Genomic DNA, 55,921 nt, shown 5'->3' on the forward strand with positions numbered 1-55,921 from the left:
CCTATGACCGCTTCCTGGTATGTGCCGACTTCGATGCTTACTGGGACGCCCAGAAACGCGTGGAAGACCTGTGGCACGACCCGGCTCAGTGGTGGCGTTCAGCGGTGCTGAACACTGCGCGCATGGGGTGGTTCTCGTCCGACCGCACCATCCGCGAGTACGCCGAGGATATCTGGAAGGCGCTGGACTGACGCTGACGCCGCTTCTCCTGTGGGACCGGGCCAGGCTGGTTGTTTGGCCTGGTTACCCCCTGTAGGAATAAGCCTCAGCTTTTACGACCCCACTCGATATACTGTCTCCCTGCCATGGAACTGGAACACGGTTAGGGAAATCGATCATGCAATGGGTATTGTTGCTGCTGGGCCTTGCGCTGGGCGGTGCCTTCGATGAGTCCATCGAAGGCGCGCTGGTTGGCGGCCTGTTTGGCTGGTGCCTGGGGCAGGCGTTGCGCCTGGGTACGCTGGCGCGGCGCAGCGAACAACAAGCACTGGAGCTGGAGCAGGCCCGTCAGGCACTGACGGCCGTGCAGGCACGCCTGGACGTGCTGGAGGGCGGGGTCGCAATGCCGCAGCCGGTGCCTGAGCCCGCCGCTGTCGAGCCGGTGCTGGAATGGGAGGTCGCGGTCGAGCCGCCACCTGCACCTGCCCCTGCGCCGGCAGATACCTGGGCACCCGAGCCCGTGCGCCCACATGAGCCTGATATTTTCAGTACCGTGTTCGGTGCTGCCCGCGACTGGCTGCTGGGCGGCAATACCGTGCTGCGCGTAGGCCTGGTACTGCTGTTTCTGGGCTTGGCGTTCCTGTTGCGCTACGCCACCGAAAACGTCGTGGTACCGGTGGAACTGCGTTACGCCGGTGTCGCGGCCAGTGCCCTGGCATTGCTTGGCGTGGGCTGGTGGCTGCGGTTCAAGCGGCGCGGTTACGGCCTGCTGCTGCAAGGGGCTGGCGTGGCGGTGCTGTACCTGACCATTTTCGCCGCCATGCGCGTGCATGCACTGATCGACCCGGGCCCGGCGATGGGCCTGTTGGTGGCCGTGACGGTCTGCTCAGCGGTTCTGGCGGTGCTGCAGGACGCCCTGGGCCTTGCCTGCGCCGCGGCCCTGGGAGGCTTTGCCGCACCCATCCTGGCGTCCACCGGCGCCGGTAGCCATGTGGCCCTGTTCAGCTATTTTGCCCTGCTCAACGCCGGCATCCTGGCCATCGCCTGGTTCAAGGCCTGGCGCCTGTTGAACCTGATCGGCTTCGTGGGCACCTTCGGCATTGGCTTCGCCTGGGGCGCGCGCTCCTATACCCCCGAGCTGTTCTGGAGTACCGAACCGTTCCTGTGCCTGTTTTTCTTCATGTACCTGGCCATCGGCCTAATGTTCGCACGGCGTACTCTGCTGGACAGCCCGGAGCCGCCCGCTGGCGCCGACCGGGCGACCCTGGTGCGGTGGGCGGCGCGCCAGGGCGACTATGTGCACGGTAGCATTCTGTTCGGCCCGCCGCTGGTGGGCTTCGGCCTGCAGTGGGCATTGATTCGCCACCTGGAGTTTGGCGCTGCGTTCAGTGCCTTGGCCCTGGGGGCCATCTACATGGTATTGGCCTGGCTGCTGGCCCGCCGGGCGCCGCAGCGGGCAAAGCTGTTGACCGAGACCTGCCTGGCCCTGGGGGTGATCTTCACCAGCCTGGCCATCCCGTTGGGCCTCGATGCCCAGTGGACCACCGCTGCCTGGGCGGTGGAAGGGGCAGGCCTGTATTGGCTGGGCCTGCGTCAGCAACGGCGTCTGGCCTGCTGGTTTGCGCTGCTGTTGCAGGCTGGTGCGGCTGCCTTCTGCCTTCAGGCCTTCAGCCACGCGTTCTTCTATACCCCCACCGGTGAGCTGGCCTTCAGTGCCCTGTTGATCGGTATCGCCGGCCTGGTCTGTGCCTGGCGCCAGCACGCAGAGCACCAGGCCAGCCTCCTGGCCACGGTGCTGCTGGTATGGGGCGGTGCGTGGTGGTTGCTGGCCTGCGTAGCAGGGGTGCCGTTGCTGGTGCGCTGGTCGTGGGACATGGCCGCCTTGCTCATTGCCTTCAGCGCCAGCGCGGCGTTGGCCAGTTTTTTGGCCCCGCGCCTGCGCTGGCCGGGCCTGGCGCATCTGGCCATGGCCCTGGCGCCGCTGGCCACCCTGGTCCTGCTGTGCAATTGGCACGTCGGTTTCAACCCGGTGCAGGAACTGGGGTGGCTGGCCTGGCCGGTGTTTTTCGTCGTGCATTTCCAAGCCCTGCGCCGGCTGGCGCCGTGGTTGGGCGCACGGGTACTGACGGCCAGTCATGTGCTGGGCGCCTGGCTGCTGGTGGCGCTTCTTTCCTTGCAGCTGAGCTACGGCCTTGAGCAGTTGGCCGGTGATTACAATGCCTGGCGCTGGTTGGGCTGGGCGGTCTTCCCGGCACTATTGCTGCTGGTGGTCGCCAGCCCGCGCCAGTGGCCGTGGCCATTGTCGTTGTATCCAGAGGCGTACCGCTGGTGGGCGGCTTGCCCGCTGGCGCTGGTGATGGTGGCCTGGGTGTGGCTGGCCAACTTCTTCAGCGACGGTGCCGCCGATCCGCTGCCTTACCTGCCCGTGGTGAACCCGCTGGAGCTGGGGTTGCTGCTGGCGGTGTACGCTGTATTCATCTGGGCGCGCAGCGTCGATGAGCGCATCCAGCGCCTGCATGTGCGCGGGCCGGTGGACTGGACGATCGGCGCCACCTTGTTTGCCGTGCTCACCGCCATGGTCATGCGCACCGTCCATCAATACGCAGGCGTGCCTTATCAGCTCGATGCGCTGCTGGGCTCCATGCTGGTGCAGGCCAGCCTGTCGATTGTCTGGACGGTGGTGGCCCTGGGCCTGATGATCGGCGGGCACGTGCGTGCACGGCGCTACATCTGGCTGGTGGGCGCGGGCCTGATCGGGGTGGTGGTGGCAAAACTGTTTTTTGTCGAACTGAGCAACCACGGTGGTTTGGCTCGGATCGTTTCGTTCATTGGGGTGGGCGTGCTGTTGCTGGTGGTCGGCTATTTCGCGCCGCTACCGCCACGGCGTATCGAAGGGGCGGCAGGGGGCGATACCTGACATGGGGCACATGATAAAGACGTGGTGTGGAGTGCTGGGGTTGCTGACGGCCATGGCGGCCGTGGCCCAGGAGCAACCGGGGGACTTTGCCAATCAGGTACCTCTGAGTGTCAGCGGCCAGGGCCCCTGGTACCGGCTGGACCTGCCGCTGGCCTTGCAGCTGGGGGCGCGCCAGGCCGACCTGGGTGACGTGCGCGTGTTCAACGCCGCCGGCGAGCCCCAGGCTTATGCCCTGGTGCACCAGGGCGCGCGACACCAGCAGAGTGAGCACCAGGCCAGCGTGAAGTGGTTTCCCCTGTACGATGACGCCGAAAGTGCGCCGGGTACGCCGAAGGTCCGGGTACAGACCGGGCCCAGCGGCAGTCTCATCGAAGTGCAACCCGAGGAAGAGCTGGAAGCGGGCGAAGAAGTGCTGCGTGGCTGGTTGCTGGACACCAGTGCCATCAAGGAGCCCCTGACCCAGCTGAGCCTGGACTGGAGCAGCGAACGTGAGGGCTTCCAGCGCTTCGGCATCGAAGCCAGCGACGACCTGCAACATTGGCGCCCGTGGGGTGAGGGCCAGGTGGCCCGGTTGTCATTCGCCGATGAGCGGATCGAGCAGCATGAAGTCTCACTGCCAGGCCTTCCGGCCCGTTACCTGCGCTTGTTGTGGCAAGTGCCGCAGTCGGCGCCGGTGCTGAGCCAGGTGCTGGTGCAGAGCAGCGCCACGGAGCATGTGCCAACGCCGCTGGTGTGGTCCGAACCGATCAAGGGCAGCAGCCTGAAGGCCAACGAATACACCTGGATGCTGCCCGCCGCCTTGGCGGTGGAACGGGTGCAGATCGGCCTGGACCAACCCAATAGCCTGGCCCCCGTGGACCTGCTTGGGCGCTACGACCCCAACGGCAGCTGGGAACCGCTGGAAAGCGGTTTGTTGTACCGCCTGACCCAGAATGGCCAGGACGCCGTTCAGAGCGAACTGCCCCTGCGCGGCGAAACCCTGCGCCAGCTCAAGCTGCAGGTGGACGACCGTGGCGGCGGCCTGGGGGCCGAAGCCCCTCTTCTGCGCGTCGCGGTACGCCCGGTGCAGCTGGTTTTCCTGGCCCGGGGCGCGGGGCCGTATCGCCTGGCCATCGGCAACGCGGCGGTGCAGGGCGCTCAACTGCCCATCGGCACCCTGATGCCCGGGGCCGATGAGCAGCGCCTGGCATCCCTGGGCATTGCCGAACCGGCCATTACCCCGGTGATCGTCGCACCGCCGCCAGCCGCCACGGTGGCGCCGGCGTCGGACTGGAAACGCATCAGCCTGTGGCTGGTGCTGGTCATCGGCGTGCTGGCACTGGCGGCCATGGCCTGGAGCCTGACCCGCTCGCGGCCCAACCCGCCGTAAGGCCATAAGCGCCACCGGTGGTCGTTTTCGGACTACGCTTGAGCGGTGGCGTGAACCTTTATCGTTACAGCCCGGTCTGAAGGGCTGCAACCACCCCCCCAATTGCTCGCTAGGTGGCCAATGAGCCTGTAAACTGCGCGGGTTTTTTCCCACCCCATTCTCCGGAGCCGTCCATGTCCCGCGTTACCCTGAGTCGCTATTTGATCGAGCAGACCCGCAGCAACAAGACCCCTGCCGATCTGCGCTTCCTTATCGAAGTGGTGGCGCGCGCATGCAAAGAGATCAGCCACGCTGTATCCAAGGGCGCCCTGGGCGGCGTTCTGGGCAGCATGGGCACTGAGAACGTGCAGGGCGAAGTGCAGAAGAAGCTCGACGTTCTGTCCAACGACATCCTGCTGGAATCCAACGAATGGGGTGGCCACCTGGCCGGCATGGCGTCCGAGGAAATGGACAATGCCTACCAGATCCCGGGTCAGTACCCCAAAGGCGCCTACCTGCTGGTATTCGACCCGCTGGACGGCTCGTCGAACATCGACGTCAACGTCTCGGTCGGCACCATCTTCTCGGTACTGCGCTGCCCAACCGAGTACCTGACCCAGAACGACAGCCTCAACGAGCAGGCTTTCCTGCAGAAAGGCACCGAGCAGGTCGCCGCCGGCTACGCCATCTACGGCCCGCAGACCATGCTGATCCTGACCCTGGGCAACGGCGTCAAAGGCTTCACCCTGGACCGCGAGATGGGCAGCTTCGTGCTCACCCACGAAGACATCAGCATTCCGAAGAGCACTGCCGAGTTCGCCATCAACATGTCCAACCAGCGCCACTGGGAAGCGCCGGTGAAGCGTTACGTCAGCGAGCTGACCGCGGGTGAAGAAGGCCCGTTGAAGAAGAACTACAACATGCGCTGGATCGCCTCCATGGTGGCCGACGTACACCGTATCCTGACCCGTGGTGGCCTGTTCATGTACCCGCGTGACGGTCGCGAGCCAGAGAAACCAGGCAAACTGCGCCTGATGTACGAAGCCAACCCGATGTCGTTCCTGGTGGAGCAGGCAGGCGGCGCGTCCACCGACGGCCACCAGCGCATCCTCGACATTCAGCCTGAAGGCCTGCACCAGCGCGTGGCAGTGTTCCTGGGTTCGAAGGAAGAAGTCGAGCGTGTGACTGCTTACCACAAAGAGTAAGGCTTCAGAGCGGCGGCGCCTGGTTCCCAGGCGCCGCTGTTTTCAGATACGGAAACTGCCCACCAACTGCTTCAACCGCGAAACCTGCTGTTCCAGCTCACCGCAGGCCCGCAGCGTTGACTGCAGGTTTTCCACCCCTTCCTGGTTCAACGTGTTGATCTCGGTGATGTCCATGTTGATGGCTTCCACCACGGCGGTCTGCTCTTCAGTGGCGGTGGCCACCGATTGGTTCATGCCGTCGATCTCGCTGATACGCTGAGTCACGCTGCCCAGGCGCTCACCGGCCTGGTTGGCGATGCCCACGCTCTGTTCGCTCTGGCTCTGGCTTTCGGTCATGGTGCCTACGGCTTCGCGGGCGCCCACCTGCAGTTCCTCGATGATCTTCTGCACTTGCTGCGCCGAGTCCTGCGTGCGGTGCGCCAGGTTGCGCACTTCATCGGCCACCACGGCGAAGCCACGGCCGGCGTCGCCTGCGCGGGCGGCTTCGATGGCAGCGTTCAGGGCCAGCAGGTTGGTCTGCTGGGAGATGCTGGTAATCACCTCCAGAATCTGCCCGATGTTCACCGTGTTGGCGTTCAGGGTCTCGATGTTGCCGCACGAGTCACTGATCTTCGCCGACAGTTGGCCCATCACCTCGATGGTCTTGTTCACCACCTGCTGACCGTCTTCGGCCAGGTTGCGCGCGTCGCTGGAATGCTGCGAGGCCAGGGCAGCGTTCTGGGCGATTTCCTGGGCGGCGGCGCCCAGTTCGTTGATGGCCGCGGCTACGCTGCTGGTGCGGCTGGCCTGCTGATCGGAGTTGAGCATCGAGGAGTTGGAGGCGCTCACCACCTGCAAGGCCACTTCATTGACCCGGCCGGTGGCCGATGACACTTCGCGGATCGATTCGTGGATGCGCTCCACGAAGCGGTTGAACGACTGCCCCAGGGCGCCGAATTCGTCCTGGCCGTGAATCACCAGGCGTTTGGTCAGGTCGCCTTCGCCTTCGGCGATGTCATGCATGGCGCGGCCCATCACGTGCAGCGGTTCCATCAGCACGCGAATCAACAGGCCCAGCAGCGCGATGATGATCACCACGGCAATCACCGTGGCCACCAGGGCCGAGTTGCGGAATTCGCCGAGCATGGCGTAGGCCGCGTCCTTGTCCAGCACCAGAGCCACGTACCAGTCGGCTGACGGCACGCCGTTTACGCGGGTGAACGAGATGAACTGGGTCTTGCCGTTGAATTCCACTTCCTTGAGGCCAGGCGACACTTGAGGGGCGCCCTGGGGGTAGGCCTCGGAGAGCTGCTTGAGGTCCAGCTTGGTGTCAGGGTGGATCAGGATCTTGCCGTCGGCGGTAACGATGAACGCGTGGCCGTGGCCGCCGAAGTTCAGCGAGTTGATGATGTCGCTGATGCTGGTCAGGTCGATGTCTGCACCGGCGACGCCGATGAACTGGTTGTCGTGGCGCACTGGGGTGGCAATGGTGATCACCAGCTTGCCGGACGACGCCGCGATGTAGGGTTCGGTGACGATCGTCTGCTGGGCTGCATTCGCCGCTTTGAACCAGCCGCGCTGGCGCGGATCGTAGTCGGCGGCGCGGTTACCCGCTGGCACCGAGAACATAACGCCGTTCTGGCCGCCGAAGTAGGTCAGCTGGAAATTGCTCGAATAGGCTGGCAGGCCAACGCTGCGCGTGAGGCTGGCGGCCGAGTCGCCATCCACCGCCACTTGCTGGCCCAGCGACTGCAGCAACTGGATGCGGCTTTCCAGCCAGGTCTGGATGTTGCTGGTGGTCAGCATGCCCAGCTGTTTCATCGAGGCGTCGGTGTTTTCGTGCAGGGTGGCGCGCTGGCGATAGTCGTTGAACAGCATGAAGCACGAGAACGCCAGGGCGACGATGAGGGCCGCCGCGATCAGAATCTTGTGGCTGAATTTCAGGTTTTTTGTCATTGAGATGATCTGCACGCAAAGAGGCGGGTCAAACGAGGGTGGCAATCTGCCAGAAGTGCGCAGACAGCGCTATCTACTTTCGGCAGGTTTGCGATGAAGATTAATGTACGTTCCGGTGAGTTGATCAGTGGTCGCCAAGGGGCTGTCAGAAATGCCGCGGGCGCACGGGAACCACACTGCGCTTTTCTCTTCTAAGCTCTAGCTGGCAGCCAGGCCGGCATTACTGTCCAGGAGTGACCCTTCATGTCTTTGCGTTCCATCGCCTTGTTATCGTTCTGCGTGTTGCTCGCCGCGTGCAGCAAGATCAATCAGGAAAACTATTCACAGATCAAGGCAGGCATGACCAAGGTCGAAGTCGAAAAACTGCTGGGCAGCCCCACGGACTGTTCGGGCGCGCTGGGCGTTTCCAGCTGCACCTGGGGTGACAAGAACAGCTTCATCAGCGTTCAGTACGCAGGCGAGAAGGTAGTCATGTACTCCGGGCAGGGCCTGAAATGAGCCGCCTGAAACTAGCTGCCTGCCTGCTTGGCGGCCTGGCCGCCGGGGCGTTGCTGGGCGGTTGTGCCAACAAGGGCAACGACGCGTTGGCGCCGCGCACCGTGGACCATGTCGACCTCAAGCGCTACCAGGGCACCTGGTATGAACTGGCGCGGCTGCCCATGTTCTTCCAGCGCAACTGCGCGCAATCCGAAGCCCACTACCGGCTCAAGCCCGATGGCAACGTCGCCGTGCTGAACCGCTGCCGCACGCAGGAGGGTGAATGGGAGGAGGCCACGGGCACCGCGTCGCCGCAGGTGCCGGGCAAAACCGACAAATTGTGGGTGGTGTTCGACAACTGGTTCTCCAGGCTGCTGCCGGGCGTTGCCAAGGGCGACTACTGGGTGCTGTACGTGAGCGATGACTACAAGCAGGCCGTGGTCGGCAACCCGGACCGCAAATACCTGTGGCTGCTGTCACGCACGCCTACCGTCTCGAAAGCAGTGCGTGAAGAGCTGCTGGCCAAGGCCCAGCAGCAGGGCTACGACACCACCAAGCTGATCTGGCGCGCCAAGGATTCGGAAATCGGCAAATAAGTGTCCGGTCCTGCAGGGTAGTCCTTCAGTTCAGGAGTGTGCGCAGGACCTGGGCGAAAGCCTGCGCGCTTTCATGTTCCTGCGCATGATGCCCTTCGCTGACCACCTGCTTGCCATTGACCCACACATCCCGCACCTGGCGATCCCCCCCGGCAAACAGCCAGCGGTTGAGAATGCCGTCGCCGCTAGCGGTGGCCAGGTAAGGGTCGCTGCCGTCGAGCACCAGCCAATCGGCCCGTGTGCCCACACGCAGTTCACCGATGGCCTGGCCCAGGGCCTGGGCGCCGCCTTGCAGGGCTGCGTCGTAAAGGGTACGGCCAACCATGGGCTGGTGCTGGCCGTATAGCCGGTTGCGGCGCTGGTCGCGCAGGCGCTGGCCGTATTCCAGCCAGCGCAGCTCTTCCACCACGCTCAACGACACATGGCTGTCGGAGCCAATGCCTATGCGCCCGCCTTGGGCCAGGTAGTCCACCGCGGGGAAAATCCCGTCGCCCAGGTTTGCCTCGGTGGTCAGGCATAGCCCGGCCACCGCGCCGCTGGCCGCCATGCGCCGCACTTCATCGGTATCGGCATGGGTGGCGTGCACCAGGCACCAGCGTTGATCCACGGGCACGTTGTCGTACAGCCATTGCAGCGGGCGCTTGCCGCTCCACGCCAGGCAATCGTTGACCTCTTTCATCTGTTCGGCGATGTGAATGTGTATGGGCGCGGTAGTGTCGCTGGCCGCCAGCACCTGGCTGATCTGGTCGGGGGTGACCGCGCGCAACGAGTGAAAACACAGGCCCAGGCGCTGCGCCGGCTGTTCGGCAAGGATCGGCGCCAGGCGCTGTTGCAGCGTCAGGTAGGCGTCGGTGCTGTTGATGAAGCGGCGCTGGCCATCGTTGGGGGCCTGGCCGCCAAAACCCGAGTGGCTATAGAGCACCGGCAACAGTGTCAGGCCGATGCCACTGCTGGCAGCCGCTTGGCTGACCTGGCGGGACAGCTCGGCGGGGTCGGCATAGGCGCGGCCGTCGGTATCGTGGTGCACGTAGTGAAATTCGGCCACCGAGGTGTAGCCGGCCTTGAGCATTTCGATGTACAGCTGACGGGCGATCACCCCCAGTTGCTCGGGGCTGATCTTGCCTACCAGGCGGTACATCAGGTCGCGCCAGGTCCAGAAACTGTCGTTGGGGTTGCCGGCCACTTCCGCCAGGCCGGCCATGGCGCGCTGAAACGCGTGGGAGTGCAGGTTGGGCATGCCTGGCAGCAGCGGGCCCTTCAGAGGCAAGGCATTCTCGGCACTGGCGTCGGCTTGGAGCAGGGTGATCAAGCCATCGGCACCGACCTCGATGCGGACATTTTCCGCCCATCCGGATGGCAACAACGCGCGTTCGGCAAAGAAGGCGGGCATCGACACTTACCTCATCAGGTTTATTTGTATATACATATACAGACGTTTGCCTGCTCGGTAAACTGCGGCAAGCTATCCATCTATCGTTTCAACTGGCCCAAAACAGAAGGATTTCCTGTGTCGACTCCGCCCGCCGTCTCTCCGCTGGTTGCCCAGATGGGCGAAAGTCCGGCACCGCTCTATGCCCGCGTCAAACAGATGATCGCCCTGCAGATTCAGAACGGCACCTGGCCGCCGCACCACCGCGTGCCGTCGGAAAGCGAACTGGTCAGCCAACTGGGTTTCAGCCGCATGACCATCAACCGCGCCCTGCGCGAGTTGACCGCCGAAGGCCTGCTGGTGCGCATGCAGGGGGTGGGCACTTTCGTTGCCGAGCCCAAGAGCCAGTCGGCGCTGTTCGAAGTGCACAACATCGCCGATGAAATCGCCTCACGCGGCCATCGCCACCGCTGCCAGGTCATCATGCTGGCTGAGGAAGCCGCTGGTTCCGAGCGCGCCCTGGCCCTGGACATGCGTGAAGGGCAGAAGGTATTCCACTCGCTGATCGTGCACTTCGAGAACGACATCGCTGTGCAGATCGAGGACCGCTACGTCAACGCCGTGGTGGCACCGGACTACCTCAAACAGGATTTTACCCAGGAAACCCCCTACGCTTACCTGTCCAGGGTTGCGCCGCTGACCGAAGGCGAGCACGTGGTTGAAGCAATCCTGGCTGACCCATCGGAATGCAAGTTGCTGCAAATAGAGCCTGGCGAACCCTGCCTGCTGATCCGCCGCCGTACCTGGTCGGGTCGCACCCCGGTGACCGCCGCGCGCCTGATCCACCCCGGCTCCCGGCACCGCCTGGAAGGACGATTCAGCAAATGAGTACATTCAAACTCCTGCGCGCCACGGGCTACCCGCGCATGCCGTGGAAGAATGGTGGCGGCAGTACCGAGGAAATCGCCCGCCATGGCGGCGACGGCCTGGATGGGTTCGGTTGGCGCCTGTCGATAGCCGATATTGGCCAGTCGGGCGGGTTCTCCAGCTTTGCCGGGTACCAGCGCGTCATCACCGTGCTGCAGGGCAAGGGCATGGTATTGAATGTCGATGGCACTGATAGCCGCGAACTGCAGCCCTTCGATCCTTATTCGTTCAGCGGTGACAGCGTCGTTTCCTGCACGCTGGCAGGCGGCGAGATCCGCGACTTCAACCTCATCTACGCCCCCAGCCGGTACCGCGCGCGGCTACAGTGGCTGGAAGGTGAGGCGCGCCTGTTCACCGCGGCTCGGACACTGTTGATCTTCAGCGTCGCCGACGCCCTGACCGTCAAGGCGGGCAGCACCCCCCACATCCTGGGCTTGTACGACTGCCTGCAAATCGAGACAGACGCCCTCACCGAACTCAGCGTCGATGGCCACTGCTGCCTGATAGAACTGTCGCCGGCCTGACCCACTGCGGCGTGGCCTTCCCGAGCTTCGCCCGGTCCTACAGGGTATGCCCCACCATCACGGCGCACCTCTGTGGGACCGGGCGCCAGCTCGGGAAGCAGACGCCGCGGTGCCGCAGGTAGATCGCGGTGCGGACTTCCCGCGCTCCGCCCGATCCCACAGGGGATGTGCGGCATTGCGGGGCTAGGGTCACTTGTAACAGCTGGCTGCGCGGCCGCGTTGATAAAGCGCACCAAGTTGTTACCGATCGCCCCAAGGCGGCGCAAAAAGCTCTGTCGAGTCGAACGCAAACTCCATCCATCAGCCGCCCGCGCTAAAATTCTTTTCCCTTACACCCCGCTCGTTCCCTGCCTTCTACCCTCAACCAGTACTCGCCCAACCCCCCTATCACAAAAGTTGGCAACTCAATTGCATATGCTTGTATGTACAAGTAAAGACGTGCACAGAACAGTGCAGTTACCGCAGAGGAGTCCTATTCGTGACCGACAAAGCTCAAACCAAATACCGTGATGTCGAAATCCGCGCCGCCCGCGGTAACAAGCTGACCGCCAAGAGCTGGCTGACCGAAGCGCCGCTGCGCATGCTGATGAACAACCTCGACCCGCAGGTGGCCGAGAACCCCAAGGAGTTGGTGGTGTACGGTGGTATTGGCCGCGCCGCGCGCAATTGGGAGTGCTATGACAAGATCGTCGAGAGCCTCACGAACCTCAATGACGATGAAACCCTGCTGGTGCAGTCGGGCAAGCCGGTAGGCGTGTTCAAGACCCACAGCAACGCCCCTCGCGTGTTGATCGCCAACTCCAACCTGGTGCCGCACTGGGCAAACTGGGAGCACTTCAACGAACTGGACGCCAAGGGCCTGGCGATGTACGGCCAGATGACCGCTGGTAGCTGGATCTATATCGGTAGCCAGGGCATCGTCCAGGGCACTTACGAAACGTTCGTAGAGGCCGGCCGCCAGCACTACAACGGTAGCCTGAAGGGCAAGTGGGTACTGACCGCCGGCCTGGGCGGGATGGGCGGTGCGCAACCGTTGGCCGCGACCCTGGCCGGGGCGTGCTCGCTGAACATCGAGTGCCAGCAAAGCCGCATCGATTTCCGCCTGGCCAGCCGCTATGTCGACGAGCAAGCCACTGACCTGGACGACGCCCTGGCCCGCATCGCCCGGTATACCGCCGAGGGCAAGGCGATTTCCATCGCGCTGCTGGGCAACGCTGCCGAAATCCTGCCGGAGCTGGTCAGGCGTGGCGTGCGCCCCGACATGGTCACCGACCAGACCAGCGCCCACGACCCGCTCAACGGCTACCTGCCCGCTGGCTGGAGCTGGGAGCAGTACCGCGACCGCGCCCAGACCGAGCCGGCCGCGGTGGTCAAGGCCGCCAAGCAGTCCATGGCCGTGCACGTACAGGCCATGCTCGATTTCCAGAAGCAGGGCATTCCGACGTTCGACTACGGCAACAACATCCGCCAGATGGCCAAGGAGGAGGGCGTGGCCAACGCTTTCGATTTCCCTGGCTTCGTGCCTGCCTATATCCGCCCGCTGTTCTGCCGCGGCATCGGTCCGTTCCGCTGGGCGGCGCTGTCAGGTGACGCCGAGGACATCTACAAGACCGACGCCAAGGTCAAGGAGCTGATCCCGGATGACGATCACCTGCACAACTGGCTGGACATGGCCCGTGAACGCATCAGTTTCCAGGGCCTGCCAGCACGTATCTGCTGGGTAGGCCTGGGCCAGCGCGCCAAGCTGGGCCTGGCGTTCAACGAAATGGTGCGCCGCGGCGAGCTGTCGGCCCCGGTGGTGATTGGCCGTGACCACCTGGACTCCGGCTCGGTAGCCAGCCCCAACCGTGAAACCGAAGCCATGCAGGATGGTAGCGATGCTGTGTCCGACTGGCCGCTGCTCAACGCCCTGCTGAACACCGCTAGCGGCGCCACCTGGGTGTCGCTGCACCACGGCGGTGGCGTGGGCATGGGCTTCAGCCAGCATTCGGGCATGGTCATCGTCTGCGACGGTACCGATGAAGCCGCCGAGCGCATCGCCCGTGTGCTGCACAACGACCCGGCCACCGGTGTCATGCGCCACGCCGACGCCGGCTACCCAATCGCCATCGACTGCGCCAAAGAACAAGGCCTGAACCTGCCGATGATCAACGGCTGATCTAAGGTCCATCAGGCTGCCCAGAGCGGCAGCCTGACGTTGGCTTCCAAATTGCTTGTGGTTGTATGTACAAGCATAGGTGAGCGACGGTCAGCGAGCTTGTAACACTTTCTCTCATTCGACTTTGCAGGAAGGTTAACGATGGCGCAGAAATTCGGGTTGTTGGGTTCATTGGCATTGAGCGCTGTACTGCTGGCCGGCATGCCGCTGGCCCAGGCCAAGGACTGGACCTCGGTCAACATTGCTACCGAAGGCTCTTATGAGCCGTGGAACGTCACCCTGCCGGGCGGCAAGATCAGCGGGTTCGAGCCCGAGCTGATGGAGATTCTGTGCCAGCGCATGCAGCTCAAGTGCAATATTTCGGTGCAGAACTGGGACGGCATGATCGCCAGCCTCAACGCCGGCAAGTTCGATGTGCTGATGGACGCGGTTGTCATCACTGAAGACCGCAAGAAGGTCATGGCCTTCTCCATTCCTTACGCGCGTACCCCTGCCAGCTTCGTGGCCCTGGATGCCAAGTTGCTGCCTGGCGAACCAGGCCCGGCCCACGAGATCACCCTGGGCACCGACGAGAAACAGATCGGCGATGCCATTGAAGGCCTGCGCAAGGCACTGAAGGGTAAGACCATCGGTATCGCCTCGGGCACCATCTATACCCCCTTTATCGACGACCACTTCAAGGACGTCGCCACCATTCGCGAATACAACGCTTCGGCAGACACCATCCTCGACCTGCAGGCCGGGCGCATCGATGTGGCGTTCGACGACGTGACCTTCCTCGACTCGCTCAAGGCCAAGGACGAAAACAAGAACCTGGCCTACACCGGCCCGCAGATCGGCGGCCCTATCTGGGGCGAAGGCGAGGCCCTGGGGTTCCGTCAGGCTGACGCAGACCTGAAGGCCAGGTTCGACGCCGCGCTCAAGGACGCGCTGGCGGACGGTACGGTGAAAAAGCTCAGTGAGAAGTGGTTCAAGCTCGACCTTACGCCCAAGTCATAAGCGTGGCGGGGCCGGCGCCCGCGGGCGCCGGATGTTCAACGATTGAAGTGGCAGGAAAAACCTCATGAATCTCTTGCAGATGCTCAGCTTCGGTGACACCGGTTGGGGCATGGCGCTGCTCAAGGCAGCGGCCATGACCCTGCTGCTGACCTTGGCGGCGTTGCTGATCGGCGCCCTGGTGGGCAGCCTGGTGGCCACGGCGAAGCTCTCGCGCCGGCGTGGCGTGCGATACCTGGGCGATGCCTACTCGATCCTGTTCAGAGGGATTCCTGAACTGCTGGTGATCTACCTGTTTTATTTCGGCGGCGCCAGCGTGGTGTCGGCGATCAACCACTGGTTCGGTGGCCAGGGCTATGTAGACGTGCCGCCGTTCCTGGTGGGGGCCATCGCCGTGGGGCTGATTTCCGCCTCCTACCAGGCCGAGGTCTACCGCGGCGCCTTCATCGCCGTGGCCAAGGGCGAACTGGAAGCGGCGCTGGCCATCGGCATGAGCCGTGGCATGCGCATTCGCCGGGTGCTGATTCCGCAGATCTGGCGCTATGCGCTGCCGGGCCTGGGCAACGTCTGGCAGATGAGCCTGAAAGACTCGGCGCTGATCTCGGTGATCGGCCTGGTGGAACTGATGCGCGCCAGCCAGGTGGCAGCCGGGTCCACCCGCCAGTACTTCACGTTCTACATCGTCGGCGGGGTGTGCTACCTGATTCTCACCGGCCTTTCGGGCCGCCTGTTCAACCTTGCCGAGTCGCGGGTGCAGCGTACCCAGCGCCGCAACCCGACGCAGTCCTGAGAAGGGGAAACCAGATGATCGATTTTGCCTTTCTCGCCGACACCATGCTCAAGTTGCTGGGCGCCTTGCCCACTACGTTGACGCTGTTCTTCTCCTCGCTGTTGCTGGGCTTGCTGCTGTCCCTGGGCGTGGTGGCCATGCGTGTCAGCCGCTGGTGGTTCCTGAGCATGCCAGCGCGCTTCTACATCATGCTGTTTCGCGGCACGCCGCTGCTGATCCAGATGTTCCTGATCTATTACGGCCTGGGTCAGTTCCCGGCCATTCGCGACAGTTTCCTGTGGGTGGTGCTGAAGTCACCCTACGGCTGCGCCGTGGTCTCGCTGGCGATGTGCACCGCCGGCTATACCGCCGAAATCATCCGCGGCGGCCTGCAGAGCGTGCCCCACGGCCAGATCGAGGCCGGCCAGGCGGTGGGCATGAACCCTTGGACACTGCTGTGGCGTGTCATTGCCCCGGTCACCTTGCGCCAGGCGCTGCCGGCCTATTCCACCGAGGCCATCCTGCTGGTCAAGTCTACCGCCCTGGCCAGCCTGGTCACCGTGTGGGACGTGACCGGTGTGGCCCAGCAGATCATCCAGCGCACCTACCGCACCATGGAGGTGTTCATCTGCGCGGCGCTGATCTACCTGGTGCTGAATTTCCTGGTGGTGCGCGCCGTGGCCTGGATCGAACACCGCCTGTCCCCGCACCTGCGCGAGCGGCCCCAGGGCGTGCCGACCAAACCGGTGCCTGAAGCCACCCCCCATTCCTGATTGCAGCGGAGCTTGCCATGAGTACTCAATTCCAGACCGCCCTGTCGGTCGCCAATATTCACAAGGCCTTCGGTGCGACTCAGGTGCTCAAGGGCATTTCCCTGGATGCCCACAAGGGCGACGTGATCTCCATTCTCGGCGCCAGCGGTTCGGGCAAAAGCACCTTTCTGCGCTGCATCAACCTGCTGGAAACCCCGGACGAGGGCAGCATCGTCCTGGACGGCGAAGCCATCGAGATGAAGCGCCACCGTGACGGCCGCCTGCTGCCCGGCAATTGTCGCCAGGTTGAAGCCATGCGCAGCAAATTGGGCATGGTGTTCCAGAGCTTCAACCTGTGGTCGCACATGACCGTGCTGCAAAACGTGATCGAAGGCCCCATGCGCGTGCTCAAGCGTTCGCGCGCCGAATGCGTGGAGGAGGCCGAGGCGCTGCTGCACAAGGTCGGCCTGTACGAGCGCCGTGACTACTACCCGGCGCACCTGTCCGGCGGCCAGCAGCAGCGCGTGGCCATTGCCCGCGCGCTGGCCATGAACCCTCAGGTGATGCTGTTCGACGAGCCCACTTCGGCCCTGGACCCGGAGCTGGTGGGTGAAGTGCTGCGGGTGATGCGCTCGCTGGCCGAGGAGGGCCGCACCATGCTGGTGGTCACCCATGAAATGGGGTTCGCCCGCCATGTTTCCAACCGCGTGGTGTTCATGCAGGGCGGCCAGATCGACTGCCAGGGCAGCCCCGCCGACTTGTTCGAAGGCTTGCCGACCGAGCGTTTCCGCCAGTTCGTGTCCAGCCATCAGCAGCGTAACGCCGAGTAAACGCCACCTAACCCGAGGATCGTTGTATGGCTGGTTCAGTTGACCGTGCTGCAAGCACGCCATTGATCGAAAAACGCTCGATCGACTACATTCCAGAGTCCGAGCGCCACGGGAGGTTATTCAGCCAGTTCACCCTGTGGCTGGGCGCCAACCTGCAAATCACCGCCATCGTTACTGGCGCCTTGGCCGTGGTGCTGGGCGGCGATGTGTTCTGGTCGCTGGTGGGGTTGTTCATCGGCCAGTTGCTGGGCGGTGGGGTCATGGCCCTGCACGCGGCACAAGGCCCGCGCCTGGGGCTGCCGCAGATGATTTCCAGCCGGGTGCAGTTCGGCGTGTATGGCGCGGTGATCCCCCTGGTGCTGGTGTGCCTGATGTACATCGGCTTCTCCGCCAGCGGCTCGTTGCTGGCCGGCCAGGCCATCGCCCAGTTGCTGCAGGTGGATGACTGGAAAGGCATCGTCATCTTCGCCGCGCTGATCGTGGTGCTGACTGTCTTCGGCTACCGGGTCATCCACATGATCGGCCGCATTGCCAGCGTCCTGGGTGTGGTGGCCTTCATCTACCTGTTCTACCGGCTGCTGGCGGGCAACGACATCGGTGCGTTGCTGGGCAACAAGCATTTCTCCCTCAGCAGCTTTCTGTTGGCGGTATCCCTGTCGGCGTCCTGGCAGATAGCCTTCGGGCCTTATGTGGCGGACTATTCGCGTTACCTGCCGAGCAAGACTTCGGTACCGGGCACGTTCTGGGCCGTGGGCCTGGGCGCGGTGATCGGCGCCCAGGCGTCCATGGTGTTTGGCGTGTTCGCCGCCGCCCTGGCCGGCTCGCAGTTCGCCCACCATGAAGTGTCGTTCATCGTTGGCCTGGGCGGCACTGGCGTGGTCGCGGCCCTGCTTTATTTCAGCGTGGCCTTCGGCAAGGTGACCATCACCACCCTCAATGCCTATGGCAGCTTCATGTCCATCGCCACCATCGTCAGCGGTTTCCGCGGCAACCGGCACATCTCCAGCGCGCTGCGCCTGGCCTACATTTTCGCCATGGTCGGCCTGGCCACTTTGCTGGCGTTGCTGGGCAAGGACTCGTTCCTCAAGGATTTCTCGGCGTTCATCCTGTTCCTGCTGGCGTTCTTCACACCGTGGAGCGCCATCAACCTGGTGGACTTCTACTGCATCACCAAGGAGCGCTATGACATTCCCGCGCTCAGTGACCCGAATGGCCGCTACGGGCGCTGGAACGTTCCGGGCATCAGCATCTATGTGCTGGGTGTACTGATCCAGATGCCGTTCATTTCCACCCACTTCTACACCGGCCCGCTGGTGGCCAGCCTGGGTGATACCGATATTTCGTGGATCATCGGCCTGGTGGTACCGGCGGTGCTCTACTACGTGGTCGCCAAGCGTTGCACGCGGTCCATTCCGGATCAGTTGATTTTGCCTGCAGAGGCCAACAGTGCGCCGGGCGAGTTCGGGAAGGCTATACCTCAGGGGACCTTCTGACGTGTGAGAGCCGCTCATGTTCCCCGATGACCTTACCTTCTCCATTGCCGACTGGGTCAACCGAGGCGTCGACGCCCTGGTGACCCGCTATGGCGACCTGTTCCGCCAGGTGTCCGAATCCTTGCTGTGGGTGATCGTGCGCCTGGAAAACGGCTTGCGGCTGGTGCCCTGGTGGTTGCTGCTGATCATCGTCGGCGGCATCGCCCTGCATGCCACGCGCCGGGTGCTCAGCGCCCTGTTGATCGTGGGGCTGCTGTTTCTGGTGGGGGCGGTGGGGCTGTGGGACAAGCTGCTGCAGACCTTGGCCCTGATGCTGGTGGCCACGCTCATCGCCGTGCTGATCGGCATTCCCCTGGGCATTCTGGCGGCGCGCAGCAACCGCCTTCGGGCGGTACTGATGCCCTTGCTGGACATCATGCAGACGCTGCCCAGCTTCGTGTACCTGATTCCGGTGCTGATGCTGTTCGGCCTGGGCAAGGTGCCGGCCATCTTCGCCACGGTGATCTACGCCGCGCCGCCGCTGATACGCCTGACCGACCTGGGCATCCGCCAGGTAGACCGCGAGGTGATGGAAGCGGTGAACGCGTTCGGCGCCAGCCGCTGGCAGCAGTTGTTCGGCGTGCAGCTGCCGTTGGCGTTGCCGAGCATCATGGCCGGGGTCAACCAGACCACCATGATGGCCCTGTCGATGGTGGTGATCGCCTCGATGATCGGCGCCCGGGGGCTGGGTGAGGATGTGCTGGTCGGCATCCAGACCCTCAACATCGGGTTGGGGCTGGAGGCGGGGCTGGCTATCGTGATTCTGGCCGTGGTGATCGACCGCATCACCCAGGCCTACGGCCGGCCACGCCATGAGGTGCGGCCATGATCGAGGTGCGCAACGTGTCCAAGGTGTTCGGCGCCAAGCCCGAACGCGCCCTGGCCATGCGCCGCGACGGCGCCAGCAAGGATGAGGTGCTGGCCGCCACCGGTTGCGTGATCGGCGTCGATGACCTGTCGTTGACGGTTTCACAGGGCGAGATATTCGTGGTCATGGGCTTGTCCGGTTCCGGCAAGTCGACCCTGGTACGCCACTTGAACCGGCTCATCGACCCCACCAGCGGCCAGGTGCTGGTGGCCGGTGAAGATATTCTGGGCTACGGCCGCCGGGCCCTGCGCGAGTTTCGTCGGCACAGCGTCAGCATGGTGTTCCAGAGTTTCGGCCTGCTGCCGCACCGCACGGTGCTGGAGAACGTCGCCTACGGCCTCACGGTGCGAGGTGAAAGCCGCCAGCAGTGCGCTGAACGCGCCGCCCATTGGGTCAAGGTCGTAGGCCTGCAAGGCTACGAGAAGTCCTGGCCCCACCAGCTCTCTGGCGGCATGCGCCAGCGTGTCGGGCTGGCCAGGGCCCTGGCTGCCGATACACCGGTCATTCTGATGGACGAAGCCTTCAGCGCCCTCGACCCGCTGATCCGCGCCGATATGCAAGACCAGTTGCTGGCCCTGCAACAGAACCTGCGCAAGACCATCGTGTTCATTACCCACGACCTGGACGAAGCCATTCGCCTGGGCAACCGCATTGCCATCCTGCGCGACGGCCGCCTGATTCAGGTGGGCACGCCCGGGGACATTCTTCACCACCCGGCCGACGACTACGTGGACCGTTTCGTCCAGCGTCGGGTGGCCACTTACTAAGGAGCGCTGTAGATGTTGTTGGCCGAAAACGTCGTCATCGCCGACGCCAGAATGCGTTGGCAGGATGTGGTCGCCGTGGCGCGCTTTGGCGCCAAGCTGGAACTGTCCGCCCAGGCCTGGGCGCGCATCGACAATGCCCAGGCCATCGTGCAGTGCATCGTCGAGAGCGGTGAGCGGGCCTATGGCGTGAACACCGGCCTGGGAGCCTTGTGCAACGTGTCGCTGCAAGGCGAGCAACTTAGCCAGTTGTCGCGCAATACCCTGCTCAGCCACGCCTGCGGGGTGGGCAAGCCGCTGAGCGACGAGCAGACGCGCGCGATCATCTGCGCCGCCATCATCAACTTCTGCCAGGGCAAGTCGGGGCTGCACCGCCAAGTGGTGGAAGGCCTGCTGGCGCTGCTCAACCGTGGTATTACCCCACAGGTACCGTCCCAGGGCTCGGTGGGCTACCTGACCCATATGGCGCACATCGGCGTCGGCCTGCTGGGCATCGGCCCAGTCAGTTACCGGGGCGAAATCGTCGAGGCTTCCCGGGCCTTCGCCGCCGAAGGCCTGCAACCGGTGCAACTGGGGGCCAAGGACGGTTTGTGCCTGGTCAATGGCACGCCGTGCATGACCGGCCTCAGTTGCCTGGCGCTGGACGATGCCTGGCGGCTGACCGGCTGGGCGGATGTCATCGGCGCCATGAGCTTCGAGGCCCTGCGCGGGCAGATCGACGCCTTCGACCCGGCCATCATCAGCCTCAAGCCGCACCCCGGCATGCAGGTGGTGGCGCATAACCTGCGCACCTTGCTGGCCGAGAGTGAAGTGATCGCCAGCAGCCGCGGCATTCGTACCCAGGACGCCCTGAGCATCCGCTCCATTCCCCAGGTGCACGGCGCTTCCCGCGACCAATTGGCCCATGCGGCGCGGCAGATCGAGATCGAACTCAATTCGGCCACCGACAACCCGTTGTTGCTGGGCACCCCGGCGGATTTTCGGGTGATGTCCCAGGCCAACCCCCACGGCCAGTCGGTGGCGATGGCCGCCGATGTGCTGGCCATTACCGTGGCCGAGATCGGTGCCATCGCCGAACGGCGCCTGGACCGCATGATCAACCCGCTGGTCAGCGGCCTGCCGGCCTTCCTGGTCAGCCAGCCGGGGGTCAATTCCGGCATGATGATCGTTCAGTACGTGGCGGCTTCGCTATGCGCAGAGAACCGCCAACTGGCGCAACCGGCGGTGGTGGATAACTACGTGACCTCGGGCCTGCAGGAGGACCACCTGAGTATGGGCACCAACGCCTCGCTCAAACTGCACCGGGCACTGGAGAACTGCACGCAGATCCTCGCCATCGAATATTTGCTGGCGGCCCAGGCCTTCGAGTTTCTCAAGGAGCAGCGCTTTGGCGTCGGTACCGATACCGCCTGGCGGCTGCTGCGTGAACACATCCCACCCTACGACCAGGACCGCTGGCTGGCGCCCGACATCGCCGCCAGCGCCGCCCTGCTCAAGGACGCGACCCTGCTGGGCCGCACCTTCCCCGAATTGTTCCTGGAGTCTCTGTAATGAAAACCCTGTGGCAGCACTGCCATGTGGCAACCATGGCCCATGGCAAATACTCGATCATCGAAGACGCGGCGATTCTTACCGCCGGCGACACCATTCACTGGATCGGCCCCCGCAGCGAGGCGCTGGTGGGGGAGGGCGTGGCCATCATCGACCTGGGCGGTGCCTGGGTGACCCCGGGCCTGATCGACTGCCACACCCACACCGTGTTCGGCGGCAACCGCAGCGGTGAGTTCGAACAGCGCCTGCAAGGGGTCAGCTACGCCGAGATTGCCGCGGCGGGTGGCGGCATCGCCAGTACCGTGCGTGCCACCCGTGCCGCCACTGAGGATGAGCTGTTCAACAGTGCCCGCAAGCGTCTGGCCAGCCTGTTGCGCGACGGCGTCACCACCGTGGAAATCAAAAGCGGCTATGGCCTGGACCTGGCCAGCGAGCGCAAGATGCTGCGGGTGATCCGTCGCCTGGGTGAGGCCCTGCCGGTGAGCGTGCGCGCCACTTGCCTGGCGGCCCATGCACTGCCACCGGAGTACAAGGACCGCGCCGACGACTATATCGCGCACATTTGCGACGAGATGCTGCCAGCGCTGGCGGGCGAAGGCCTGGTGGACGCGGTGGATGCCTTCTGCGAGTACCTGGCGTTCTCGCCTGCGCAGGTCGAGCGCGTTTTCCTCAAGGCCCGCGAACTGGGCCTGCCGGTGAAGCTGCATGCCGAGCAGTTGTCGGCACTGGCCGGTTCCAGCCTGGCCGCCCGTTACCAGGCGCTGTCGGCCGACCATCTGGAGTTCATGACCGAAGATGACGCCCGGGCCATGGCGGCGGCGGGTACTGTCGCGGTGCTGTTGCCTGGCGCTTTCTATTTTCTGCGTGAGACGCGGTTGCCGCCCATGGATGCGCTGCGCCAGCACGGCGTGGCGATTGCCATTGCCAGCGACCTCAACCCGGGCACGTCGCCGGCATTGTCCGTACGCCTGATGCTGAACATGGCCTGCACTCTGTTTCGCATGACCCCGGAAGAAGCCCTGGCCGGCGCCACCGTGCATGCCGCCAAGGCGCTTGGCCTTGGCCACAGCCATGGGTCGCTGGAAGTGGGCAAGGTTGCCGACTTCGTCGCCTGGGACATCGAACGCCCCGCTGACCTGGCCTACTGGCTGGGTGGCGAGCTGAACAAGCGCGTCGTGCGTCACGGCGTGGAAGTCACTGCTGGAGAACTGACCCGTGGCTAACGTCCTGACTTTCAAGCGCGGCCGCGTGCCGCTGTTGATCAGCATGCCCCATGCCGGCCTGCGTCTGACCCCGGCCGTGGAGAACGGCCTGATCGATGAGGCACGCAGCCTGCCCGACACCGATTGGCACATCCCGCGGCTCTACGATTTTGCCGATGAAATGGGGGCCAGCATCGTGGCTGCCGAGTACTCGCGGTTCGTCATCGACCTCAATCGGCCGTCTGACAACAAGCCGTTGTATGCCGGCGCTACCACTGGCCTGTACCCGGAAACCCTGTTTGACGGCGTGCCGCTGTTCCGCGAAGGGCAGGAACCGTCCGCCGCCGAGCGTGACCGCTACCTGGCCGAGATCTGGGGGCCTTACCACCGCACCATCGAACAGGAACTGGCGCGCCTGCGCGATGAATTCGGCTACGTGCTGCTCTGGGACGCGCACTCCATCCGTTCTCACGTACCGCACCTGTTCGACGGCCGCCTGCCGGATTTCAACCTGGGCACCTTCAATGGTGCCAGTTGCGACGCTGAGCTGGCTCGGCGCCTGGAAAGCGTGTGCGCGGGGTTTGGCGATTACACCCATGTGCTCAACGGGCGGTTCAAGGGTGGGCACATCACCCGTCATTTTGGCGACCCTGCCCATGACATCCATGCAGTGCAGTTGGAGCTGGCCCAGAGCACCTACATGGAAGAGTTCGAGCCGTTCAACTACCGGCCTGATCTCGCCGAACCAACCCGCGAAGTGCTCAAGGCATTGCTCACCGAACTCATCGCCTGGGCCAGCACCCGCTACGCATGACACTGCAGGACCGGGCGACCAGGTTTGCTAACCCCACCGCGCCGCGCCGTTCCCGAGCTTGCGCCCGGTTCTGCAGGGGGTGAAGAGCATGGGCCGGGCAGGGCTGAAATGCCCCCTGATACCAAGGGGGCATGATCTGTAAGCGATTCGGGTTTATGATGCCTCACGGCACTTATGACAGAAGTCCCAGCAGGGATGACCCAATACCCTTACGGAGCGTGCAATGCAGACTTTGTACCCGCAGATCAAACCCTACGCCCGGCACGATCTGGCCGTGCAAGAGCCGCATGTGCTGTATGTCGACGAGAGCGGTTCGCCCGAGGGCCTGCCGGTGCTGTTCATCCACGGCGGCCCCGGTTCAGGCTGCGATGCCCAGAGCCGCTGCTATTTCGACCCCAACCTGTACCGCATCGTTACCTTCGACCAGCGCGGCTGTGGCCGGTCTACCCCCCACGCAAGCGTGGAAAACAACACCACCTGGGACCTGGTGGCCGACATCGAGCGCATCCGCGAGCACCTGGGCATCGACAAATGGGTGCTGTTCGGCGGGTCGTGGGGCTCGACCCTGGCCCTGGCCTACGCCCAGACCCACCCCGAGCGCGTGCACGGGCTGATCTTGCGCGGCATCTTCCTGGCCCGCCCCCAGGAAGTGGAATGGTTCTACCAGGCCGGCGCCAGCCGCCTGTTCCCCGATTACTGGCAGGACTACATCGCGCCCATCCCGACCGATGAGCGCGATAACCTGCTTGCCGCCTTCCACAAGCGCCTGACCGGCAATGACCAGATCGCCCAGATGCACGCCGCCAAGGCGTGGTCCACCTGGGAAGGCCGTACTGCCACCCTGCGCCCCAACCCGCTGGTGGTCGATCGCTTCTCCGAGCCGCAACGGGCCTTGTCCATTGCCCGCATCGAATGCCACTACTTCATGAACAAGGCCTTCCTGGAACCCAACCAACTGATCCGCGACGTGCACAAGATCGCCCACCTGCCGGCGGTGATCGTGCATGGCCGTTACGACGTGATCTGCCCGCTGGACAACGCCTGGGAACTGCATCAGGCGTGGCCAAACAGTGAGCTGCAGGTGATCCGCGATGCGGGCCACGCCGCTTCGGAGCCCGGTATCACCGACGCCCTGGTGCGCGCGTGCGACCAGATGGCCCGGCGCTTGCTTGACCTGCCCCTGGAGGAAGCGTGAGGGGGCTGCTGCAACGGGTGAGCAGTGCGCGGGTCGAGGTCGAAGGCGAGGTTGTCGGCGCCATCGACCAGGGCCTGATGGTGCTGGTGGCGGTGGAGCCGGACGATACCTGCGCAAGCGCCGACAAACTTCTGCACAAGCTGCTTAACTATCGAGTGTTTTCCGATGCGCAGGGCAAGATGAACCTGTCGCTCAAGGACGTCGGTGGTGGGTTGCTGCTGGTTTCGCAATTCACCCTGGCCGCCGATACGCGCAGCGGCATGCGCCCCGGTTTTTCCACCGCTGCGCCACCGGCGCTGGGCATCGAGCTTTACGAGTACCTGCTGGCGCAGGCACGTGGGCAGCATGAGGGTGTGGCCTGTGGGCGGTTCGGTGCCGATATGCAGGTGCATCTGGTCAATGATGGCCCTGTGACATTCCTGTTACAGACATAAGCCTCGCCAATCGTTCATTTGCAGTAAAATCGGCCGGTTTGTAGCATAAAAAGTTTACCTGACCTGATGCGTTGTCACGCGGGCTGCTGGATAATCTCGCGTCATGACATCAGCGTTCGTTGATCCATTTTGTTCCAACATGAGCCTTGGCCTTCACCGTTTGGGGAATCATTACGCCCTTTCGGAGTCGGAACATTGCTCGCCAACCCGGCAGACATGGCTGGCCGTTGGTTCTTTGATTTGTTTTTCGGCGAGGGTTGCTCGTGATTGTTAGTCCCTGTAAAGCTCCAAGAACCCCAGGCAAGCGCCTGCGTAGCGCCGTGCTGGCGGGGTCTGCACTGTTATGCCTGCTGAGCGCGGGCCAGATCTGGGCCTTTGGCCTGGACGACGTGGCCGCCAAGGCAAAGGATCTTGCCGGGCAGAAATTCGAGGCACCCAAAAGCAATCTGCCTGCCGAATTTCGTGACATGAAGTTCGCTGATTACCAGAAAATTCGCTTTCTGAACGAAAAAGCCGAGTGGGCGGCCGACAAGACCCCCTTCAAGCTGTCGTTCTACCACCAGGGCATGCACTTCGACGTGCCGGTCAAGATCAACGAGATCGCCAACGACAAGGTCGAGGAAATCAAGTATGACCCGGCCCGTTTCGATTTCGGCGACCTGAAGGTCGACCCCAAGTCCACCGAGAAGCTGGGCTATGCGGGTTTCCGCGTGATGTACCCGCTGAACAAGGCCGACAAGCAGGATGAGGTGATGACCCTGCTGGGCGCCAGCTACTTCCGCGTCGTCGGCAAGGGCCATACCTACGGCCTGTCGGCTCGCGGCCTGGCGATCGACACCGCACTGCCGTCCGGCGAAGAGTTCCCGCGCTTCACCGAGTTCTGGATCGAGAAGCCCGGCGCGACCGACAAGCAGCTGGTTATCTATGCCCTGCTGGACTCGCCGCGCTCCACCGGTGCCTACAAGCTGACCCTGCGCCCGGGCGACGACACCGTGGTGGACGTCAAGTCCAAGGTGTTCCTGCGTGACCACGTCAGCCGCCTGGGCATCGCCCCGCTGACCAGCATGTTCCTGTTCGGCTCCAACCAGCCATCCAAGGTGCTGAACTACCGTCACGAGTTGCATGACTCCACTGGCCTGTCGATCCATGCCGGCAACGACGAGTGGATCTGGCGCCCGTTGAACAACCCCAAACACCTGGCCGTGAGCAGCTTCACCGTCGAAAACCCCAAAGGTTTCGGCCTGCTGCAGCGTGGTCGCGAGTTCAATCGCTACGAAGACCTGGATGACCGCTACGACAAGCGTCCAAGCGCCTGGGTAGAGCCCAAGGGCGACTGGGGCAAGGGCACCGTCGACCTGGTCGAGATCCCTACTGCCGATGAAACCAACGACAACATCGTTGCGTTCTGGAACCCGGAAAAACTGCCGGAGCCCGGCCAGGCGCTGGACCACGACTACCGTCTGGTCTGGACTTCCAACGAAGACCAGCTGCACTCGCCCGAAACCGCCTGGGTCAAGCAGACCCTGCGCTCCACCGGCGACGTCAAGCAGTCCAACCTGATCCGCCAGCCGGACGGCAGCGTGGCTTTCCTGATCGACTTCACCGGCCCGGTACTCGCTGCCCTGCCTGAAGACGCCCAGGTGCGCAGCCAGGTGAGCGTTGGCGACAACGCGGACCTCGTCGAGAACAACCTGCGCTACAACCCCGAGACCAAAGGCTGGCGCCTGACGCTGCGCCTGAAGGTCAAGGACCCGAAACAGTCGGTGGAAATGCGCGCCGCACTGGTCAAGGACGCACCACTGCCGCCAGCCAAGCCGGCTGAGCCTGTGAAGGAAGAGAAGCCTGTCGCCAAGCACGCCAAGGCCAACGCCAAGCATGCCAAGGCAGACAAGGCCGCCGAGCAGCCGGCCACCGCGGCTGCGCCCACCCCCGAGGAGCCGGCCAAGCCCGATCAGGTGCTGACCGAAACCTGGAGCTACCAGTTGCCTTCCGATGAGTAATTCACACACTCGGCCAGAATCGCTCAGCGAATACCTGGCCCACCTGCCCCTGAGCGAGGAGCAGCGCGCGCAACTTGCCCGCTGCAACTCGTTCAGCGAGCTGCATGAATACCTCTCCGCGCAGCCGACGGATGAGTCGCGCGAGGCAGCCCAGGCCTCGGTCGGCCGCCGGCTGACACTCAACAGCGCCGCCGAAATGGAAGAGGCCGAGATGTTGTCGGTCGACCAGGACGGCCGCGTGCGGTTGAAGGCGACCCCGCCCATCAACCGCACACGGGTGGTGCCGGAGCCATGGCGCACCAACGTGCTGGTGCGCATGTGGCGCCGCGTCACGGGCCAGAAGAGCGCCCCGGAACCAGTCAGCGACAAGCGTGAACTGCCCAAGGCGCGCTGGCGCTGGGTGGGTTCGATGCGCCGCTACATCTTGCTGGCGCTCATGCTCGGCCAGACCATCGTCGCCGGTTACTACATGAAAGGCATCCTGCCCTACCAGGGCTGGTCGTTCGTGGACCTGGACGAAGTCATCCACCAGCCGGTGGCGCAAACCGCGCAGCAGGTACTGCCGTATGCGTTGCAGACCAGCATTCTGATTCTCTTCGGTATCCTGTTCTGCTGGGTGTCGGCTGGTTTCTGGACCGCCCTGATGGGCTTCCTGGAACTGCTGACCGGGCGCGACAAGTACCGCATTTCCGGCGCCAGCGCCGGCAACGAGCCGATCGAGCCGGGCGCTCGCACCGCGCTGGTGATGCCTATCTGCAACGAAGACGTGCCCCGGGTATTCGCCGGCCTGCGCGCTACCTTCGAGTCGGTGGCCGCCACCGGTGACCTGGACCGTTTCGACTTCTTCGTGCTATCGGACACCAACGACACCGACATCGCCGTGGCCGAGCAACAGGCCTGGCTGGACGTGTGCCGTGAAGCCAAGGGCTTCGGCAAGATCTTCTACCGCCGTCGCCGCCGCCGCGTGAAACGCAAAAGCGGCAACCTCGACGACTTCTGCCGTCGCTGGGGCAGCGACTACCGCTACATGGTGGTGCTGGACGCCGACAGCGTCATGAGTGGCGAATGCCTGACCAGCCTCGTGCGCCTGATGGAGGCCACCCCCGACGCCGGTATCATCCAGACCGCGCCTAAAGCCTCGGGCATGGACACCCTGTATGCGCGCATGCAGCAGTTCGCTACCCGCGTGTACGGCCCGCTGTTCACCGCTGGCCTGCACTTCTGGCAACTGGGTGAGTCCCACTACTGGGGCCACAACGCCATTATCCGCATGAAGCCTTTCATCGAGCACTGCGCCTTGGCGCCGTTGCCGGGCAAAGGGGCGTTCGCCGGTGCCATCCTGTCTCACGACTTCGTCGAAGCAGCGCTGATGCGCCGTGCCGGCTGGGGTGTGTGGATCGCCTATGACCTGCCGGGCAGCTATGAAGAACTGCCGCCCAACCTGCTGGATGAACTCAAGCGTGACCGTCGCTGGTGCCACGGCAACCTGATGAACTTCCGCCTGTTCCTGGTCAAGGGCATGCACCCGGTGCACCGCGCGGTGTTCCTGACGGGGGTCATGTCTTACCTGTCAGCGCCGTTGTGGTTCTTCTTCCTGGTGCTGTCTACCGCGCTGCTGGCGGTGAATACCCTGCTGGAGCCAGCGTACTTCCTGGAACCACGGCAGTTGTACCCGCTGTGGCCGCAGTGGCATCCGGAAAAAGCCGTCGCGCTGTTCTCCACCACCATCGTGCTGCTGTTCCTGCCCAAGTTGCTGAGCATCATCCTGATCTGGGCCAAGGGTGCGAAAGAGTACGGCGGCCGCATCAAGGTCACCATTTCGATGCTGCTGGAGATGCTGTTCTCCATGTTGCTGGCGCCGGTGCGCATGCTGTTCCACACCCGTTTCGTGCTGGCCGCGTTCCTGGGTTGGGCCGCGACCTGGAACTCGCCGCAGCGTGACGATGACTCCACCCCGTGGAGCGAAGCGGTGCGCCGCCATGGCCCGCAGACCCTGCTGGGCTTCCTGTGGGCACTGCTGGTGTGCTGGCTGAACCCAAGCTTCCTGTGGTGGCTGACCCCTATCGTCGGTTCGCTGATGCTGTCGATCCCGGTATCGGTGATCTCCAGCCGCACCAACCTGGGCCTGAGCGCCCGCGACGAGAAGTTGTTCCTGATTCCCGAGGAGTACGACACGCCTCAGGAGCTGATCTCCACCGATCAGTACACCCACGAGAACCGCTGGCACGCGCTCAAGGACGGTTTCGTCCGCGCCGTGGTCGACCCGCAGCAGAACGCCCTGGCCTGCGCCCTGGCCACGGCACGGCACCATTCGGTGCCAGCGGTTGAGGCCATGCGTGAAGAACGTGTGCGCAAGGCACTGACAGCCGGCCCGCAGAAGCTGGACGGCAACACTCGTCTGCATCTGCTCAGCGACCCGGTTGCCTTGGCTCGCCTGCATGCACTGGTTTGGGGCGAGAACAACGAAGCCTGGCTGGGCGCCTGGCGCCAGTCGCTGGAAGCGGACCCGCATTCGCCGCTGTTGCCACTGCACCCGCAGTCTTCCACCCCGCCAGCCCTGGCAAACGCTTGATTCCGGGCCCCCGAGCATTGTGCTCGGGGGCTTTGGAAACCTCCTGAAACATTGCCAACGGTCACTTTCTGTCGATCTTTGCGCATTAAATCCCGCATCAGCACTTGTACTACCGGACGAGTACGTTAGGATCGCACCCCGAAATGGTGCGTCCGCGACGCGTGGCGCCCTGAATTGCCACGCGCGGGCACGTTGTGCGCGTTAGTTAGGGGACTTGGTGTGATGAAGAAGTATCTGTCGATGCTGCTGCTGGGCGTCATGGCGCTGGGCGCAGTCGGTTCCGCCCAGGCGGGTGCCATCGATGAAGCGGTCAAGCGTGGTACCTTGCGGGTGGGCATGGACCCCACCTACATGCCGTTCGAAATGACCGACAAGCGCGGCGAGATCATCGGCTTCGAAGTGGACCTGCTCAAGGCCATGGCCAAGTCCATGGGCGTCAAGCTGGAACTGGTGTCCACCAGCCTGGACGGTATCATTCCGGCCCTGCTGACCGACAAGTTCGACCTGATCGGCAGCGGCCTGACCCTGACCCAGGAACGCAACCTGCGCATCAACTTCAGCGACCCCTTCATCGTGGTCGGCCAGACCCTGCTGATCCGCAAGGACCTGCAAGACAAGATCAAGTCCTACAAGGACCTCAACGACCCGCAGTACCGCCTGACCTCCAAGGTGGGTACCACCGGCGAGATGGTCTCGCGCAAGCTGATCGCCAAGGCCCAGTACCACGGCTATGACAACGAACAGGAAGCGGTGATGGACGTGGTCAACGGCAAGGCCGACGCCTTCGTCTATGACTCGCCCTACAACGTGGTGGCCGTGGACAAGGCCGGCAACGGCAAGCTGCTGTTCCTGGACAAGCCGTTCACCTACGAGCCGTTGGCTTTCGGCCTGAAGAAAGGCGACTACGACAGCCTGAACTACATCAACAACTTCCTGCGTCAGGCCCATGAAGACGGGTCGTACGATCGCATTCACGACAAGTGGTTCAAGAACACCAAGTGGCTCCAGGACATGGAATAACCCCATTCCCCTTGCCTGACACCAACGCGCGGGCCTGCCCGCGCGTTCGCATTTACGGAACGCAGTAGTGATCAAACACAAGAAAGCCCAGTGGCCCTGGCACGGGCTGACGGCGCTGGTCCTGGTGGGCCTGGCTGTCGCCCTGTTTTACGCGACGTCGCTGATCTCCTATGAGTGGCGCTGGAACCGCGTGCCCCAGTACTTCGCCTACCAGGCCGAGGACGTGCAGCGCGCCGCCGGCAACGGCACCGTCGAAGCCATCGACCTGCAAGGCAAGATGGCCCGGGTGACGCTCAAGGATGAAGACGGCGACCAACAGGTGCTCAGCGTGGCCCAGGACAGTGTGAGAGTGTCCCAGGGCGATGATGTCTCCGAAGGTGACCCGGTAGGCGTTACCCGCCATTGGGCGGCTGGGCCGCTGGCATGGGGGCTGTGGGCCACCGTATGGATTTCGGTGGTGTCGGGTGTGATCGGCCTGTTCATCGGGCTGATGGCCGGGCTGTGCCGCCTGTCCAGCAACCCCACCCTGCGTGACCTGTCCACGGTGTACGTCGAGCTGGTGCGTGGCACGCCATTGCTGGTGCAACTGTTCATTTTCTACTTCTTCATCGGCACCGTGCTCAACCTGTCGCGGGAGTTCGCCGGTGTGGCCGCGCTGTCGCTGTTCACGGGCGCCTATGTGGCGGAGATCGTCCGTGCCGGTGTGCAGTCCATCGCCCGTGGCCAAGGCGAGGCGGCGCGGTCCCTGGGCCTGAGCGCCGGCCAGTCCATGCGCCATGTGATCCTGCCCCAGGCCTTCAAGCGCGTACTACCGCCATTGGCCGGGCAGTTCATCAGCCTGGTCAAGGACACCTCCCTGGTCTCGGTCATTTCCATCACCGAGCTGACCAAGAGCGGCCGTGAAGCCATCACCACCTCGTTCTCCACCTTCGAGATCTGGTTCTGCGTGGCGGCCCTGTATTTGCTGATCAACCTGCCGCTGTCGCACCTTGCCAGCCGGCTTGAGCGGAGGCTTGCACAAAGTGATTGAAGTACGTGATCTGGTGAAAGTCTTCGATACCCGTGGCCAGGTGGTACGAGCCGTGGACCATGTGACCACTCAGGTGGCGAAGGGCGAAGTTCTGGTGGTGGTCGGGCCTTCCGGGTCGGGCAAGTCGACCTTCCTGCGTTGCCTGAATGGCCTCGAGCAGTTCGACGAGGGCACCGTGAGCATTGATGGCCTGTCGCTGGCCGACCCGAAAACCGACATCAACGCCTACCGGCGTGAAGTGGGCATGGTGTTCCAGCACTTCAACCTGTTTCCACACATGACGGTGCTGGAGAACCTGTGCCTGGCGCAGAAGATCGTGCGCAAGCGCAGCAAGAAAGAGCGTGAGCAGAAGGCCCTGGCGTTGCTCGAGAAAGTGGGTATCGGCCAGAAGGCCAACGAGTACCCGTCGCGCCTGTCTGGCGGCCAGCAACAGCGCGTGGCCATTGCCCGTGCGTTGGCCATGGACCCCAAGGTCATGCTCTTCGACGAACCAACCTCCGCACTGGACCCGGAGATGGTCGGCGAGGTGCTGGATGTCATGAAGACCCTGGCCCTGGAAGGCATGACCATGATCTGCGTCACCCACGAAATGGGTTTTGCTCGCGAAGTGGCGCACCGCGTGCTGTTCTTCGACCATGGCAAGCTGCTGGAAGACTCGCCGCCCGATCAATTCTTCACCGAACCCAGAGACCCCCGCGCCCAGGCCTTCCTGCGCCAGGTGCTCTGAACACGCGCGAAGTACCTGCAGCGGCCCTGGCCCCGTTACAGGTGCCCGCGGCGCATCAGGCCTACCGCGCTGTACCCTTCCCGAGCTTCGCCCGGTCCCACAGGAATGCCGCTGAACCTGTAGGGACGGGCGCAGCTCGCGAACCAGGCGCCTCGACCGAAGCGGTTGCACGCCGCTTCACCCGGCATCATTTGTTTGAATTATTGTTGATACTTTTGATGGTTTGAAAACCTTCATAAATTGCAGGATTTGACAGTTGTCCGTGCCGCTCCCACGTTTAGATTAAGGTGTGTCACGACCTTTTCGTGGCTCTTATTCTGCAGAGGGTTTTTGAAATGGATGATCTCAGTACCATCGACTCGATATTTAACACTCCCACGTTGAATGGCCAGCTGGCCGATGGGAGATATCCGCCGTACGCCTCGGGAGGTACGTTCAAAGCGACCTATACGCCAGCTGTGGGCGATGTGGTTACATGGAAATGTGCAAGACACAATGTAGGCAATACAACCAGGGAACTAGGCTCCATGACGGTCGCAGCCAATAACTCAACAGACTTCCCGGTCAGTGGCACGACACTGACTTCGCTTAAGTCGGCAGGCACGGCGTGGGTATTTCAATACCTTGTCAGAAGGGGAAGTACAGAAATGGGACATTCATACTTGTTGCTTGTCAATCTGGGAAATGCGCTATAAGTACGCGCCCAGCTGGCGCCCTTGTCTGCCTGGCCTTTGATAGAACACGCAGCGGCATAGGGCGCCTCATCTTTTATACCCTGAACCGCCCCACCAGGCCCTGCAAATGGGTGCCCAGGCGCGCCAGTTCGATACTGGACGCGGCTGTTTCCTCGCTGGCGGCGGACGTTTGATCCGATACATCGCGCACGGTCATCACGCTGCGGTTGATCTCTTCGGCCACAGCGCTCTGCTGCTCGGCCGCCGCGGCAATCTGCTGGTTCATGTTCTGGATGGTCGACACCGTGCGGGTGATGCTTTCCAGCGAACTGCCAGCGCGGCGGCTCAGTTCCACGCTGCTCTCGGTCAGTGTGCGGCTATTGTCCATCACCGCTGAGACCTGCTGGGTGCCGCTCTGCAGGCCGGCGATCAACTGCTCGATTTCCTCGGTGGACTGCTGGGTGCGCTGGGCCAGGCTGCGCACTTCGTCCGCGACCACGGCGAAGCCGCGGCCGGCTTCACCGGCACGGGCCGCTTCGATGGCGGCGTTCAGGGCCAGCAGGTTGGTCTGTTGGGCTACCGACTTGATCACGTCCAGCACGCCGCCAATCTTGTCGCTTTCGCGCTTGAGCTGTCCCATGGCCTCGGTGGAGTGCCCCACTTCGGCCGCCAGGCGCTCGATCTGCTCAATGGCCTCGCTGACTACCCGATCGCCTTCCCGGGCCTGTTGGTCGGCCGCCACGGCCGCCTCACTGGCTTGTTCGGCGTTGCGGGCCACTTCCTGCACGGTGGCGGCCATCTGGTTCATGGCGGTGGCCACTTGATCGGTCTCCACTTTCTGGCTGGTGACGCCGGCGCTCGTCTGCTCCGTCACCGCTGAAAGCTCTTCGGCGGCGCTGGCCAATTGGGTAATGCCGTCGCTGATACCGCCGATCAGGGTACGCAGGCCCACGGTCATGCGTTGCAGGCTGTTCTGCAGTTGGCCCAGCTCGTCACGGCGGTCGACGCTGTGGTCATGGCTGAGATCGCCAGCGGCTACCTCGTCCATGATCTTCAGGGTGGCCTGCAATGGGCGAACTATCTGCCGCGTGATGGCGAAACCCGCCAGCATGCTGAAGACCAGCGCCATCACTGCGGCGACGCTCAGCCATGAACGGGCATTGGCCGCATCGGCATCGCGTTTGCTGGTCTGGGATTTGCTCAGCTCGTCGCTCATGTCCAGCAGCACGCTGCCGGCATCGCCCAAGCGTTTGAACAGGGCGGTGTTGTCGCTACTGCCGGTTTTCTGTGCCTGCTCCAGTTGGTCCAATGCCTGGCGATACTGGCGGGCGGCTTCAATCTGGCGGTCGACACGGCTCAAGTCTTCGGGGTCTGTCAGCTGCTGGCGTGCGGTGGCCAGCTGGCGATCCAGGCTATTGAGCACGTCCAGCAGTTTGTCGGTGGTGGCGGCCTGCGTCGCGACCTGGAGGCGGGTGATACGCAGGTCACGGGTCAGATCACCCACGTGGGCGATGGTGTTGAGCTTGTCGCCCCTGTTGATCAGGGCGTCGAGGCCAGTCCAGGCGGTGCTGGTGGTCAGCAGGGTCATGAGCAGGACCAGGCCGAAGCCAAGTATCAGTTTGCGCCGGACACTGATATGCCCAAGGTGGTATTGCATCCAACGGTACATGCGCTTGCACTCCTAGCGAGCAGTCAGGGCGTAATGCCTTAGCGTGACCTTGTATCGGCTCGGTGCAAAGGTTCTGTAATGCCGTGGATCGGACTTTTCCACGCTTTGGTGCGCTTGCCAGCGAAAAGGGCGGCGTTTAGAACAAGCGGGCAAGCAAGGCGGTGACGGCGGTCTCGACGCGAAGGATGCGCTCGCCCAGTTGCACCGGGCTCAAGCCGGCCTTGGCCAGCAGGTCGACCTCGTAGGGGATCCAACCGCCCTCGGGGCCGATGGCCAGGGTCACCGGTTCCTGCAAGGCGCGAGGGCAGGGTGGGTAATTGCCGGGGTGGCCGACCAGGCCCAGGGTGCCATCAGCGATGGCGGGCAGGCGGTCTTCGACGAAAGGCTTGAAGCGCTTCTCGACGATGATCTCGGGCAGCACCGTGTCACGGGCCTGTTCCAGGCCCAGCACCAGGTTTTCGCGGATGGCCTCGGCCTGCAGGAACGGCGTCTGCCAGAAGCTTTTCTCCACCCGGTAGCTGTTGACCAGAATGACCTTGGCAACGCCCATGGTGGCGATGGTCTGAAACACCCGGCGCAGCATTTTCGGGCGCGGCAGCGCCAGTACCAGGGTCAGCGGCAGCTTGGCCGGTGGCGCCTGGTCCAGTACCACCTGCAGCTCAGCTTCGCGAGGCTCCAGGCGTACGACTTCGGCCCGGCCCATCAGGCCACCGATGCGCCCCACGCGCAAGCTGTCGCCCACGGCCACGCCATGGACCTCTTGCATGTGGACCAGGCGGCGATCACGCAGGACCACCCGGTCGGCCGCGATGAAGTCGGCCTCCTCGAGCAACAGCAGGTTCACGGCAGGGTAGCTGGCGGCTGGTCGTCTTTGTCGCTGGTTTGTTCAGCGTCGCCGCGCTTGCTCACCAGCCCGCCAAACAGCACGCCAATCTCGAACAGCAGCCACATGGGCACCGCCAGCAGGGTCTGCGAGAAAATGTCCGGTGGCGTGAGGATCATGCCCACCACGAAGCAGCCGATGATCACGTACGGGCGCATTTTCTTCAGTTGCGCCACGTCGACCACGCCGATCCACACCAGCAGCACCACGGCCACCGGGATCTCGAAGGCCACGCCGAAGGCGAAGAACAAGGTCATGACGAAATCGAGGTAGCTGGTGATGTCGGTCATCATTTCCACGCCCGCCGGGGTGGCGGCGGCGAAGAACTTGAAGATCAGCGGGAACACCAGGAAATACGCGAAGGCCATGCCGCAGTAGAACAGCAGGATGCTGGACACCAGCAACGGCACCGCCACGCGCTTTTCATGCTTGTACAGGCCGGGGGCGATGAAGCCCCAGATCTGGTGCAGGATCACCGGGATGGCCAGGAACAGCGAGACCATCATGGTCAGCTTCAGCGGCGTGAGGAAAGGCGAGGACACGTCGGTGGCGATCATCGTCGCCCCGGCCGGCAGGTACTGGCGCAGCGGGATGGAGACGAAGGTGTAGATCTGCTGGGTAAAGGCGAACAGGCCGGCGAAGATGATGAAAATCGCGGCTACGCAGCGCAGCAGTCGGGTACGCAACTCGGTGAGGTGCGAGACCAGCGGCATGGGCTGGTCGTTTTCGGGAATTTCGCTCATGGGGCTCGCGGCGGCTGTGTCGGGTCGTGAGGCGGGGTGTGCTCGCCGGGAACTTGCTCGGGCATCGGCTGCCCGGCCATGGGTGCATGGCCTGGTTGCGCGACATGGCTATCGCGATCAAGGTCGGCTGCCGCAGGAGGCGGGGGCGTTTCGATCGGGGCGGCCAAGGGCTGCGGCTGCGCAGGCGTGGGATTGATCGCCTGCTGCAGCGGGCTCAGGATCTTCCTGGCTTCCTGCTCCAGCGACATGATGTGCTCGTTGTGCAGTTGCCGGCGAATTTCATCGGCGCCTATTTCGCGCTCCACTTCCGCCTTGATGGCATTGAAGCTGCGCTTGAGCCGGCCAACCCACAACCCTGCGGTGCGCGCGGCGCCCGGCAGGCGCTCGGGGCCTAGCACGAGCAGGGCCACCAGGCCTACCAGAAGCAATTCGCTGAAGCTGATCCCGAACATGACTTAGTCTTTCCTGATCGGCTCTTCGACTTTCTGGGCCGTGGCGTCGATGGTGTGCGGCTGGCTCAGGGGCGAGGTGGCCTGCGGGTGCACGGGCTGGGCAGGCGGTACCGGCTGTTCGGCAGGCTTGTCGTCATCGTTCATGGCCTTGCGAAAGCCCTTGATCGACTCGCCGACGTCGGTGCCCAGGTTTTTCAGCTTCTTGGTACCGAAAACCAGTACCACGACAATCAGGATGACAATCCAGTGTTTCCAGTCAAAGAGACCCATGGGGTATTTCCTCGTTCAAATACGTTATGAAGGCTGACGGGCGGCTTTCTCGGCATGGCCGGACAGCCCGAAACGGCGGTCCAGTTCGTCCAGGACGGCTTGTGGGTGTTGGCCCATCGCCGCCAGCATCACCAGGCTATGGAACCACAGATCGGCGGTTTCATAGATGACATCGCTGTAATCTCCGCTGATGGCGGCGTCCTTGGCGGCGATGATGGTCTCCACGGACTCTTCGCCGACCTTTTCCAGAATCTTGTTCAGGCCCTTGTGGTACAGGCTGGCGACGTAGGAGCTGTCGGGCTCGGCGCCTTTGCGCGACTCCAGCACTTCGGCGAGTCGGGTCAGGGTGTCATTCATGGCTGTGTCCTGCCTGATAAATGGCCTTCGGGTCCTTGAGCACGGGGTCGACGGTTTTCCATTCGCCGTTTTCGTGGACGCGATAGAAGCAGCTCTGACGGCCAGTATGGCAGGCAATATCGCCCACTTGCTCGACCATCAGGATGATGACGTCGGCGTCGCAGTCCAGGCGCATTTCGTGCAGGTGCTGCACGTGGCCGGAGTCTTCACCCTTGCGCCACAGCTTGCCGCGCGAGCGCGACCAGTAGATGGCACGGTTTTCGGCCGCGGTCAGGGCCAGGGCCTCGCGGTTCATCCAGGCCATCATCAGCACGCGCCCGGTCTTGTTATCCTGGGCGATGGCCGGTACAAGGCCGTCGCTGTTCCAGTTGATCTCGTCCAGCCAGTCTTTCATTTTCGACTCCGACAACGAGTTCGACTCGCTCGAACTCCTCTCTAGTGTGCCAGCCTCATGGGCGGCTGGCTATCAACGCGCGACCAGATATAGGCCTGCGGCCAGCATCACCCATGCCGGCCAGGCCGCCAGGGTGTCGATGGCGCCGCCGGTGGCGGCCAGTGTCGCACCCCCGGCCAGCAGCACGCCACCCACCACCCGAACCAGGCGCTGTTCGCTGGGCTTGCGCCACGGTGGCGAAGGGTCGCGGGCATGGGGCTGCGACATGCGTTCGAGCAGGTCGCGGGTCATGTTGGCCAGGTGCGGCAGTTGCTCCACCTGGGACTGCACGTTGTGGAACAGGTTCTTGGGGCTCATGCGCTCGCGCATCCAGCGTTCCAGGAACGGTTGGGCGGTGCTCCACAGGTCCAGGTCCGGGTACAGCTGGCGGCCCAGGCCTTCGATGTTCAGCAGGGTTTTCTGCAGAAGAACTAGCTGTGGCTGCACTTCCATGTTGAAGCGCCGGGCGGTCTGGAACAAGCGCATCAGCACCTGGCCGAAGGAGATATCCTTCAGCGGCTTCTCGAAGATCGGCTCGCACACCGTGCGGATCGCCGCCTCGAACTCGTTGAGCTTGGTCTCGGCCGGCACCCAGCCCGAATCGATGTGCAACTGCGCCACGCGCCGGTAGTCACGCTTGAAGAACGCAAACAGGTTGCGCGCCAGGTAGTCCTGGTCCTCGGGCGTGAGGCTGCCGACGATGCCGCAGTCGATCGCGATGTACTTGGGGCTCCACGGCGCCACTGTGCTGATGAAGATGTTGCCCGGGTGCATGTCGGCGTGGAAGAAGCTGTCGCGGAACACCTGGGTGAAGAAGATCTCCACGCCGCGTTCTGCCAGCAGCTTCATGTCGGTACGCTGGTCGGCCAGGGTGGCGAGGTCAGTGACCTGGATGCCGTAGATGCGCTCCATCACCAGCACTTTGGGCCGGCACCAGTCCCAGTACACCTGGGGCACGTAGAGCATGTCCGAATCTTCGAAGTTGCGCCGCAGCTGGCTGGAGTTGGCGGCTTCGCGCAACAGGTCCAGTTCGTCGTAGATGGTCTTCTCGTAGTCGGCCACCACGTCCACCGGGTGCAGCAGGCGTGCGTCGGCGGAAAACTTTTCTGCCCAGCGCGCCAGCAGGAACAGCCACGCCAGGTCCTGGCCGATGATCGGCTTGAGGCCGGGGCGCACCACCTTGACCACCACTTCCTCACCCGTGCGCAGCTGCGCCGAATGCACCTGGGCCACCGAGGCAGACGCCAGCGGCTCGACATCGAAGCGGCTGAACACCTCGCTGATCTTCTTGCCCAACTGCTCCTCGATCAGCTTTACCGCCTTTTGCGGGTCGAAGGGCGGCACACGGTCTTGCAGCAGCATCAGCTCATCGGCGATGTCTTCAGGCAGCAGGTCGCGGCGGGTGGACAGCAGTTGGCCGAACTTGATGAAGATCGGCCCCAGGTCCTGCAAGGCCAGGCGCAGGGCAGCGCCACGGCTGAGCTCCAGGCGCTTGCGCGGTAACCAGCGCCATGGCATGCCAAAGCGCGTGATGCGCAGGAACCACGGCAGGGGGAGGGCAAATAGCAGGTCATCGAGACGGTAGCGGATCACGACGCGCTGGATGCGCAACAAACGGCGGACGGCAAGCAGCTTCATGCGTTATCGCTGGAGTTGAGGGATCGGACGAGACGCTCTAGGCGCGCTTCGAGGCGTTCGACATCGACTTTGAGCTCGTCGAGTTCGGCGAACCTGGCTTCGGCTTCATGCTTGCCCACCAGGGTTCGGGTTTCTTCGGCCAGGTATTCGGCCATGTTCTGGTTCAGGCTGGCAACGCCTTTGCGGACCCAGCTTGCGTCGCGGCGCAGGTGGCCGCTGATCAGTTGGCTGGCCACGGGGCCGAGCCAGCGTTGCAGCTCGTATTCCCAGTCCAGCTCCAGGTCCTGCAGCACGCCTACCAGTTCCAGCAGCACGCCGCTATCGCCGCTGAGGTCGACCTGGGGGCTGTGCAGCACGGCGGGCTTGTCCTGGCTGACGGCCAGTTGCACCAGGCAGCTGGCCGGGGCCTGCAGCACGCAGTCGGCCGGCGCCGTCCATTGGCTGGCCAGCATTAGGCCTTCGCCGCTGGGCAGGATGAAGAGCTTCATGGCAGGCATCAGGCAATCGACTTCGATGACCTTGCCGGCCAGGCGCGCCAGCCGGGGCAGGGCGGTGCCGTCAAGGCGCAGTACACGGTTCAGACCGTGCTCGGCGCTGGCGATCAGGCCGCTGTACAGCATCAGGGCTTGATGCCCCGGTGCAGCGCAACGATGCCGGAGGTCATGTTGTGGTACGTGACGCGGTCGAAACCTGCCTGCACCATCATGGCCTTCAGGGTTTCCTGGTCGGGGTGCATGCGGATCGATTCGGCCAGGTAGCGGTAGCTTTCCGAGTCGTTGGTGATCAGCTTGCCAGCCAATGGCATGAAGGCAAACGAGTAAGCGTCGTAGACCTTGGACATCAGCTTGTTGGTGGGCTTGGAGAACTCCAGCACCAGCAGGCGGCCGCCCGGCTTGAGCACGCGCAGCATCGACGCGATGGCGTCTTCCTTGTGGGTGACGTTGCGCAGGCCGAAGGCAATGGTCACGCAGTCGAAGTAGTTGTCCGGGAACGGCAGCTTCTCGGCGTCGGCCTGCACGAACCTGACGTTGCCGGCAACGCCCAGGTCCAGCAGGCGGTCACGACCTACCTTGAGCATGGATTCGTTGATGTCGGCCAGCACCACTTCGCCGGTGCTGCCCACCAGGTTCGAGAACTTGCGGGTGAGGTCGCCCGTGCCGCCGGCGATGTCCAGCACGCGGTTGCCGCTGCGCACGCCGGACAGTTCGATGGCAAAGCGTTTCCACAGCCGGTGCATGCCACCCGAGAGCACGTCATTCATCAGGTCGTACTTGGCCGCTACCGAGTGGAACACCTCGGCGACCTTCTCGGCCTTCTTGCTTTCGGGCACATTCTTGTAGCCGAAGTGGGTAGTAGGTTCGGCATCGCTGGCTTTGCGCTGATCGGTCATATCGCTGTCACCGGAAAAAATTACTGGCCATTCTAATCCCCATGGCCGGCTTTGTCTTGGCAAGGCTGGGTTGCAGATGGCTTGGCGGGCCAACCGCGATACTATAGGCAGCATTATCACTTATTCGGGAAGGGTCGGATGACGCAAATCAGCGTTGAGCGCAAACACAACCTGGGGCGCGACGCGGCCCGGCAGAAAGCCGAGGTGCTGGTGGACAAGCTGGCCAGGGAATACGACCTGCAGGCCCGCTGGGACGGTGACACGGTAGAGGTCAAGCGCAGCGGCGCCAGCGGCACCATCCGGATCGGTGACGACATCATCCGCGTGGACCTGAAGCTGGGCATGATGCTGTCGATCATGGGGTCGTCCATCAAGGGCGAGATCGAGAAGGCCCTGGACAAGGCCCTGGTGGCCTGACGTGTAGCCGCTGCCCCGGCACATCGGATGCGCCGCGGCGCCTGAGATGCGGCCTGGCGGCCGCTGCTGCAGGGAAGGGGTGGCCTGGGTTACTTCTGGACCACGGCGGCGTTGGCATCGGCCTTGGGTGCGATGGTGGCGTAGTCGCGCAGGTTCTTGGGGTTGTAGGGGTCGCCGATCAGGCGCGGGCGCACCACGAACTTGTCATTGACCAGGCTCTTGGTCGGGTCCCATTCATTGAACGTCAGGCCCGCCATGTCCGCGAAGGTATGGATCAGGTTCTGGCTGCTGTACGGCCGGTTGACATCGCCCTGGAAGCTCCAGGCATGGTCGGCCTTCCATTTTGGCGAGGCCCAGGTCAGGAAGGGGATGGTGTACATCGCCGAGGTCGGGTTGCCTTCGTTGCGGCCCAGGTTGGTGTGGTCGCCCGAGTCGTACACGTCTTCACCGTGGTCGGACAGGTACAGCAGGAAACCGTTGGGGTCTGCCGCCTGGAACTTCTTGATCAGGTTCGACACCACGAAGTCGTTGTAGAGCACCGCATTGTCGTAATCGTTGTAGGTTTCCAGGCGTTCACCGGTAATCGATGGTGGCACGCCGACGTTGTCAGTGAATTTGGCGAATTCCGGCGGGTAGCGGTACTGGTAGCTGACATGGGTGCCCAGCAAATGAATGATGATCAGTTTGCGGGGCGCCGCATCATTCAGCACCTTGGCGAACGGCTCGATCACGTCACCGTCGTACTGACGGGCGTTCTGGTTGCGGTTGTTGTTCAGGTATACCTGCTCGTCCGCCTGCTCGGAGAACGTGGTGAGCATGGTGTTGCGCTTGGTGAGGGTCTGCTGGTTGGTGATCCAGTAGGTCTTGTAACCCGCCTGTTTCATCATTTTCACGATCGATGGCGTCTTCAGGAACTCGTCCGGGTGCTCCTCGTCGGCGAAGGTCAGCACCTGTTGCAGCGCTTCGATGGTGTAGGGGCGCGGGGTGACCACGTCATTGAAGATGCTCAACTGGTCGCGCATCTTCGAGAGTTCCGGGTTGGTGTCGCGGCCATAGCCATACAGGCTCATGTGCCCGCGGTTGGTGGATTCGCCAATCACCAGCACCAGGGTCGACGGCTGGCCGGCCATGGTGTCCTTGAGGTTGGTCAAGGGCGGGATCTTGGCATCCAGCGCCAGCATGTCCTGCATGCCGTCGAGCTGCTTGAGGTAGTTGTTGTAGCCAATCACCAACTGCCACGGCACCGCGGGCTCCATGCGGCCCTGGAACGACTCCATGCCGCTTTCGTAGCTGCCTTTCTTCTTCACGGCCTTGATCAGCGGCCACACTACCAGGCCCAGGATCAGGGCCAGGCTCACCGCGATGGCCTTGGTGGTGCTGATGCGCACCGGGCGCAGGCGAGTCCAGATGAACACCGGCACGGCGGCGTACAGCAGGAAGGTGGGCACCATCCACCACTGGAAATACTGCCCCAGGTACTCGCCGGCCTCGGCGTTGTTGGACTCGAACATGATGAAGATCACGCTCTGCGAGAACTCCTGGTGGTACACCAGGAAGTAGAACAGGCTGCCCAGCGAGCACAGAAACAGGATGATCCCCAGGACCGCGGCGATCAGCTTGGTGCGAGAAGGGAACAGCAGTGCCGGGATCAGCCACAGGGCGCTGAGGAAGAATGCGTCGCGAAAGCCTTGAAAGCCCGTGGTGCCGGTGTACAGGATCAGGGCCTGTGTAACGCCGGAGAAATACCAGAAGAACAGAAATAGCCAGCCAAGGCCTGCCCAGTCGGTGCGGGTGCGGCGTGGAACGGCGGGGGAGGCAGTGGTCATAGGGCGTTCAACTCTCGACGATCAGGCGCCAGGAGCCAGCACCTAAAAAACAAAGCGAACGGCATCCTACGGGGCGAAATGTGAGATTTATGTCAAAACCATGTGCAAAGCGGGTGAAGGGGTATCGGCTCTTAGGGTGAGCATTCTAATTTTTGTCATTAATGTGTGCTCAGGCCCTGCGGTTGGGTGGGCGATCCTCCATTCTTTCCAAGCATGAGGTGCACCATGGCAAAAGCGACCCTGAAGAAGAAAGTCCAGGAACCGGCCGAGCATGCCGCCGGCGAAGTTCGTTCCTATGCGCGCAAGATCTGGCTGGCCGGCATCGGTGCCTATGCCAAGGCCGGCAAGGAAGGCGTCAGCTACATCAAGGAGCTGATCAAGACAGGCGAGGGCGTCGAGAAGTCCGGTAAGAAAAAGATCGACGCCGAGATCAAGGCCGCCAACACCGAAATCGCCGAAGTGAAGGGCGAGGTCAAGGCGGAGCTCAAGTCCGTGAAGGGTAAGGTCGAGCTGCAGCTCGATCGTATCGAAAGTGCATTCGATACCCGCGTTGCCAGTGCCTTGAACCGCATCGGCATTCCATCTAAACATGATGTCGAGACACTCTCTGCTAAGCTCGATGAGCTGACGGCATTGCTCGAACGTGTCGCGCGTAAACAATAAGGAGAGCAGGATGGCTGGCAAGAAGAAGGTTGAGAAAGAAGGCAGCTCCTGGGTCGGCGAGGTTGAGAAATACTCTCGCCAGATCTGGCTGGCTGGTTTAGGCGCTTACTCCAAGATCAGCAATGACGGCAGTAAGCTTTTCGAGAACCTGGTCAAGGACGGCGAGAAGGCCGAGGAAGAAGCCAAGGCCGAAGTGGACAAGGGTGTTGACTCGGTCAAGTCCACCGCCAAGAGCGCGAAGTCGCGGGTGGGTGAAGTGAAGGATCGTGCACTGGGCAAGTGGAGTGAGCTGGAGGAAGCGTTCGATAAGCGCCTCAACAGCGCCATCTCGCGTCTGGGCGTGCCTAGCCGCCTTGAGGTCAAGCAGTTGCACAGCAAGGTCGATACGCTGACCAAGCAGATCGAGAAGCTGACAGGGCAGTCGGTGACCCCGATCTCCAGCCGCTCGACCGCAACCAAACCGGCCGCCAAGCCCGCGGCCAAACCGCTGGCCAAGGCAGCCGCGAAGCCGGTAGCCAAGGCAGCCTCCGCTGCCAAGACCGCCACCAAGGCCGTGGCCAAACCGGTGGCGGCGAAAACCGCCGCGGCGGCCAAGACGGCCACCAAGGCGGCCGCGAAGCCGGTTGCCGCCGCAAAAGCCGCGGCCAAGCCTGCTGCCAAGTCCGCAGCCAGGAAGCCTGTGGCCAAGAAGCCTGCCGCGGCCAAGCCTGCAACCCCGGCGGCCAGCGCGGCACCTGCTGCTTCGGCATCCACCGCCAACAGCGCTTCGCCATCGGCCCCTGCTGCCAGCAGCACGTCGACCCCGGCAAGCGCACCGCAGTCCTGATTCCAGGTGCTGCCCGCACGCCCGGCCCGCAAAGGCCGGGCGTTTTTATTGGTGCCTATGCACAGACCCGCAGCGGGCCGGGTCAGCCTTCCAGGTAGCGCAGCGCCAGTTGCTCCGCTGCCTGGCGTGGCTCGGGGTGCAGGTGCGGGGCCACCAGCATCATGATCTGGTAAACCACTACGCCCACCTCGCCATCGCGGCCAAGGATGCGCTGGTAGTCCAGGGAAAATACCAGCGTCAGGGTGATCTGCTCCACCAGTTGCCCCAGTGCCTGGGTGTCACTGGTGACCTGGCCCTGGGCCTTGAGGCTGGCCAGCAGCGAGGCCAGGGTGCGCTTGATGGCGTTGAGCAGGCTGCGCACGCCCCGCGCCAGCTTGGGCAGGCGCCCGGCGAGGTTGGACAGGTCCTGGAACAGGAAGCGGTACTGCGCCATGCGTTCCACGATCAGGTGCAGGAACAGCCAATAGTCTTCGGCCGTCAGTTGCACGTCCTCGGGTGGGTCGAGCAGGGGCGTGAGTTCATCCTCGAAACGCTCGAACAAACCCAGTATCAACGGCTCCTTGCCGTGGAAGTGGTAATACAGGTTGCCGGGGCTGATGCCCATCTCATTGGCTATTTCCATGGTCGAGACATTGGGCTCGCCCTGCTGGTTGAACAACTGCAGGGCACATTCCAGGATACGGTCGCGCGTCTTCATCCGGTTGGTCGTCAGTCCTTGGGCCCCAGGTCAGCGCACCAGCACGTAAGTGCCGGGTGCCGCGTCCAGGGTGGGGTAATTGGCATTGCCCAGGGCTGTCTGGGTTTCGCGCTGGGTGCCTGAGCGGGCCTGTACCCAGGTCAGCCATTGCGGCCACCAACTGCCCTCCACGTTCTTGGCATCGTAGTACCAGGCCCGCGGGTCGCTGCTCAGGCGCGGGTTGTCGACGTACGAGGCCTTCGGGTTGCCCGGTGGGTTGAGAATGCTCTGGACGTGGCCGGCGTTGGACAGAATGAAGCGCCGGTCACCTCCCAGCAGCAGGGTGGAGCGGTACACCGCGTCCCAGGGCGTGATGTGGTCATTGATGCCGGCCACACTGAAGCTGTCCACCGTGACCTTGGACAGGTCGATGGCCGTGCCGCACACCTCCAGCCCCCCCGCGTGCGTCAACGGGTTGTGCTTGAAGAAGTCCAGCAGGTCACCGTGCAGCGCGGCGGGCAAACGGGTGTTGTCGTTGTTCCAGTACAGTACGTCGAAAGGCGGCGGGGCCTTGCCCAGCAGGTAGTTGTTGACGAAGTAATTCCAGATCAGGTCGTTGGGGCGCATCCAGGCGAACACCCTGGCCATGTCTCGGCCGTCCAGCACGCCATGCTGGTAGGACCGGCGCTTGGCCGCTTCCAGGGCCTGTTCATCGGCGAACAGGGTGGCTGGGCTATCGATCTCGCTGTCGAGCAGGCTCACCAGGTAGGTGGCACTGGCCACCCGACGCAACTGCCGCTTGGCTTGCAGCACGCCTTGCAGGGCTGCCATGGTCAGGCCGCCGGCGCAAGCGCCCATCAGGTTCACTTCGCGCGCGCCGGTGATCGCCCGGCATACGTTGAGCGCTTCTTCCAACGCTTCCACATATGTGGAGAGGCCCCATTCGCGATGGCGCGGGTCCGGGTTGCGCCAGCTGATGGTGAACACCTGCAGGCCGTTTTTCAGCGCGTACTGAACGAAGCTGTTGCCCGGGCTGAGATCGAAGATGTAGTACTTGTTGATTTGCGGCGGCACGATCAGCAGAGGTTTGGCGTACTGCTTTTCGCTCATGGGCTTGTACTGGATCAGCTCCAGCAATTCATTGCGAAACACCACGGCGCCGGGGGTGGTAGCCACGGTCTTGCCCACCTCAAAGGCTTCGCGCGTTACCTGGCGCGGCAGGCCGTTGTTGTGGCGCAGGTCGTCGAGCAGGTGGTTGATGCCCTTGAACAGGCTCAGGCCGCCGGAGTTGAACAACTCTTTGAGCGCCAGGGGGTTGAGCAATGAGTTGGTGGGCGACATGGCGTCGTTGAGCAGGGTAAACACGAAATGGGCGCGGGCGCGCTCGTCGTCGGGCAGGCCGCTGTCATCGATCCAGGTCTTCACTTCCTTTTGCCAGCTCAGGTAGGCCTGCAGCCCGCGCCGGTAAAAAGGGTTCAGGCTCCAGGCCGGGTCGCTGAAGCGGGTGTCCTTCGGGTTGGGCTGGTGCAGCGTGTCGCCCATCAGCACGCGCCCAAGCTGGCTACCTAGCGCCAGGGCGTGCCGAGCGGTATGCACGGGGTGCAACAGGCTGTGGCGGCCCACGTTGCGCAAGGTCGAAACCAGGTCGCGACCCCGCAGGCCGGTAATCGCGCTCTGGGCGTTCATGAAGCTGGCGGCGGTGAGCGCCTGCCCCTTTGCTGGTTTGTCTTTCATGCGGCAACACTCCTTCGTCGAGCCATCAACCAACACTGCGGTGCACACCCGGGAAGCCGGGTGTGCGCGGGTCGCGACGGGCACTCCGGCCCGGCACGCGACAACCGGCGGCCTGTCAGGGGCCGCCAAACGGCGCCGGCTGCGGATGCATCACCGCGCGTTGGCGCTCTTCCTGGAGAAACTTCATGATGATCGGGGCGACAGCCTCGGCGCGGGTAATCAGGAACAGGTGGCCGTCGTCGATGATGTGCAGTTGGGCATTGGGGATGCGCCAGGCCAGCAGGCGCATGTTGATCAGCGGGATCAGCGGGTCATCGTCGCCGGCCAGCACCAGGGTCGGCTGGTGGATCTTGTGCAACCAGTGGATGCTGGTCCAGCCCAGCCCTGCGAACAGTTGCCAGTAGTAGCCCAGCTTGCCCGAGGAGCGCACCTTGCTGGCGTGGTTCATGGCCAGGTCCGGGTCGCGGCGAAAGGCACCGCCGTAGATCTCGGGGGCGATGCGCACCACATGGGAGGGCTGGATGTAGCGTCTGGGGCTGGCCATCATCCATAGCACCTTGGGCTTGCCCGGCACCATCACCGCGCCAGCGGCCGTGGCGGCCAGCACCAGTTTCTTGCAGCGTTCGGGGTAGTCATAGGCGAATTGCTGCGCCAGCGCGCCGCCCCACGACACGCCGATGGCATTGACCTGGCCGTAATCGAGGTAGTCGAGCATCCGCGCGGTCAGCCTTGCCAGGCCCGGAAACCGGTACGGGTAGCTGGGCGTTGAAGACCCCCCCACCCCCGGTACGTCGAACGCGATGACTTCCAGGTCCGGGTCCAGTGCATCGACGAACGGGAACACCAGTTCCAGGTTGGCCCCGATACCGTTGAAGATCAGCAGTGGCGTCAGGTGCGGCTTGCCGGGCCTGACGGCCGTGCGGATGGCTTGGCCATCCAGGTCGACGGTCCGGAAGATGTACGGTTGCTGCATGCATCAGCCCTATAGGTTGTGCCGCCGCATCAGTCACTGCGGCGGTGCTCGGACGGGCCTTGGCGCCTCAGCGCTCGTGCACGTAAGTCCCGGGTGAAGCCTCTCCGGCCGGGTATGCCTTGTTGCCCAGCTTGAGTGGCGCTTGTTTCATTTCCCCTGAACGCTCGGCCAGCCAGGCGGCCCAGTACAACCACCAGGAATCGGTGTGCTTGGTTGAGTCGTCCTGCCACTGGGCAGGGGTGGACGTCAGTTGGCTGTTGGTCATGAACCGCGCCTTGGGGTTGCCCGGCGGGTTGAGAATGCTCTGGATATGGCCACTGCTGGACAACACGAACTCCACCTTGCCACCGAACAGCTGTGCTGACTTGTAGCACGAAGTCCATGGCGTGATGTGGTCATTGGTGCCGGCCAGGCAGAAGACATCGCTGTCGACCTGCTTGAGGTCGATGGCAGTACCGCACACTTCAAGGGCGCCGGCCCGGGTCAGTGGGTTGTTCTTGAACATTTCGATCAGGTCGCCGTGGAAGGCGGCCGGCAGGCGCGTGGTGTCGTTGTTCCAGAACAGAATGTCGAACACCGGCGGCTCGTTGCCCATCAGGTAGTTGTTGACCCAATAGTTCCAGATCAGGTCATTGGGGCGCATCCAGGCGAATATCTTCGCCATGTCCTTGCCCTCGAGCACGCCGGATTGGTAGGAGTGGCGCTTGGCAGCTTCCAGGGTCTGCTCGTCGACGAACAAGGCGACCTGGGTATCCAGGGTGGTGTCCAGTACGCTGACCAGCAAGGTCAGGGCGTTGACCTTGCGTTCCCCGAGGGCGGCGTAATGGCCCAGCAGGGCGGTGCAGGTGATGCCGCCGGAGCAGGCGCCGAGCATGTTTACGTCGGGGCTGCCGGTGACGGCGGTGACCACGTCCACGGCTTCCTTCAGGGCGTCTATATAGGTCGACAGGCCCCACTCGCGCTGAGCCTTGGTAGGGTTGCGCCAGCTGACGATGAAGGTCTGCACGTTGCTGCGCAGGCAGAAGCGCGCCAGGCTCTTCTCGGGGCTGAGGTCGAATACGTAGAACTTGTTGATTTGCGGTGGCACCACCAGCAGTGGACGTTCATGGGTCTGTTCGGTGGTGGGCCGGTACTGGATCAGTTCCAGCACGTCATTGCGGTAGATCACCGACCCTTCGGTGATGCCCAGGTTCTTGCCCACCTCGAAAGCATCCATGTTGACCTGGCTGGGCATGCCGCCATTGTTGACCAGGTCCTTGGCCAGGTGCGCCAGGCCATCGAGCAGGCTCTTGCCACCGGTTTCGAAGAAGCGCTTGACCGCCGCCGGGTTGGCCATGCTGTTGGTGGGGGCCATGGCCTCGGTCATCAGGTTGATGACGAAGTGGGCGCGAGCGATGTCCTGGTCCGACAGGTTACTGTCGCCGGCCCAGTCGTGCAGCTCCTTGCGCCAGGCCAGGTAGGTCTGCAGGTAGCGGCGGTACAGAGGGTTCTGGCTCCAGGCCGGGTCGTTGAAACGACGGTCGTCGCTTTCCGGCGTCAGGCTGGATTTGCCGAACAGCACGTTCTTGAGTTCCAGGCCGAAGTGGGCCACGTGCTTGGCACTGTGCAGCGGCTGCCTGAGCGCCTGACGCAAAATCATGCGCGCGGAGCTCAGCAGGTCCTTGCCGCGCAAGCCGATGACAGGGTTCAGCCCCAGGGTGTTTTCCGAGGCCTGGTACTTCAGTTCATCGTTGTTCTTGATACTCATCTACGACGCTCCGTTGTCCTGAGACGAGTACTGGTGGGTGACTGTGCCGACAGCGCAGCCGCGAGCCAGTACTACTGCCCGGGTGACCAGTGATAGCGAACAGTTGAATCCAAACGATGCAGGGAACCTGCCAGTTCCATTGGTTACCCGGTTTTGCATGAAACCGCAAGCGGCCAGAATCCGAACGCTGCCCAGGCATTCAAGCAAATAGAATTAGAAAATGCTCTCTAGAAAATCCGGGGCCCGGGCTAGAGCATCAGTTTGACCACCGCCAGCGCGGGGTCGCGGGTTTTTCCGGCTTTTTGCAGCTCGTCCAGATAATCGGCCCAGAGTTGTTCCTGGCGAACCGACAACTGGTAGAGGTAATCCCAGGTAAACAGGCCGCTATCGTGGCCGTCGTCGAAGGTCAATTTCAGTGCGTATTGGCCGGCAGGCTCTATTTTGGACAGGCCTACACCCAATTTGCCGAATTGCAGTATCGGCTTGCCGTGGCCTTGAACCTCGGCGGAGGGGGAGTGCACCCGCAGAAATTCAGCGGGCAGGTGGTATGCCTCGTCCGGCCCATAGGTGAGGGTCAGGGTTTTCGAGGCCTTGTGCAGGTTGATAGCGGTGGGGAGTTTGGTCATGGGGATAGGCCTGTTGGTTACCCCCCAATCTTCAAAACGCTACAACCGTCTGTGGTACCGGCGAAGCTCGGTACCACAGGGGGCGGCGCGAAGGCGGGGCTGATGCCTTACAGGATATACCGGGACAGGTCTTCGTTCTGCGCCAATTCGCCCAGGTGGCTGTTGACGTAGTCGGCGTCGATCAGGATCGGCGCTTCGCTGTGGGCCGCGGCCAGGTCGCCGGCGCTGAACGACACTTCCTCAAGCAGGCGCTCAAGCAAGGTGTGTAGGCGGCGGGCACCGATGTTTTCGGTCTTCTCGTTGACCTGCCAGGCGATCTCGGCCAGGCGCTTGATGCCTTCGGGCGCGAACTCGATGTTCAGGCCTTCGGTTTTCAGCAGCTCGCGGTACTGCTCGGTCAGCGAAGCGTGCGGTTCCTGCAGGATGCGCTCGAAGTCTTCCGGGCTCAGGGCCTTGAGTTCCACACGAATCGGCAGGCGGCCTTGCAGCTCGGGCACCAGGTCGCTCGGTTTGCTCAGGTGGAAAGCGCCGGAAGCGATGAACAGGATATGGTCGGTCTTGACCATGCCCAGCTTGGTGTTCACCGTGCAGCCTTCGATCAGCGGCAGCAGGTCGCGCTGCACACCTTCACGGGACACATCGGCACCGCCGACGTTGCCGCGCTTGGCGACCTTGTCGATTTCGTCGATGAACACGATACCGTGCTGCTCGACGGCCTCCAGGGCCTTGGCCTTGAGTTCTTCCTCGTTGACCAGGCGCCCGGCTTCTTCCTCGCGTACCAGCTTGAGTGCTTCCTTGACCTTGAGCTTGCGGCTTTTCTTCTTGCCTTTGCCCATGTTGGCGAACAGGTTCTGCAACTGGCTGGTCATTTCTTCCATGCCCGGCGGCGCGGAAATGTCGACGCCCACGGCTTCCGCCACTTCGATCTCGATTTCCTTGTCGTCCAGCTGGCCTTCACGCAGGCGCTTGCGGAACAGCTGGCGGGTGTTGGAGTCGGTGCTGTGGCCCTGGTCTTCGTTGAAGCCCGTGCGCGCCGGCGGCAGCAAGGCGTCGAGGATGCGCTCTTCGGCGGCGTCCTCGGCGCGGTGCTGCACGCGGGTGATTTCCTGCTCGCGCAGCAGCTTGAGCGCAGCGTCGGCCAGGTCGCGAATGATCGACTCGACGTCACGGCCCACATAGCCCACTTCGGTGAACTTGGTGGCTTCGACCTTGATGAACGGCGCGTTGGCCAGCTTGGCCAGGCGGCGGGCGATTTCGGTCTTGCCGACGCCGGTAGGGCCGATCATCAGGATGTTCTTGGGCGTCACTTCAACGCGCAGCTCGGCGGGCAGCTGCATGCGGCGCCAGCGGTTGCGCAGGGCAATGGCGACGGCGCGCTTGGCATCGTCCTGGCCGATGATGTGGCGGTTGAGTTCGTGGACGATCTCGCGGGGGGTCATGGACATGGTATGTGGCGGTCCTCTAGCGGTGATTCCAAGCGTGGAAAAGCCCGGCGTCGGGCCGGGCGCCAAAACAGCTTGTCACTCCGCGAGGTCCTGCTCCTCGATGGTCAGGTTATGGTTGGTGAACACGCAGATGTCGCCGGCGATGCCCAGGGCGGTCTCGGCGATTTCTCGGGCCGACAGCTCGGTTTTCATCAGCAGGGCGCGGGCCGCGGCTTGTGCGTACGCACCGCCCGAACCCATGGCGATCAGGCCGTCCTCGGGTTCGACCACGTCACCGTTGCCGGTGATGATCAAGGAGGCGTCCTTGTTGGCGACGGCCAGCATGGCCTCCAGGCGGCTCAGGGAGCGGTCGGTGCGCCATTCCTTGGCAAGTTCCACGGCGGCACGCACCAGGTGGCCCTGATGTTTCTCCAGTTGGCCTTCAAAACGCTCGAACAGCGTGAAGGCGTCGGCGGTGGCACCGGCGAAGCCGGCGATCACCTGGCCGTGGTACAGGCGGCGCACTTTCTTGGCGTTGCCTTTCATCACGGTATTACCGAGGGAAACCTGGCCGTCGCCGCCCATGACGACTTTGCCGTGGCGGCGAACTGAAACGATGGTGGTCAAGGGGAGAGTCTCCACGCAGCGGGGCGAAAATGCCCTGATGGAAACTCATATGGGGGTGGGGATGGGTATTTCAACCTTCCCGGATGGGCGGTGTTGGGGCAGGGGTGTCTTCTTGCCGAGCTGCACCCGGTCCTGCAGGGGGTGGTCTGCAGGCCGGGCGAAGCTCGGCAAAGGGGGTTACTGGCGGGTCTGGCGTTGTTGTAACAGCAAGTTGCTGAAGCCGCTGCCCGACAGTTGCTTCTGGGCCACGGTCAGCTGTTCGCGGTTGCTGAACGGTCCCACCAGCACGCGGTACCAGGTCTCGTCCTTGACGGTGCCGGATTCGACCGACACGGCCTGGCCCAGCAGGATGATCTGCGCCCGCACACGGTCAGCGTCAGCCTGCTTGCGGAACGAGCCAGCCTGCAGGAAGAACTGCGTGGTAGCCGCAGGCTTGATCACGGCGGGCGCCGGGGGTGGCGTCTGCCCCGACAGGGCAGCCTGGGCCCGGGCAGTATCGATCTTCGCTGCTTCCGCCGGGGTAACCGGTGGTTGCGCCGGTACGGGCGGGGTTTTCTCCGGCACGGCTTCAGGCGGCACGATTACTTCAGACTCGGGCAGCAGGGTATAGAAGTCGTACTTGGGCTTGACCGGCGCTTGCGGGCTCGGTGGCGTCTTGTTGGCCTCGGCGATCTTGTCGGCCTTGGCCTGCTCGGGCTTGACCCGCTTGACGTCGTCGTGGCCCGGCTCCAGCTTCATCAGGAACACGATGAACGCGCCGACCGTGAGGCCGACCGCCATCCATACCCATCCCGGGATCGGCTTTTTCGCTGGAGCGGAGTTTCGGCTGGCGCCACGCTTGGGAGCTGGGGTTTTCTTGGCGGCCAACTTACATGCGCTCCAGGGTTTCCAGGCCGAGCAACTCCAGGCCTTGCTTGAGGGTACGACCGGTCAGGGCGGCCAGGCGCAGGCGGCTTTGCTGCTGCGCAGGCGTTTCGGCGCTCAGGATCGGGCAGTTTTCGTAGAAGCTGGAGAACAGCCCGGCCACATCGTACAGGTAGGTGCACAGCACGTGGGGGGTGCCCTTCTCGGCAACGTTGTTCAGTACTTCACCGAACTGCGCCAGCTTGGCGGCCAGTTCGTGTTCCTGCGCGGCTTCCAGAACGATCTGGCCGTCGACGTCGGCAAAACCCTTGCCCAGTTTGCGGAACACGCCGGCCACGCGGGTGTAGGCGTACAGCAGGTAGGGCGCAGTGTTGCCTTCGAAGTTCAGCATCAGGTCGAAGTTGAAGCTGTAGTCGCTGGTGCGGTGCTTGGACAGGTCGGCGTATTTCACCGAGTCGATGCCCACCACCTTGGCGATGTTGCGCAGTTCGTCCTCGGCCAGCTCCGGGTTCTTTTCCTTCACCAATACGTAGGCGCGTTCCTGGGCTTCGGTCAGCAGGTCGATCAGCTTCACGGTGCCGCCGTCACGGGTCTTGAACGGGCGGCCATCGGCGCCGTTCATGGTGCCGAAGCCCATGTGTTCCATGTCCATCGGGTGGCCCACGAAGCCGGCCTTGCGGGCCACGGCGAACACCTGCTGGAAGTGCAGGGCCTGGCGCTGGTCAACGAAGTACAGGGCGCGGTCGGCCTGCAGCGTGTTGCTGCGGTAGCGCACGGCGGCAAGGTCGGTGGTGGCGTACAGGTAGCCGCCGTCGGCCTTGACGATGATCACCGGCAGCGGCTCGCCCTCGGCGTTCTTGAACTCGTCGAGGAACACGCACTGGGCGCCGTTGCTTTCCACCAGCAGGCCTGCAGCCTTCAGGTCGTTGACCACGTTGATCAGGTCGTCGTTGTAGGCGCTTTCGCCCATCACGTCGGCCATGGTCAGCTTGACGTTCAGTAGCTCGTAGATCTTCTGGCAGTGGGACAGCGAGATGTCCTTGAAGCGCGTCCACAGTGCCAGGCACTCGGCATCGCCGGCCTGCAGCTTGACCACCAGGCCGCGGGCACGGTCGGCGAACTCCGGCGACTCGTCGAAGCGTTGCTTGGCTGCGCGGTAGAAGTTTTCCAGGTCCGACAGCTCGTCACTGTTGATGGGGTTTTCCTGCAGGTAGGCCATCAGCATGCCGAACTGGGTGCCCCAGTCGCCCACGTGGTTCTGGCGAATCACCTCGTCGCCGAGGAACTCCAGTACCCGCGCCACGCCGTCACCGATGATGGTGGAGCGCAGGTGGCCCACGTGCATTTCCTTGGCCAGGTTGGGGGCGGACAGGTCGACTACCACGCGCTGGGCAGCGCCGGCCTTGCGCACGCCGACCCTGGCGTCGGCCAGGGCGGCGTCGAGGCGGCCCGCCAGGGCCTGGGTGTTCTGGAAGAAGTTGAGGAAGCCGGGGCCGGCGATCTCGACCTTGCTGATCTGCGCGTCGGCAGGCAGGGCGGCGATCAGCTTCTCGGCCAGGTCGCGCGGCTTCAGGCCCGAAGGCTTGGCCAGCATCATGGCGATGTTGCTGGCGAAGTCGCCGTTTTTCTTGTCGCGGGCGTTTTCCACCTGGATCGCTGGCGTCAAGCCTTCAGGCAACACACCTTCCGTGACGAGTTGGGTGAGGGCTTGTTGAATCAGCTGGCGAATGGTGTCTTTCATGGTCTTCTCGTTCGTCCGCGTGGGCGGGCGGCGCCTGGAAGCGCGGGTGGAAAAACTGGATATTATCCGGTGCTGGTGGGGCGTTGCCAACCTTGTTTGGCTTTAAATCTGTGTTGTCATCTTCCCAAGCTTCGCCCGGCCCTGCAGGTCGAGGCGTCGCCCCGCAGGACCGGGTGGAGCTTGGGAACCCGCCAGCACGGTCTTCAATAGAGATCGACGGGGTCCACATCCAGGGACCAGCGCACCTGCCGCCCGCTGGGCATTTGCTCCAGGTTCAGCAGCCAGCTGGCGATCAACTTGTGCAGCGGCGCCCGGGCACTGGCCTGCAACAGCAGCTGCGCCCGGTAACGGCCGGCCCGGCGTTCCATGGGGGCCGGCACCGGCCCGAGCAGTTCGATGCCCGCAAGCTGCATTTGTTCCAGCAACTGTTCGGCCACGCCGCACGCCTCGTCCAGAAAGCCCTCGGCCTGGCCGGGCTTGTGGGCTTCGGCGCGCAGCAGGGCCAGGTGCGCAAAGGGCGGCAGGCCAGCGGCGCGGCGCTCGCTCAGGGCCTGTTCGGCAAAGGCGAAATAGCCTTGTTCGGTCAGTTGCACCAGC

General features: G+C 63.4%; 51 protein-coding genes and 2 pseudogenes (1 of these 53 only partly in view). 29 read left to right on the forward strand and 24 right to left on the reverse strand.

Annotation, left to right across the window (positions count from 1 at the left end):
• The 4 genes from QBK88_RS10000 to QBK88_RS10015 all read left to right on the forward strand — a co-directional run.
• Nucleotides 1-191, forward strand: the end of a protein-coding gene (locus tag QBK88_RS10000; RefSeq protein ID WP_277961920.1) for a glycogen/starch/alpha-glucan phosphorylase. The gene continues 2,260 nt to the left of window position 1, outside the view; the window shows 191 of its 2,451 coding nt (coding positions 2,261-2,451); its start codon lies off the left edge, out of view; it ends in the stop codon at nt 189-191.
• 146 nt (nt 192-337) lie between these two features.
• A complete protein-coding gene (locus QBK88_RS10005; protein ID WP_277961921.1) occupies nt 338-3,076 on the forward strand; it encodes a DUF2339 domain-containing protein in 2,739 nt (912 codons plus the stop codon).
• A 10-nt stretch (nt 3,077-3,086) separates the two neighbouring features.
• Complete coding sequence (locus QBK88_RS10010) at nt 3,087-4,445, forward strand: DUF3999 domain-containing protein (RefSeq protein ID WP_277961922.1); 1,359 nt, start codon at nt 3,087-3,089, stop codon at nt 4,443-4,445.
• Between the two features lie 173 nt (nt 4,446-4,618).
• A complete protein-coding gene (locus QBK88_RS10015; RefSeq protein ID WP_277961923.1) occupies nt 4,619-5,629 on the forward strand; it encodes a class 1 fructose-bisphosphatase in 1,011 nt (336 codons plus the stop codon).
• 42 nt (nt 5,630-5,671) lie between these two features.
• Here QBK88_RS10015 and QBK88_RS30855 read toward each other — a convergent pair whose 3' ends face one another.
• Both QBK88_RS30855 and QBK88_RS30860 read right to left on the reverse strand, forming a co-directional pair.
• On the reverse strand, nt 5,672-6,436 hold the full coding sequence (locus QBK88_RS30855) for a methyl-accepting chemotaxis protein (protein WP_425331948.1): 765 nt from the start codon (nt 6,434-6,436) through the stop codon (nt 5,672-5,674).
• Between the two features lie 90 nt (nt 6,437-6,526).
• Nucleotides 6,527-7,564: pseudogene (locus QBK88_RS30860) on the reverse strand (HAMP domain-containing protein); the annotation flags it as partial.
• 243 nt (nt 7,565-7,807) lie between these two features.
• On the opposite strand from QBK88_RS30860, the gene bamE reads away from it, so the two are divergent.
• Nucleotides 7,808-8,062, forward strand: coding sequence for an outer membrane protein assembly factor BamE domain-containing protein (gene bamE / locus QBK88_RS10025; RefSeq protein ID WP_277961925.1), 255 nt, complete (start codon nt 7,808-7,810; stop codon nt 8,060-8,062).
• Complete coding sequence (locus QBK88_RS10030) at nt 8,059-8,637, forward strand: lipocalin family protein (RefSeq protein ID WP_277961926.1); 579 nt, start codon at nt 8,059-8,061, stop codon at nt 8,635-8,637. The genes bamE and QBK88_RS10030 overlap by 4 nt, the downstream gene beginning before the upstream one ends.
• 25 nt (nt 8,638-8,662) lie before the next feature.
• Here QBK88_RS10030 and QBK88_RS10035 read toward each other — a convergent pair whose 3' ends face one another.
• On the reverse strand, nt 8,663-10,027 hold the full coding sequence (locus QBK88_RS10035) for a formimidoylglutamate deiminase (RefSeq protein ID WP_277961927.1): 1,365 nt from the start codon (nt 10,025-10,027) through the stop codon (nt 8,663-8,665).
• Between the two features lie 156 nt (nt 10,028-10,183).
• Here QBK88_RS10035 and hutC point away from each other — a divergent pair, with 156 nt between their 5' ends.
• The 20 genes from hutC (at nt 10,184) to QBK88_RS10135 (ending at nt 32,671) form a co-directional block, all read left to right on the forward strand.
• Nucleotides 10,184-10,894 (forward strand): histidine utilization repressor, encoded by a 711-nt coding sequence (gene hutC, locus QBK88_RS10040; RefSeq protein ID WP_268151232.1) that lies wholly within the window; start codon nt 10,184-10,186, stop codon nt 10,892-10,894.
• Nucleotides 10,891-11,457, forward strand: a complete 567-nt coding sequence (locus QBK88_RS10045) for a HutD family protein (RefSeq protein WP_277961928.1) — start codon at nt 10,891-10,893, stop codon at nt 11,455-11,457. Before hutC ends, QBK88_RS10045 begins: the two co-directional genes overlap by 4 nt.
• Nucleotides 11,458-11,935: 478 nt before the next feature.
• Complete coding sequence (hutU, locus tag QBK88_RS10050; RefSeq protein ID WP_277961929.1) at nt 11,936-13,615, forward strand: urocanate hydratase; 1,680 nt, start codon at nt 11,936-11,938, stop codon at nt 13,613-13,615.
• A gap of 141 nt (nt 13,616-13,756) precedes the next feature.
• Complete coding sequence (locus QBK88_RS10055; RefSeq protein WP_277961930.1) at nt 13,757-14,614, forward strand: transporter substrate-binding domain-containing protein; 858 nt, start codon at nt 13,757-13,759, stop codon at nt 14,612-14,614.
• Nucleotides 14,615-14,678: 64 nt separating this feature from the next.
• Nucleotides 14,679-15,401, forward strand: coding sequence for an ABC transporter permease subunit (locus tag QBK88_RS10060; protein WP_158156334.1), 723 nt, complete (start codon nt 14,679-14,681; stop codon nt 15,399-15,401).
• Between the two features lie 14 nt (nt 15,402-15,415).
• The gene (locus tag QBK88_RS10065; protein ID WP_277961931.1) at nt 15,416-16,153 is read left to right on the forward strand and encodes an ABC transporter permease subunit; all 738 of its coding nucleotides are present in this window, start codon (nt 15,416-15,418) and stop codon (nt 16,151-16,153) included.
• A 17-nt stretch (nt 16,154-16,170) separates the two neighbouring features.
• The gene (locus QBK88_RS10070) at nt 16,171-16,962 is read left to right on the forward strand and encodes an ATP-binding cassette domain-containing protein (protein WP_277961932.1); all 792 of its coding nucleotides are present in this window, start codon (nt 16,171-16,173) and stop codon (nt 16,960-16,962) included.
• Nucleotides 16,963-16,988: 26 nt separating this feature from the next.
• Nucleotides 16,989-18,455, forward strand: coding sequence for a cytosine permease (locus tag QBK88_RS10075; RefSeq protein WP_277961933.1), 1,467 nt, complete (start codon nt 16,989-16,991; stop codon nt 18,453-18,455).
• A gap of 16 nt (nt 18,456-18,471) precedes the next feature.
• A complete protein-coding gene (locus QBK88_RS10080) occupies nt 18,472-19,323 on the forward strand; it encodes an ABC transporter permease (protein WP_268146072.1) in 852 nt (283 codons plus the stop codon).
• Entirely contained in the window at nt 19,320-20,129 is an 810-nt protein-coding gene (locus QBK88_RS10085) for a quaternary amine ABC transporter ATP-binding protein (RefSeq protein ID WP_277961934.1), read from the forward strand. The genes QBK88_RS10080 and QBK88_RS10085 overlap by 4 nt, the downstream gene beginning before the upstream one ends.
• Before the next feature lie 12 nt (nt 20,130-20,141).
• Entirely contained in the window at nt 20,142-21,677 is a 1,536-nt protein-coding gene (locus tag QBK88_RS10090; protein WP_277961935.1) for an HAL/PAL/TAL family ammonia-lyase, read from the forward strand.
• Nucleotides 21,677-22,900 (forward strand): imidazolonepropionase, encoded by a 1,224-nt coding sequence (gene hutI / locus QBK88_RS10095; RefSeq protein ID WP_277961936.1) that lies wholly within the window; start codon nt 21,677-21,679, stop codon nt 22,898-22,900. Before QBK88_RS10090 ends, hutI begins: the two co-directional genes overlap by 1 nt.
• Nucleotides 22,893-23,693 carry an N-formylglutamate deformylase gene (gene hutG, locus QBK88_RS10100; RefSeq protein WP_277961937.1) on the forward strand — a complete coding sequence of 267 codons (801 nt, stop codon included), beginning with the start codon at nt 22,893-22,895 and terminating at the stop codon, nt 23,691-23,693. The genes hutI and hutG overlap by 8 nt, the downstream gene beginning before the upstream one ends.
• 223 nt (nt 23,694-23,916) lie before the next feature.
• Nucleotides 23,917-24,888, forward strand: a complete 972-nt coding sequence (pip, locus tag QBK88_RS10105; protein WP_268146063.1) for a prolyl aminopeptidase — start codon at nt 23,917-23,919, stop codon at nt 24,886-24,888.
• Nucleotides 24,885-25,322 (forward strand): D-aminoacyl-tRNA deacylase, encoded by a 438-nt coding sequence (gene dtd, locus QBK88_RS10110; RefSeq protein WP_277961938.1) that lies wholly within the window; start codon nt 24,885-24,887, stop codon nt 25,320-25,322. The genes pip and dtd overlap by 4 nt, the downstream gene beginning before the upstream one ends.
• 263 nt (nt 25,323-25,585) lie before the next feature.
• Nucleotides 25,586-27,322 (forward strand): glucan biosynthesis protein G, encoded by a 1,737-nt coding sequence (locus QBK88_RS10115; RefSeq protein WP_277961939.1) that lies wholly within the window; start codon nt 25,586-25,588, stop codon nt 27,320-27,322.
• Nucleotides 27,315-29,894: a glucans biosynthesis glucosyltransferase MdoH gene (gene mdoH / locus QBK88_RS10120; RefSeq protein WP_277961940.1), complete on the forward strand. Its 2,580-nt coding sequence runs from the start codon at nt 27,315-27,317 to the stop codon at nt 29,892-29,894. The genes QBK88_RS10115 and mdoH overlap by 8 nt, the downstream gene beginning before the upstream one ends.
• Nucleotides 29,895-30,116: 222 nt before the next feature.
• Entirely contained in the window at nt 30,117-30,914 is a 798-nt protein-coding gene (locus QBK88_RS10125; protein ID WP_268146057.1) for a transporter substrate-binding domain-containing protein, read from the forward strand.
• A gap of 67 nt (nt 30,915-30,981) precedes the next feature.
• Nucleotides 30,982-31,944 (forward strand): amino acid ABC transporter permease, encoded by a 963-nt coding sequence (locus tag QBK88_RS10130; RefSeq protein ID WP_277961941.1) that lies wholly within the window; start codon nt 30,982-30,984, stop codon nt 31,942-31,944.
• Nucleotides 31,937-32,671, forward strand: a complete 735-nt coding sequence (locus QBK88_RS10135) for an amino acid ABC transporter ATP-binding protein (RefSeq protein WP_277961957.1) — start codon at nt 31,937-31,939, stop codon at nt 32,669-32,671. The genes QBK88_RS10130 and QBK88_RS10135 overlap by 8 nt, the downstream gene beginning before the upstream one ends.
• A 768-nt stretch (nt 32,672-33,439) precedes the next feature.
• On the opposite strand, the gene QBK88_RS10140 is transcribed toward QBK88_RS10135, so the two are convergent.
• From QBK88_RS10140 to ubiE, 10 genes are all read right to left on the reverse strand, one after another.
• Nucleotides 33,440-35,014: a methyl-accepting chemotaxis protein gene (locus QBK88_RS10140; RefSeq protein WP_277961942.1), complete on the reverse strand. Its 1,575-nt coding sequence runs from the start codon at nt 35,012-35,014 to the stop codon at nt 33,440-33,442.
• 136 nt (nt 35,015-35,150) lie between these two features.
• Nucleotides 35,151-35,858, reverse strand: coding sequence for a 16S rRNA (uracil(1498)-N(3))-methyltransferase (locus QBK88_RS10145; protein ID WP_277961943.1), 708 nt, complete (start codon nt 35,856-35,858; stop codon nt 35,151-35,153).
• Nucleotides 35,855-36,640 (reverse strand): twin-arginine translocase subunit TatC, encoded by a 786-nt coding sequence (gene tatC, locus QBK88_RS10150; RefSeq protein ID WP_268146049.1) that lies wholly within the window; start codon nt 36,638-36,640, stop codon nt 35,855-35,857. Before tatC ends, QBK88_RS10145 begins: the two co-directional genes overlap by 4 nt.
• Complete coding sequence (tatB, locus tag QBK88_RS10155; RefSeq protein WP_277961944.1) at nt 36,637-37,092, reverse strand: Sec-independent protein translocase protein TatB; 456 nt, start codon at nt 37,090-37,092, stop codon at nt 36,637-36,639. Before tatB ends, tatC begins: the two co-directional genes overlap by 4 nt.
• Nucleotides 37,093-37,095: 3 nt before the next feature.
• The gene (locus QBK88_RS10160) at nt 37,096-37,362 is read right to left on the reverse strand and encodes a twin-arginine translocase TatA/TatE family subunit (protein ID WP_158156372.1); all 267 of its coding nucleotides are present in this window, start codon (nt 37,360-37,362) and stop codon (nt 37,096-37,098) included.
• A gap of 24 nt (nt 37,363-37,386) precedes the next feature.
• Complete coding sequence (locus QBK88_RS10165; RefSeq protein WP_268146040.1) at nt 37,387-37,719, reverse strand: phosphoribosyl-ATP diphosphatase; 333 nt, start codon at nt 37,717-37,719, stop codon at nt 37,387-37,389.
• The gene (gene hisI, locus QBK88_RS10170) at nt 37,712-38,113 is read right to left on the reverse strand and encodes a phosphoribosyl-AMP cyclohydrolase (RefSeq protein ID WP_277961945.1); all 402 of its coding nucleotides are present in this window, start codon (nt 38,111-38,113) and stop codon (nt 37,712-37,714) included. Before hisI ends, QBK88_RS10165 begins: the two co-directional genes overlap by 8 nt.
• Before the next feature lie 72 nt (nt 38,114-38,185).
• On the reverse strand, nt 38,186-39,790 hold the full coding sequence (ubiB, locus tag QBK88_RS10175; RefSeq protein ID WP_277961946.1) for a ubiquinone biosynthesis regulatory protein kinase UbiB: 1,605 nt from the start codon (nt 39,788-39,790) through the stop codon (nt 38,186-38,188).
• Complete coding sequence (locus tag QBK88_RS10180; protein ID WP_277961947.1) at nt 39,787-40,410, reverse strand: SCP2 sterol-binding domain-containing protein; 624 nt, start codon at nt 40,408-40,410, stop codon at nt 39,787-39,789. The genes ubiB and QBK88_RS10180 overlap by 4 nt, the downstream gene beginning before the upstream one ends.
• A complete protein-coding gene (ubiE, locus tag QBK88_RS10185; protein ID WP_268146033.1) occupies nt 40,410-41,180 on the reverse strand; it encodes a bifunctional demethylmenaquinone methyltransferase/2-methoxy-6-polyprenyl-1,4-benzoquinol methylase UbiE in 771 nt (256 codons plus the stop codon). The genes QBK88_RS10180 and ubiE overlap by 1 nt, the downstream gene beginning before the upstream one ends.
• Nucleotides 41,181-41,318: 138 nt before the next feature.
• Here ubiE and QBK88_RS10190 point away from each other — a divergent pair, with 138 nt between their 5' ends.
• The gene (locus tag QBK88_RS10190; protein ID WP_268146031.1) at nt 41,319-41,597 is read left to right on the forward strand and encodes a polyhydroxyalkanoic acid system family protein; all 279 of its coding nucleotides are present in this window, start codon (nt 41,319-41,321) and stop codon (nt 41,595-41,597) included.
• Between the two features lie 89 nt (nt 41,598-41,686).
• Here QBK88_RS10190 and cptA read toward each other — a convergent pair whose 3' ends face one another.
• Entirely contained in the window at nt 41,687-43,423 is a 1,737-nt protein-coding gene (cptA, locus tag QBK88_RS10195; protein ID WP_277961948.1) for a phosphoethanolamine transferase CptA, read from the reverse strand.
• Between the two features lie 225 nt (nt 43,424-43,648).
• Here cptA and QBK88_RS10200 point away from each other — a divergent pair, with 225 nt between their 5' ends.
• Both QBK88_RS10200 and QBK88_RS10205 read left to right on the forward strand, forming a co-directional pair.
• Nucleotides 43,649-44,086, forward strand: coding sequence for a phasin family protein (locus tag QBK88_RS10200; RefSeq protein WP_277961949.1), 438 nt, complete (start codon nt 43,649-43,651; stop codon nt 44,084-44,086).
• Between the two features lie 10 nt (nt 44,087-44,096).
• Nucleotides 44,097-44,912, forward strand: coding sequence for a phasin family protein (locus tag QBK88_RS10205; protein ID WP_277961950.1), 816 nt, complete (start codon nt 44,097-44,099; stop codon nt 44,910-44,912).
• 82 nt (nt 44,913-44,994) lie between these two features.
• On the opposite strand, the gene QBK88_RS10210 is transcribed toward QBK88_RS10205, so the two are convergent.
• From QBK88_RS10210 to QBK88_RS10255, 10 genes and pseudogenes are all read right to left on the reverse strand, one after another.
• Nucleotides 44,995-45,609: a TetR/AcrR family transcriptional regulator gene (locus tag QBK88_RS10210; protein ID WP_158156392.1), complete on the reverse strand. Its 615-nt coding sequence runs from the start codon at nt 45,607-45,609 to the stop codon at nt 44,995-44,997.
• Between the two features lie 30 nt (nt 45,610-45,639).
• Nucleotides 45,640-47,322: a class II poly(R)-hydroxyalkanoic acid synthase gene (phaC, locus tag QBK88_RS10215; RefSeq protein WP_277961951.1), complete on the reverse strand. Its 1,683-nt coding sequence runs from the start codon at nt 47,320-47,322 to the stop codon at nt 45,640-45,642.
• A gap of 115 nt (nt 47,323-47,437) precedes the next feature.
• Nucleotides 47,438-48,295 carry a poly(3-hydroxyalkanoate) depolymerase gene (gene phaZ / locus QBK88_RS10220; protein WP_268146024.1) on the reverse strand — a complete coding sequence of 286 codons (858 nt, stop codon included), beginning with the start codon at nt 48,293-48,295 and terminating at the stop codon, nt 47,438-47,440.
• A gap of 67 nt (nt 48,296-48,362) precedes the next feature.
• Nucleotides 48,363-50,042: a class II poly(R)-hydroxyalkanoic acid synthase gene (gene phaC / locus QBK88_RS10225; protein ID WP_277961952.1), complete on the reverse strand. Its 1,680-nt coding sequence runs from the start codon at nt 50,040-50,042 to the stop codon at nt 48,363-48,365.
• Between the two features lie 248 nt (nt 50,043-50,290).
• Nucleotides 50,291-50,668, reverse strand: coding sequence for a DUF971 domain-containing protein (locus QBK88_RS10230; RefSeq protein ID WP_277961953.1), 378 nt, complete (start codon nt 50,666-50,668; stop codon nt 50,291-50,293).
• 107 nt (nt 50,669-50,775) lie between these two features.
• The gene (hslU, locus tag QBK88_RS10235) at nt 50,776-52,113 is read right to left on the reverse strand and encodes an ATP-dependent protease ATPase subunit HslU (protein ID WP_158156401.1); all 1,338 of its coding nucleotides are present in this window, start codon (nt 52,111-52,113) and stop codon (nt 50,776-50,778) included.
• Nucleotides 52,114-52,188: 75 nt separating this feature from the next.
• Nucleotides 52,189-52,719 (reverse strand): ATP-dependent protease subunit HslV, encoded by a 531-nt coding sequence (gene hslV / locus QBK88_RS10240; protein ID WP_027979824.1) that lies wholly within the window; start codon nt 52,717-52,719, stop codon nt 52,189-52,191.
• Nucleotides 52,720-52,896: 177 nt separating this feature from the next.
• The gene (locus tag QBK88_RS10245; protein ID WP_268146021.1) at nt 52,897-53,586 is read right to left on the reverse strand and encodes an SPOR domain-containing protein; all 690 of its coding nucleotides are present in this window, start codon (nt 53,584-53,586) and stop codon (nt 52,897-52,899) included.
• 1 nt (nt 53,587) lies between these two features.
• On the reverse strand, nt 53,588-55,324 hold the full coding sequence (gene argS / locus QBK88_RS10250; RefSeq protein ID WP_277961954.1) for an arginine--tRNA ligase: 1,737 nt from the start codon (nt 55,322-55,324) through the stop codon (nt 53,588-53,590).
• Nucleotides 55,325-55,527: 203 nt separating this feature from the next.
• A pseudogene (locus tag QBK88_RS10255) lies at nt 55,528-55,921 on the reverse strand (primosomal protein N'); the annotation flags it as partial.

This window comes from Pseudomonas sp. RIT-To-2, assembly GCF_029623465.1.
In the GTDB taxonomy this organism is placed as follows: domain Bacteria; phylum Pseudomonadota; class Gammaproteobacteria; order Pseudomonadales; family Pseudomonadaceae; genus Aquipseudomonas; species Aquipseudomonas silvicola.

Bases quoted from the DNA above. Each gene is read 5' to 3' on its own strand.
- QBK88_RS10005 (WP_277961921.1), top strand. From the start codon at position 338: ATGCAATGGGTATTGTTGCTGCTGGGCCTTGCGCTGGGCGGTGCCTTC.
- QBK88_RS10035 (WP_277961927.1), bottom strand. From the start codon at position 10,027: ATGCCCGCCTTCTTTGCCGAACGCGCGTTGTTGCCATCCGGATGGGCG.
- QBK88_RS10045 (WP_277961928.1), top strand. From the start codon at position 10,891: ATGAGTACATTCAAACTCCTGCGCGCCACGGGCTACCCGCGCATGCCG.
- pip (WP_268146063.1), top strand. From the start codon at position 23,917: ATGCAGACTTTGTACCCGCAGATCAAACCCTACGCCCGGCACGATCTG.
- QBK88_RS10060 (WP_158156334.1), top strand. From the start codon at position 14,679: ATGAATCTCTTGCAGATGCTCAGCTTCGGTGACACCGGTTGGGGCATG.
- QBK88_RS30855 (WP_425331948.1), bottom strand. From the start codon at position 6,436: ATGCTCAACTCCGATCAGCAGGCCAGCCGCACCAGCAGCGTAGCCGCG.
- hisI (WP_277961945.1), bottom strand. From the start codon at position 38,113: ATGAAAGACTGGCTGGACGAGATCAACTGGAACAGCGACGGCCTTGTA.
- QBK88_RS10205 (WP_277961950.1), top strand. From the start codon at position 44,097: ATGGCTGGCAAGAAGAAGGTTGAGAAAGAAGGCAGCTCCTGGGTCGGC.
- QBK88_RS10010 (WP_277961922.1), top strand. From the start codon at position 3,087: ATGATAAAGACGTGGTGTGGAGTGCTGGGGTTGCTGACGGCCATGGCG.
- QBK88_RS10165 (WP_268146040.1), bottom strand. From the start codon at position 37,719: ATGAATGACACCCTGACCCGACTCGCCGAAGTGCTGGAGTCGCGCAAA.
- QBK88_RS10230 (WP_277961953.1), bottom strand. From the start codon at position 50,668: ATGACCAAACTCCCCACCGCTATCAACCTGCACAAGGCCTCGAAAACC.
- phaC (WP_277961951.1), bottom strand. From the start codon at position 47,322: ATGAAAGACAAACCAGCAAAGGGGCAGGCGCTCACCGCCGCCAGCTTC.
- QBK88_RS10080 (WP_268146072.1), top strand. From the start codon at position 18,472: ATGTTCCCCGATGACCTTACCTTCTCCATTGCCGACTGGGTCAACCGA.
- QBK88_RS10015 (WP_277961923.1), top strand. From the start codon at position 4,619: ATGTCCCGCGTTACCCTGAGTCGCTATTTGATCGAGCAGACCCGCAGC.
- argS (WP_277961954.1), bottom strand. From the start codon at position 55,324: ATGAAAGACACCATTCGCCAGCTGATTCAACAAGCCCTCACCCAACTC.
- tatB (WP_277961944.1), bottom strand. From the start codon at position 37,092: ATGTTCGGGATCAGCTTCAGCGAATTGCTTCTGGTAGGCCTGGTGGCC.
- bamE (WP_277961925.1), top strand. From the start codon at position 7,808: ATGTCTTTGCGTTCCATCGCCTTGTTATCGTTCTGCGTGTTGCTCGCC.
- QBK88_RS10090 (WP_277961935.1), top strand. From the start codon at position 20,142: ATGTTGTTGGCCGAAAACGTCGTCATCGCCGACGCCAGAATGCGTTGG.
- QBK88_RS10085 (WP_277961934.1), top strand. From the start codon at position 19,320: ATGATCGAGGTGCGCAACGTGTCCAAGGTGTTCGGCGCCAAGCCCGAA.
- QBK88_RS10180 (WP_277961947.1), bottom strand. From the start codon at position 40,410: ATGCTGTACAGCGGCCTGATCGCCAGCGCCGAGCACGGTCTGAACCGT.
- ubiB (WP_277961946.1), bottom strand. From the start codon at position 39,790: ATGAAGCTGCTTGCCGTCCGCCGTTTGTTGCGCATCCAGCGCGTCGTG.
- hutC (WP_268151232.1), top strand. From the start codon at position 10,184: ATGGGCGAAAGTCCGGCACCGCTCTATGCCCGCGTCAAACAGATGATC.
- QBK88_RS10140 (WP_277961942.1), bottom strand. From the start codon at position 35,014: ATGTACCGTTGGATGCAATACCACCTTGGGCATATCAGTGTCCGGCGC.
- ubiE (WP_268146033.1), bottom strand. From the start codon at position 41,180: ATGACCGATCAGCGCAAAGCCAGCGATGCCGAACCTACTACCCACTTC.
- QBK88_RS10125 (WP_268146057.1), top strand. From the start codon at position 30,117: ATGAAGAAGTATCTGTCGATGCTGCTGCTGGGCGTCATGGCGCTGGGC.
- QBK88_RS10055 (WP_277961930.1), top strand. From the start codon at position 13,757: ATGGCGCAGAAATTCGGGTTGTTGGGTTCATTGGCATTGAGCGCTGTA.
- tatC (WP_268146049.1), bottom strand. From the start codon at position 36,640: ATGAGCGAAATTCCCGAAAACGACCAGCCCATGCCGCTGGTCTCGCAC.
- mdoH (WP_277961940.1), top strand. From the start codon at position 27,315: ATGAGTAATTCACACACTCGGCCAGAATCGCTCAGCGAATACCTGGCC.
- QBK88_RS10065 (WP_277961931.1), top strand. From the start codon at position 15,416: ATGATCGATTTTGCCTTTCTCGCCGACACCATGCTCAAGTTGCTGGGC.
- QBK88_RS10160 (WP_158156372.1), bottom strand. From the start codon at position 37,362: ATGGGTCTCTTTGACTGGAAACACTGGATTGTCATCCTGATTGTCGTG.
- QBK88_RS10200 (WP_277961949.1), top strand. From the start codon at position 43,649: ATGGCAAAAGCGACCCTGAAGAAGAAAGTCCAGGAACCGGCCGAGCAT.
- QBK88_RS10210 (WP_158156392.1), bottom strand. From the start codon at position 45,609: ATGAAGACGCGCGACCGTATCCTGGAATGTGCCCTGCAGTTGTTCAAC.
- phaZ (WP_268146024.1), bottom strand. From the start codon at position 48,295: ATGCAGCAACCGTACATCTTCCGGACCGTCGACCTGGATGGCCAAGCC.
- QBK88_RS10190 (WP_268146031.1), top strand. From the start codon at position 41,319: ATGACGCAAATCAGCGTTGAGCGCAAACACAACCTGGGGCGCGACGCG.
- phaC (WP_277961952.1), bottom strand. From the start codon at position 50,042: ATGAGTATCAAGAACAACGATGAACTGAAGTACCAGGCCTCGGAAAAC.
- QBK88_RS10075 (WP_277961933.1), top strand. From the start codon at position 16,989: ATGGCTGGTTCAGTTGACCGTGCTGCAAGCACGCCATTGATCGAAAAA.
- cptA (WP_277961948.1), bottom strand. From the start codon at position 43,423: ATGACCACTGCCTCCCCCGCCGTTCCACGCCGCACCCGCACCGACTGG.
- hutI (WP_277961936.1), top strand. From the start codon at position 21,677: ATGAAAACCCTGTGGCAGCACTGCCATGTGGCAACCATGGCCCATGGC.
- QBK88_RS10070 (WP_277961932.1), top strand. From the start codon at position 16,171: ATGAGTACTCAATTCCAGACCGCCCTGTCGGTCGCCAATATTCACAAG.
- hslU (WP_158156401.1), bottom strand. From the start codon at position 52,113: ATGTCCATGACCCCCCGCGAGATCGTCCACGAACTCAACCGCCACATC.
- QBK88_RS10030 (WP_277961926.1), top strand. From the start codon at position 8,059: ATGAGCCGCCTGAAACTAGCTGCCTGCCTGCTTGGCGGCCTGGCCGCC.